Annotated in this window: 47 protein-coding genes and 1 pseudogene (1 of these 48 only partly in view); 27 read left to right on the top strand and 21 right to left on the bottom strand. The window is 72.9% G+C overall.

Annotated features, from left to right (window positions below):
• Positions 1-145 precede the first annotated feature (145 nt).
• Positions 146-499, bottom strand: a complete 354-nt coding sequence (locus ACFC1T_RS26950) for an iron-sulfur cluster assembly accessory protein (RefSeq protein WP_375892557.1) — start codon at positions 497-499, stop codon at positions 146-148.
• A 244-nt stretch (positions 500-743) separates the two neighbouring features.
• Here ACFC1T_RS26950 and ACFC1T_RS26955 point away from each other — a divergent pair, with 244 nt between their 5' ends.
• Positions 744-1,607, top strand: coding sequence for a GNAT family N-acetyltransferase (locus tag ACFC1T_RS26955; protein ID WP_375892558.1), 864 nt, complete (start codon positions 744-746; stop codon positions 1,605-1,607).
• A gap of 75 nt (positions 1,608-1,682) precedes the next feature.
• On the opposite strand, the gene ACFC1T_RS26960 is transcribed toward ACFC1T_RS26955, so the two are convergent.
• Positions 1,683-3,050, bottom strand: coding sequence for a pyridoxal phosphate-dependent decarboxylase family protein (locus tag ACFC1T_RS26960; RefSeq protein ID WP_375892560.1), 1,368 nt, complete (start codon positions 3,048-3,050; stop codon positions 1,683-1,685).
• 194 nt (positions 3,051-3,244) lie between these two features.
• A complete protein-coding gene (locus ACFC1T_RS26965; protein WP_270147404.1) occupies positions 3,245-3,709 on the bottom strand; it encodes an Lrp/AsnC family transcriptional regulator in 465 nt (154 codons plus the stop codon).
• 441 nt (positions 3,710-4,150) lie between these two features.
• On the opposite strand from ACFC1T_RS26965, the gene nadA reads away from it, so the two are divergent.
• Positions 4,151-5,335 carry a quinolinate synthase NadA gene (gene nadA / locus ACFC1T_RS26970; RefSeq protein WP_375892563.1) on the top strand — a complete coding sequence of 395 codons (1,185 nt, stop codon included), beginning with the start codon at positions 4,151-4,153 and terminating at the stop codon, positions 5,333-5,335.
• 343 nt (positions 5,336-5,678) lie between these two features.
• Here the strand turns inward: nadA and ACFC1T_RS26975 are convergent, their stop codons facing one another.
• Complete coding sequence (locus ACFC1T_RS26975) at positions 5,679-5,978, bottom strand: hypothetical protein (RefSeq protein ID WP_375892565.1); 300 nt, start codon at positions 5,976-5,978, stop codon at positions 5,679-5,681.
• A gap of 34 nt (positions 5,979-6,012) precedes the next feature.
• On the bottom strand, positions 6,013-6,828 hold the full coding sequence (locus ACFC1T_RS26980; RefSeq protein ID WP_375892566.1) for a PspA/IM30 family protein: 816 nt from the start codon (positions 6,826-6,828) through the stop codon (positions 6,013-6,015).
• 301 nt (positions 6,829-7,129) lie between these two features.
• On the opposite strand from ACFC1T_RS26980, the gene ACFC1T_RS26985 reads away from it, so the two are divergent.
• Both ACFC1T_RS26985 and ACFC1T_RS26990 read left to right on the top strand, forming a co-directional pair.
• Complete coding sequence (locus ACFC1T_RS26985) at positions 7,130-7,723, top strand: DUF3043 domain-containing protein (RefSeq protein WP_375892567.1); 594 nt, start codon at positions 7,130-7,132, stop codon at positions 7,721-7,723.
• A gap of 158 nt (positions 7,724-7,881) precedes the next feature.
• Positions 7,882-8,622: a class I SAM-dependent methyltransferase gene (locus ACFC1T_RS26990; RefSeq protein ID WP_375892686.1), complete on the top strand. Its 741-nt coding sequence runs from the start codon at positions 7,882-7,884 to the stop codon at positions 8,620-8,622.
• A gap of 10 nt (positions 8,623-8,632) precedes the next feature.
• Here ACFC1T_RS26990 and ACFC1T_RS26995 read toward each other — a convergent pair whose 3' ends face one another.
• Positions 8,633-8,833, bottom strand: a complete 201-nt coding sequence (locus tag ACFC1T_RS26995) for a hypothetical protein (protein WP_360227960.1) — start codon at positions 8,831-8,833, stop codon at positions 8,633-8,635.
• A gap of 36 nt (positions 8,834-8,869) precedes the next feature.
• Between ACFC1T_RS26995 and cobU the strand changes: the two are divergent.
• The 7 genes and pseudogenes from cobU to ACFC1T_RS27030 form a co-directional block, all read left to right on the top strand.
• Positions 8,870-9,511: pseudogene (gene cobU / locus ACFC1T_RS27000) on the top strand (bifunctional adenosylcobinamide kinase/adenosylcobinamide-phosphate guanylyltransferase); the annotation flags it as partial.
• Positions 9,512-9,522: 11 nt separating this feature from the next.
• On the top strand, positions 9,523-10,638 hold the full coding sequence (locus ACFC1T_RS27005; RefSeq protein WP_375892570.1) for a nicotinate-nucleotide--dimethylbenzimidazole phosphoribosyltransferase: 1,116 nt from the start codon (positions 9,523-9,525) through the stop codon (positions 10,636-10,638).
• A 210-nt stretch (positions 10,639-10,848) separates the two neighbouring features.
• On the top strand, positions 10,849-11,640 hold the full coding sequence (locus ACFC1T_RS27010; protein WP_375892688.1) for an adenosylcobinamide-GDP ribazoletransferase: 792 nt from the start codon (positions 10,849-10,851) through the stop codon (positions 11,638-11,640).
• A gap of 257 nt (positions 11,641-11,897) precedes the next feature.
• Positions 11,898-13,403, top strand: a complete 1,506-nt coding sequence (locus ACFC1T_RS27015) for a leucyl aminopeptidase (RefSeq protein WP_375892571.1) — start codon at positions 11,898-11,900, stop codon at positions 13,401-13,403.
• Between the two features lie 406 nt (positions 13,404-13,809).
• Positions 13,810-15,198, top strand: coding sequence for a dihydrolipoyl dehydrogenase (gene lpdA / locus ACFC1T_RS27020; RefSeq protein ID WP_375892573.1), 1,389 nt, complete (start codon positions 13,810-13,812; stop codon positions 15,196-15,198).
• 75 nt (positions 15,199-15,273) lie between these two features.
• On the top strand, positions 15,274-17,025 hold the full coding sequence (sucB, locus tag ACFC1T_RS27025; RefSeq protein WP_375892574.1) for a 2-oxoglutarate dehydrogenase, E2 component, dihydrolipoamide succinyltransferase: 1,752 nt from the start codon (positions 15,274-15,276) through the stop codon (positions 17,023-17,025).
• A gap of 137 nt (positions 17,026-17,162) precedes the next feature.
• Positions 17,163-17,678 carry a DUF4240 domain-containing protein gene (locus ACFC1T_RS27030; protein WP_375892576.1) on the top strand — a complete coding sequence of 172 codons (516 nt, stop codon included), beginning with the start codon at positions 17,163-17,165 and terminating at the stop codon, positions 17,676-17,678.
• A 37-nt stretch (positions 17,679-17,715) separates the two neighbouring features.
• Here ACFC1T_RS27030 and ACFC1T_RS27035 read toward each other — a convergent pair whose 3' ends face one another.
• Positions 17,716-18,804 (bottom strand): DUF2510 domain-containing protein, encoded by a 1,089-nt coding sequence (locus tag ACFC1T_RS27035; protein WP_375892578.1) that lies wholly within the window; start codon positions 18,802-18,804, stop codon positions 17,716-17,718.
• A gap of 109 nt (positions 18,805-18,913) precedes the next feature.
• Entirely contained in the window at positions 18,914-19,414 is a 501-nt protein-coding gene (locus ACFC1T_RS27040; RefSeq protein ID WP_375892580.1) for a GNAT family N-acetyltransferase, read from the bottom strand.
• Between the two features lie 65 nt (positions 19,415-19,479).
• On the opposite strand from ACFC1T_RS27040, the gene ACFC1T_RS27045 reads away from it, so the two are divergent.
• From ACFC1T_RS27045 to ACFC1T_RS27055, 3 genes are all read left to right on the top strand, one after another.
• Positions 19,480-20,385 (top strand): TIGR01777 family oxidoreductase, encoded by a 906-nt coding sequence (locus ACFC1T_RS27045; RefSeq protein ID WP_375892582.1) that lies wholly within the window; start codon positions 19,480-19,482, stop codon positions 20,383-20,385.
• Between the two features lie 345 nt (positions 20,386-20,730).
• Positions 20,731-22,062: an NAD(P)/FAD-dependent oxidoreductase gene (locus ACFC1T_RS27050; protein WP_375892584.1), complete on the top strand. Its 1,332-nt coding sequence runs from the start codon at positions 20,731-20,733 to the stop codon at positions 22,060-22,062.
• Between the two features lie 138 nt (positions 22,063-22,200).
• Positions 22,201-23,421, top strand: a complete 1,221-nt coding sequence (locus tag ACFC1T_RS27055; protein WP_375892586.1) for a cation:proton antiporter — start codon at positions 22,201-22,203, stop codon at positions 23,419-23,421.
• Between the two features lie 28 nt (positions 23,422-23,449).
• On the opposite strand, the gene ACFC1T_RS27060 is transcribed toward ACFC1T_RS27055, so the two are convergent.
• A complete protein-coding gene (locus tag ACFC1T_RS27060; protein WP_375892588.1) occupies positions 23,450-25,351 on the bottom strand; it encodes a regulator in 1,902 nt (633 codons plus the stop codon).
• A 310-nt stretch (positions 25,352-25,661) separates the two neighbouring features.
• On the opposite strand from ACFC1T_RS27060, the gene ACFC1T_RS27065 reads away from it, so the two are divergent.
• The 7 genes from ACFC1T_RS27065 (at position 25,662) to ACFC1T_RS27095 (ending at position 33,323) form a co-directional block, all read left to right on the top strand.
• Complete coding sequence (locus ACFC1T_RS27065) at positions 25,662-26,423, top strand: 3-hydroxybutyrate dehydrogenase (RefSeq protein ID WP_375892590.1); 762 nt, start codon at positions 25,662-25,664, stop codon at positions 26,421-26,423.
• Positions 26,424-26,570: 147 nt separating this feature from the next.
• Positions 26,571-27,926, top strand: a complete 1,356-nt coding sequence (locus ACFC1T_RS27070) for an MFS transporter (RefSeq protein WP_375892592.1) — start codon at positions 26,571-26,573, stop codon at positions 27,924-27,926.
• Positions 27,927-28,128: 202 nt separating this feature from the next.
• Positions 28,129-30,048: a helix-turn-helix domain-containing protein gene (locus ACFC1T_RS27075; protein ID WP_375892594.1), complete on the top strand. Its 1,920-nt coding sequence runs from the start codon at positions 28,129-28,131 to the stop codon at positions 30,046-30,048.
• 148 nt (positions 30,049-30,196) lie between these two features.
• Complete coding sequence (gene lipB, locus ACFC1T_RS27080; RefSeq protein WP_375892690.1) at positions 30,197-30,979, top strand: lipoyl(octanoyl) transferase LipB; 783 nt, start codon at positions 30,197-30,199, stop codon at positions 30,977-30,979.
• 154 nt (positions 30,980-31,133) lie between these two features.
• Entirely contained in the window at positions 31,134-32,087 is a 954-nt protein-coding gene (lipA, locus tag ACFC1T_RS27085) for a lipoyl synthase (RefSeq protein WP_375892596.1), read from the top strand.
• Positions 32,088-32,318: 231 nt separating this feature from the next.
• Positions 32,319-32,525 carry a hypothetical protein gene (locus ACFC1T_RS27090; protein ID WP_375892598.1) on the top strand — a complete coding sequence of 69 codons (207 nt, stop codon included), beginning with the start codon at positions 32,319-32,321 and terminating at the stop codon, positions 32,523-32,525.
• A gap of 108 nt (positions 32,526-32,633) precedes the next feature.
• Positions 32,634-33,323: a DUF4191 domain-containing protein gene (locus ACFC1T_RS27095; protein WP_375892599.1), complete on the top strand. Its 690-nt coding sequence runs from the start codon at positions 32,634-32,636 to the stop codon at positions 33,321-33,323.
• 155 nt (positions 33,324-33,478) lie between these two features.
• Here the strand turns inward: ACFC1T_RS27095 and ACFC1T_RS27100 are convergent, their stop codons facing one another.
• Positions 33,479-33,946, bottom strand: a complete 468-nt coding sequence (locus ACFC1T_RS27100) for an RDD family protein (RefSeq protein ID WP_375892601.1) — start codon at positions 33,944-33,946, stop codon at positions 33,479-33,481.
• A 329-nt stretch (positions 33,947-34,275) separates the two neighbouring features.
• Between ACFC1T_RS27100 and glnA the strand changes: the two genes are divergently transcribed.
• Positions 34,276-35,688 carry a type I glutamate--ammonia ligase gene (gene glnA / locus ACFC1T_RS27105; protein ID WP_375892603.1) on the top strand — a complete coding sequence of 471 codons (1,413 nt, stop codon included), beginning with the start codon at positions 34,276-34,278 and terminating at the stop codon, positions 35,686-35,688.
• Between the two features lie 102 nt (positions 35,689-35,790).
• Here glnA and ACFC1T_RS27110 read toward each other — a convergent pair whose 3' ends face one another.
• Positions 35,791-36,879, bottom strand: coding sequence for a PP2C family protein-serine/threonine phosphatase (locus tag ACFC1T_RS27110; RefSeq protein WP_375892604.1), 1,089 nt, complete (start codon positions 36,877-36,879; stop codon positions 35,791-35,793).
• A gap of 170 nt (positions 36,880-37,049) precedes the next feature.
• Positions 37,050-38,267: a cytochrome P450 gene (locus ACFC1T_RS27115; protein ID WP_375892606.1), complete on the bottom strand. Its 1,218-nt coding sequence runs from the start codon at positions 38,265-38,267 to the stop codon at positions 37,050-37,052.
• Between the two features lie 190 nt (positions 38,268-38,457).
• Between ACFC1T_RS27115 and ACFC1T_RS27120 the strand changes: the two genes are divergently transcribed.
• Positions 38,458-38,814, top strand: coding sequence for an arsenate reductase family protein (locus ACFC1T_RS27120; protein WP_375892608.1), 357 nt, complete (start codon positions 38,458-38,460; stop codon positions 38,812-38,814).
• 37 nt (positions 38,815-38,851) lie between these two features.
• Here the strand turns inward: ACFC1T_RS27120 and ACFC1T_RS27125 are convergent, their stop codons facing one another.
• The gene (locus tag ACFC1T_RS27125) at positions 38,852-39,322 is read right to left on the bottom strand and encodes a pyridoxamine 5'-phosphate oxidase family protein (RefSeq protein ID WP_375892610.1); all 471 of its coding nucleotides are present in this window, start codon (positions 39,320-39,322) and stop codon (positions 38,852-38,854) included.
• A 109-nt stretch (positions 39,323-39,431) separates the two neighbouring features.
• On the opposite strand from ACFC1T_RS27125, the gene ACFC1T_RS27130 reads away from it, so the two are divergent.
• Together ACFC1T_RS27130 and ACFC1T_RS27135 are read left to right on the top strand one after the other, a co-directional pair.
• Entirely contained in the window at positions 39,432-39,989 is a 558-nt protein-coding gene (locus ACFC1T_RS27130) for a DUF1697 domain-containing protein (protein ID WP_375892612.1), read from the top strand.
• A 146-nt stretch (positions 39,990-40,135) separates the two neighbouring features.
• Complete coding sequence (locus tag ACFC1T_RS27135; RefSeq protein WP_375892613.1) at positions 40,136-40,681, top strand: FHA domain-containing protein; 546 nt, start codon at positions 40,136-40,138, stop codon at positions 40,679-40,681.
• Positions 40,682-40,754: 73 nt separating this feature from the next.
• Here the strand turns inward: ACFC1T_RS27135 and ACFC1T_RS27140 are convergent, their stop codons facing one another.
• The gene (locus ACFC1T_RS27140) at positions 40,755-41,717 is read right to left on the bottom strand and encodes a DUF1152 domain-containing protein (RefSeq protein ID WP_375892614.1); all 963 of its coding nucleotides are present in this window, start codon (positions 41,715-41,717) and stop codon (positions 40,755-40,757) included.
• Positions 41,718-41,786: 69 nt separating this feature from the next.
• Between ACFC1T_RS27140 and ACFC1T_RS27145 the strand changes: the two genes are divergently transcribed.
• Positions 41,787-42,428 (top strand): DUF6891 domain-containing protein, encoded by a 642-nt coding sequence (locus ACFC1T_RS27145; RefSeq protein ID WP_375892616.1) that lies wholly within the window; start codon positions 41,787-41,789, stop codon positions 42,426-42,428.
• Positions 42,429-42,471: 43 nt separating this feature from the next.
• On the opposite strand, the gene ACFC1T_RS27150 is transcribed toward ACFC1T_RS27145, so the two are convergent.
• The 3 genes from ACFC1T_RS27150 to ACFC1T_RS27160 all read right to left on the bottom strand — a co-directional run bounded on the left by ACFC1T_RS27150 (position 42,472) and on the right by ACFC1T_RS27160 (position 45,226).
• Positions 42,472-42,897, bottom strand: coding sequence for a hypothetical protein (locus tag ACFC1T_RS27150; protein ID WP_375892618.1), 426 nt, complete (start codon positions 42,895-42,897; stop codon positions 42,472-42,474).
• Between the two features lie 306 nt (positions 42,898-43,203).
• On the bottom strand, positions 43,204-43,995 hold the full coding sequence (locus ACFC1T_RS27155) for a hemerythrin domain-containing protein (RefSeq protein ID WP_375892619.1): 792 nt from the start codon (positions 43,993-43,995) through the stop codon (positions 43,204-43,206).
• 169 nt (positions 43,996-44,164) lie between these two features.
• Entirely contained in the window at positions 44,165-45,226 is a 1,062-nt protein-coding gene (locus ACFC1T_RS27160) for an alpha/beta hydrolase (protein WP_375892620.1), read from the bottom strand.
• A gap of 437 nt (positions 45,227-45,663) precedes the next feature.
• On the opposite strand from ACFC1T_RS27160, the gene ACFC1T_RS27165 reads away from it, so the two are divergent.
• The gene (locus ACFC1T_RS27165; RefSeq protein WP_375892622.1) at positions 45,664-46,416 is read left to right on the top strand and encodes an SDR family oxidoreductase; all 753 of its coding nucleotides are present in this window, start codon (positions 45,664-45,666) and stop codon (positions 46,414-46,416) included.
• A gap of 82 nt (positions 46,417-46,498) precedes the next feature.
• Here ACFC1T_RS27165 and ACFC1T_RS27170 read toward each other — a convergent pair whose 3' ends face one another.
• The 4 genes from ACFC1T_RS27170 to pulA all read right to left on the bottom strand — a co-directional run.
• Complete coding sequence (locus tag ACFC1T_RS27170) at positions 46,499-46,720, bottom strand: hypothetical protein (protein ID WP_375892623.1); 222 nt, start codon at positions 46,718-46,720, stop codon at positions 46,499-46,501.
• Positions 46,721-46,834: 114 nt separating this feature from the next.
• Entirely contained in the window at positions 46,835-48,586 is a 1,752-nt protein-coding gene (locus tag ACFC1T_RS27175; RefSeq protein WP_375892625.1) for a carbohydrate-binding module family 20 domain-containing protein, read from the bottom strand.
• Between the two features lie 271 nt (positions 48,587-48,857).
• Positions 48,858-51,188 carry a M4 family metallopeptidase gene (locus ACFC1T_RS27180; protein ID WP_375892626.1) on the bottom strand — a complete coding sequence of 777 codons (2,331 nt, stop codon included), beginning with the start codon at positions 51,186-51,188 and terminating at the stop codon, positions 48,858-48,860.
• Positions 51,189-51,803: 615 nt separating this feature from the next.
• Positions 51,804-56,850: the 3' portion of a pullulanase-type alpha-1,6-glucosidase gene (gene pulA / locus ACFC1T_RS27185; RefSeq protein ID WP_375892628.1), read on the bottom strand. It continues 509 nt past the right edge of the window; 5,047 of the gene's 5,556 nt are visible here — the last part of the coding sequence; its start codon lies beyond the right edge, outside the window; its stop codon occupies positions 51,804-51,806.

Below are 56,850 nucleotides of genomic sequence, written 5' to 3' on the forward strand. Positions count from 1 at the left end.
TGGGCCGCCGCCCCGGGGGCCCGGTTCCGGGCCCCCCCGCCGGCCCCCCCGCCCTCGCGCGGGGCCCCGCCCGGGTGGAACCGGGACTGGGGCCCCGGGTTTGACCCCGGGCCCGCCCTACCGCGTTCGAGACCCGCTGTCAGGCTTAGCTGAACGAGTCGCCGCAGGCGCAGGAGCCGGTGGCGTTCGGGTTGTCGATCGTGAAGCCCTGCTTCTCGATGGTGTCGACGAAGTCGACGGTGGCGCCACCCAGGTACGGGGCGCTCATGCGGTCGGTGACGACCTTGACCCCACCGAAGTCCTTGAGCACGTCGCCGTCGAGCGAGCGCTCGTCGAAGAACAGCTGGTAACGCAGGCCGGAGCAGCCACCGGGCTGGACGGCGACGCGCAGCGCGAGGTCCTCGCGGCCTTCCTGCTCCAGCAGGGCCTTGACCTTGGCCGCGGCGGCATCGGTGAGGAGGATGCCACTCTCGACGGTGGTCTCGTCCTGGACGGTCATCTGCTTTCTCCCGGTCTTGACGACGGTCTGCCGCCAGTGCCAACCACCGACCGCCCGGATTCATTTCCCGGACGGAGGGGGATTTCTACGGCCTGTTCGACGGCTGGTTCTCCGTGGGCCGGGCGCGTCACCCGGGCCTCTACGCTCCCCATGCTCGCACAACCGGGGCGGAGCGGGCACCGCCCGCGTCACGGATCCGGGCGAACGGGCCCCACGGCCGCCCGCCGGACGCCAGGATGGCGGCATGATCCTTCGCCAGGTCAGGGACACCGCAGCGGACGCGGAGGTCGTCCAGGAGGTGTCCCTCGCCGCGTTCGCCGGACCGTCCGACGACCCCGCCCGGCCACCGCGACCGACGCCGCTGCAGCTCGCCCGGACCAGACACCTGGCGCGCACCGACCCCGGCGGCTGCTGGCTGGCGGAGAGCGGCGGGCAGGCGGTCGGGGTGGTGCTGTCGATGCGCCGCGAGGGCCTGTGGATGCCCTCGCTGTTCGCCGTCCGGCCGTCCGCCCGGGACCGGGGGGTCGGGCGGCTGCTGTTCGAACGGGCCCTGGCGCACGCCCGGGGCTGCCTGCGCGGGATGGTCTGCGCCTCCGACTCCCCCGCGGCGGCCCGCCGCTACCGGCTGGCCGGCTTCACCCTGCACCCGGCGATGCGGCTGACCGGGCGGGTGGACCGGGACGGGCTGATCGACCCCGGCGACATCCCGGTGCACCGCGGCAACACCACCCACCTGCACCTGCTGGACTCGGTGGACCGGCGGCTGCGCGGGTCCGCGCACGGCCCGGACCACGAGCTGATGCTCGGCCACTTCGAGGAGCTGCTGGTCGCCGACGCGCTGGCCGGCAGCGGCTACTGCTACCGGGACGGCGGCACGGTGCGGCTGCTGGCGGCCACCAGCAAGCGGATCGCGGCCCGGCTGCTGCGCGAGGCGCTGGCCCGGGTGCCGGACGGGACCGAGGCCCGGGTGGAGTACCTGACCGCCGAGCAGGAGTGGGCGCTGGACGTCGGGCTGGAGGTCGGGCTGACGCCGGAGACCGGCGGCTTCGTCGGGGTGCGCGGGATGCGGCCGCCGACGCCGTACCTGCCCAGCGGGGCCTTCCTGTAGCCCGGCGGGGACGCGTACGGCCCCACCGGGCGGGCCGGTGGGGCCGTACGGACGAACGGGAGGACGGGGCCCGGATCAGGCCATGGTGTCCAGGATCTCCCGGACCATCTCCATGGTGGTGCCCGGGTGCAGGAAGGCGAAGCGGGCGACCGTCTCGCCGTCCCAGCCGGTCGGGGTGACGAAGCCGATCTGGTCCGCCAGCAGCTGCTGCGACCAGCGGTAGTAGTCGTCGTTGGTCCAGCCCTTGCGCTTGAAGCAGACCGCGGAGAGCTGCGGGTCGAACAGCAGCTCCAGGTGCTCGGCGTCGCGGATCAGCTGGGCGGTGTCCCGGGCCAGCTGGAGGCCGGTCTCGATGGCGTCGGTGTACGCCTGGACGCCGTGGACGGCCAGCGAGAACCAGAGCGGCAGGCCGCGGGCGCGCCGGGTCAGGTGGTAGGCGTAGTCGGTGGGGTTCCACTCGTCGCCGTCGGTGTGCAGGACGTCCAGGTAGGAGGCGTCCTGGGTGTGCACGGCGCGGGCGAGCTGCGGGTTGCGGTAGATCAGCGCGGCGCAGTCGAAGGGGGCGAACAGCCACTTGTGCGGGTCGACCACGAAGGAGTCGGCGTGCTCGATGCCGTTGTAGCGCTCGCGCACCGACGGGGCGAACAGGCCGGCGCCGCCGTAGGCGCCGTCCACGTGGAACCACAGGTCGCGCTCGCGGGCGACCTCGGCCAGGCCGGCCAGGTCGTCGACGATGCCCTCGTTGGTGGTGCCGGCGGTGCCGACGACGGCGATCACCGTCTCCGGGTTCGGGTCGGCGGCCAGGGCGGCGCGCAGCGCCTCGCCGGTGAAGCGCCGGTTCACGGTCGGGACCTTGAAGGCCTCGACGCCGATGATGTTGAAGGTGTTCTTGACCGAGGAGTGCACCTGGTCGGCGACGGCTATCCGCAGCCGGGCCTCCGGACCGACGCCGAGCCTGCGGCGGGCGGTGTCACGGGCGACCACCAGGGCGGACAGGTTGCCCGCGGAGCCGCCGGAGACGAAGCAGCCGCCGGCCGAGGCGGGCATCCCGGCCCGGTCGGCGATCAGGCGCAGCACCTGGTTCTCGGCGGCGATGGCGCCCGCCGCCTCCAGCCAGGAGATGCCCTGCAGCGAGGCGCAGGAGACGACCATGTCGAACAGCAGCGCGGCCTTGGTCGGGGCGCACGGGATGAAGGACAGGTAGCGGGGGCTGTCGGCGGAGATGACCGCGCGGGACAGCTCGTGGTCGTACAGCTTGAGCACGTCGGCCGGATTGTTGCCGTCCTGGTTGAGCAGGCCGGCCAGCTGGGTGCGCAGGTGCTCGCCGTCACCGGGGTGGTCGAGCGGGACGGGGTCGTACTGCAGCCGCTCCCGCATGTAGTCGAAAACCAGGTCGACCAGTTCGTTGTCGGGCCGGTGCATGCGGTCGGGTGCTGCGGACACGGCTGTCCCTCTCGGCTGTGGGTGTCGGGGGGATCCGGTCGGCGGGACGCCTCACCGCGCTGACCGGACGTGATCAGCGTAGGCAGCGGGAGCGCTTCCCCGCGCGTCGGAACGCGGCTGGTCAGGCAGCTTTCGGGCGTCTTCGGGCAGGTCCGCGCAGATTTCCTGCGTACCCCAGGCGCCGGGCCGGGAGATCAGCCGATCAGCTGGGAGAGGACCACCGAGGAGCGGCTGCGCTGCACGCCGGGCTCGCGCCGGATGCGCTCGATGACGGCCTCCAGATGGCGCATGTCGGCGGCCCGCAGGTGCACCAGGGCGTCCGGGTCGCCGGTGACCGTCCAGGCGGCGACCACCTCGGGGAACTGGCGCAGGCTGGCGAGGATCTCCTCGGGGGCGGTCCGCTCGCGGCAGTAGACCTCGACGAAGGCCTCGGTCTGCCAGCCGAGCACGGCCGGGTCGAGCACCACGGTGAAGCCCCGCACCACGCCGCGCGCCCGGAGCCGGTCGATCCGGCGGCGTACGGCGGTGGCGGAGAGGTTCACCTGGAGACCGATCTCGGCGTAGGACGCCCGGCCGTCGCTGCCGAGGCGGGCGAGGAGCTGCCGGTCGGTCTCGTCCAGGTCCGCCCCGATCACCTCGTGCGCTCGGCTGCTGGTCATCGGTGCGGGGCTCCACGGGTCGTGCGGTGGGGGTGGGGGGAGCGTCCCGGGCGGCGGGCGGTGCGGTCGCACCCGCCGGCGCCACTGCCGAAACGGTTCGCCACCCATTCTGGCGGATGACCTGAACGAGTTCATCGCGCGCGGATGACCGGGAGAAGGCCATCGGTCCACCCGGCGGGCGTCGATCGCCGTGCCCGCCGTCGACCGGAGGCCCTTCATCGCGGGCCGCCCGCGGGAGGTCTTCGTGTTCATGGCCCAGCCGTGCCCGGGGCTTCGAAATATCGATTCGGCCACGGCAGGAAGCATCCGATCCGGCGAGCGGTTCTCGTCACATCGACAGGATGGCCATCGTCACTCTGACGCTAACCGGTTAGAATAGATAGTGTCAGATAGACGAAAAGGCCCCACCGCTCGTTCGGCCGCACAGAAGGGCACCCGCCCGTGACCACCACCATCACCGAGACCCACGGCGTCGACCCCACTCCGACGCCGCTCGCTCTGCTGCTGCTCGGCCGAGAGGCCGACCCGAACAGCGAGCGCGGCGTCGAGTGCCCCGGCGACCTCCCGCCGGCCTCGGACCCGAACCTCGTCGAGCGCGCCCGGGCGGCCAAGGCCGCACTGGGAGACCGCGTCTTCATCCTCGGCCACCACTACCAGCGCGACGAGGTGATCGAGTTCGCCGACGTCACCGGCGACTCCTTCAAGCTCGCCCGCGACGCCGCGGCCCGCCCGGAGGCCGAGTACATCGTCTTCTGCGGCGTGCACTTCATGGCCGAGTCCGCCGACATCCTCACCGGCGACCGCCAGCAGGTCGTGCTGCCGGACCTCGCGGCCGGCTGCTCGATGGCCGACATGGCCACCGCCGAGCAGGTCGCCGAGTGCTGGGACGTCCTGACCGACGCCGGCATAGCCGACGCGACCGTCCCGGTCTCGTACATGAACTCCTCCGCCGACATCAAGGCCTTCACCGGCAAGCACGGCGGCACCATCTGCACCTCCTCCAACGCCCAGCGGGCGCTGGAGTGGGCCTTCGAACAGGGCCAGAAGGTGCTCTTCCTGCCCGACCAGCACCTCGGCCGCAACACCGCGGTGCGGGACCTGGGCATGTCGCTGGACGACTGCGTCCTGTACAACCCGCACAAGCCCAACGGCGGCCTGACCACCGAGCAGCTGCGCAACGCCAAGATGATCCTCTGGCGCGGCCACTGCTCGGTGCACGGCCGGTTCAGCCTGGACTCGGTGAACGACGTCCGTGAGCGGATCCCCGGCGTGACCGTCCTGGTGCACCCCGAGTGCAAGCACGAGGTGGTCGACGCCGCCGACATGGTGGGCTCGACCGAGTACATCATCAAGGCCCTGGACGCGGCCGAGCCCGGCTCCAAATGGGCCATCGGCACCGAGCTGAACCTGGTCCGGCGCCTGGCCAAGGCGCACCCGGACAAGGAGGTCGTCTTCCTGGACCGCGCGGTCTGCTTCTGCTCGACCATGAACCGGATCGACCTGCCGCACCTGGTCTGGGCGCTGGAGTCGCTGGTCGAGGGCCGGGTGCCGAACGTGATCACGGTGGACCCGGAGACCGAGAAGTACGCCAAGGCCGCGCTGGACCGGATGCTGGCCCTGCCGTAGCGGCGAGCGGGCGAGCACCCGCCCCGAGCCGAAGGGGCGCGCCGGTGTCGAAAGGGAGGAGCGAGGAGGCCCCGAGGAACGAGGGGCATCGGAGCGACGACCGTCGGCACCGGATCCGAGCGCCCCGGAGGCGAGCGGGCGAGCACCCGCCCCGAGCCGAAGGGGCGCGCCGGTGCCGAGAGGGAGGAGCGAGGAGGCCCCGAGGAACGAGGGGCCTCGGAGCGACGACCGTCGGCACCGGGTCGGAGCGCCCCGGAGGCGAGCGGGCGAGTAGCTGCAGCGAAAGGGCGGGCCCCCTCCACCTGGAGGGGACCCGCCCTTTCGTCTGGCAGCGGCCGCGCGGCTACTCGTACTCGGGGAAGCCCGGGATGACGCCCTCGCCCTCGGAGAGCAGGAGGGACCGGACCTCGTCGAGGGTCGCCTCGGCACTCGGCAGGATCAGCTCGGACGGCTTCAGCGAGTCGTCCGGAAGCCGGGTGCCGTACTGCTTCACGGCGTCCAGCAGCTTGCCGTAGGCCTGGCGAAAGGTGTTCTCGTCGCCGGACTCCACCGCGGTGAGCAGCTCGTCGTCGAGCTGGTTGAGCAGGTTCAGGTGGTCCTCGCCCACCTCGAACTGCCCCTCACCCATGACCCTCATGATCATGCTGCGCTTCTCCTGGTTCGTGGGTGGTTCCAGCTCACTTGTTGTAGTTGATCCGCGGGGTGTCCTGCGGGTGCGCGTCCTGCGGCTGCGGCTGCTGGGCCGGCTTGCCCTGCTCGATCGCGGCCGGACCGGCGGCGGGGCCGCCGGACAGCTCGGCCTTCATCCGGGCGAGCTCCAGCTCGACGTCGGAACCGCCGGCCACCCGCTCCAGCTCGGCCTCGATGTCGTCCTTGCGGCCGAGACCGCTGGCGTCGTCGAGCGCGCCGGAGGCCAGCAGTTCGTCGATCGCACCGGCCCGGGCCTGCATCTGCGCCGTCTTGTCCTCGGCACGCTGGATGGCCAGGCCGACGTCGCCCATCTCCTCCGAGATCCCGGAGAAGGACTCGGCGATGCGGGTCTGCGCCTGCGCCGCGGTGTAGGTGGCCTTGATGGTCTCCTTCTTGGTGCGGAAGGCGTCCACCTTGGCCTGGAGCCGCTGGGAGGCGAGCGTGAGCTTCTCCTCCTCGGCCTGCAGGGCCTGGTACTGCGTCTCCAGATCGGTGATCTGGGACTGCATGTTGGCCTTGCGGGTCAGCGCCTCGCGAGCGAGGTCCTCGCGGCCGAGGGAGAGCGCCTTGCGGCCCTGGTCCTCGTACTTCGCCGACTGCTGCTGGAGCTGGGTCAGCTGGAGTTCCAGGCGCTTGCGCGAGGTCGCGACGTCCGCGACGCCACGCCGTACCTTCTGCAGCAGTTCGAGCTGCTTCTGGTAGGAGTAGTCGAGCGTCTCACGGGGATCCTCCGCCCGGTCCAAGGCTTTGTTCGCCTTGGAGCGGAAGATCAGCCCCATACGCTTCATGATTCCGTCGCTCATGGGCCTCGGGTGCCCCCTTCTCCGGCCTGCGGTCTTAAATCTCGTTACCAGACACGACGAGTGTATGTGCAGCGAGCCCTTCGCCGCAGTGCACCTGCCTGCAACAAGACTGCTACAGCGACCAGGGGCAGATCCTCATCCCCCGGGTGGATCCGCCTCTCATCCTCCCCATACTCCATCCGATTGATCCCCTACGGGAAGAGCGGGGGAGACCCCGGTCCGAACGCGGCCGAACGGATCGATACGCGTTTGGGTCCGAGGGGACCCGTGGTCGCGGCGCCGCACCCCGTACGCTGGGGGTGTGTTCCGACGCCGTTCAGATGATGCCGCCGCCTCCGCCACCGTGCTGGAGGACGAGACGCCCCAGGCCCGCCACCCGCAGGCCAAGAAGGGCCGCCCCACCCCCAAGCGCAGCGAGGCCGAGGCCAACCGGCGCACCCGGGTCGTGGTGCCCAAGGACCGCAAGGAGGCCTCCCGCCAGGCGCGCGAGCGGATGCGCAGCGAGCGCGAGAAGCAGCGCCAGGCGCTGATCGACGGCGACGAGCGCCACCTGCCGGCCCGCGACAAGGGGCCGGTGCGCAAGTTCGCCCGCGACTACGTGGACTCCCGCTGGTCGCTCGCCGAGTTCTTCCTGCCGGCCGCCGTGGTCATCCTGGTGCTGAGCATCGTCAAGGTGCCCGCGCTGCAGCTGCTGTCCACGCTGCTGTTCCTGCTGTTCTTCGTCCTGGTGATCCTGGACTTCGTCCGCCTGGGCCTCGGCCTGCGCAAGCAGCTGGGCGAGCGCTTCGCCGGGCAGAACACCCGCGGCGTGGTCGCCTACGGCATCATGCGCACCCTGCAGATGCGCCGGCTGCGCCTGCCCAAGCCGCAGGTGCGGCGCGGAGAGAAGCCCTGACCGCCGAACCGGTGGACTCCGGCTGGGCCCCGCCTTCCTGGGAGGGGCCCGGCCTCTACGCACTGCCCGGACAGGGGGACGGCGGCCACGACCGGCTCGGCCAGGAGCGTCGGCTGCCCTCCCGCAGCGGCTCCTTCGCCGGCGGCACCGCCGCCTGGCTGGACCGGCTCGGCGGACTGCGCAACTTCGTCCGGCAGGAGCTCGTCTCCCGGCAGCTCGCCGAGCAGCTCACCGGCCGCACCGCCCAGCGGGTCCTGGACATCGGCTGCGGACAGGGCACCCAGGCGCTGCGGCTGGCCCGGGCCGGCCACTACGTCACCGGGATCGACTCCGACCCGGTCGCGCTCGGCGTCGCCCAGGGGGCGCTCGCCGAGGAACCGCCCGAGGTGCGCGGCCGGCTGCAGCTGCTCAGCGGCGACGGCCACCAGTGCGGGCGCTGGTTCGGCCCGCGCAGCTTCGACGTGGTGCTCTGCCACGGCGTCCTGATGTACCTGCCGGACCCGGACCCGATGATCGCCTCGCTGGCCCGGCTGCTGGCGCCGGGCGGGCTGCTGTCGCTGCTGGTGCGCAACGGCGACGCGCTCGCGCTGCGGCCCGCCGCCGCCGGGGACTGGCGGGCCGCCCTGCACGCCTTCGAGAGCGACCGGTACTACAACCGGCTTGGACTGGCCGCCCGGGCCGACCGGCTCGCCGACCTGACCGTCACCCTCTCCGAGGTCTCGGTGCCGGTCCGGCACTGGTACGGCGTCCGGGTCTTCACCGACAACGCGCCCGACGACGCCGCCCCGCCGGTGGACGGGCGGCAGCTGGCCCAGCTGCTGGAGGCCGAGGACCGGGCCGGCCGCACCGACCCGTACCGGCAGGTCGCGGCGCTGCTGCACGTGATCGGCGCGAAGTGAGCGCCCGGGCTCAGCCCTCGTGCAGGCTCATCGAGTAGATCACCCGGTCGTCGTCCAGCAGGACGGCGTTGTCCACGCCCTCCTCGGCGAGCTGCTTCCAGCTCTCCCCGATCCAGGTCTCCGCGTCGCCCTGGCCGGCGAACTCCTCCTGCCCGAGGGTCGACGCCACCGCGCTGCCGTCCGCCTTCTCGTACCGCCACGTCCAGACCATGCCCGGCTCCTCCCACTGACGCTGCCTTGTGTGCTGCGCAGGTTAGCCTGCCCGGCCCGATCTTCCGTATGCCTGTCGGGCAGGATGGGCGGCATGGCGACCCACCCCCCGCTCCCCCGCACGCTGCTGCTCGGCGGCGCGCGCTCCGGCAAGTCCACCCGCGCCGAGCAGCTGCTCGCCGAGCACCCGGACGTCCTGTACGTGGCCACCGGCGGCACCCGGGACGGCGACGCCGAGTGGGCCCAGCGGGTCGCCCTGCACCGGGACCGCCGGCCGGCGAGCTGGCGCACCGCCGAGACCTGCGACCTGGAGGCCGTGCTCGCCGACCCCGACGACCCGGCGCCGGTGCTGGTCGACTGCCTGGCGCTGTGGCTGACCGCCGTGATGGACGCGTGCGACGCCTGGGACGACGACGCCTGGGCGGCCGGCGGCGAGGCCGCGGTGCAACGCCGCTGCGAGGCACTGGCCGCGGCCTGGGCCGGAACCCGGCGGACGGCCGTCGCGGTGAGCAACGAGGTCGGCATGGGCGTCGTCCCGGCGACCGCCGCCGGCCGCCGGTTCCGGGACACTCTCGGACGGCTCAACATGGCCGTGGCGGACGCCTCCGAGCGGGTCCTGCTGGTGGTCGCGGGACAGGTTCTGACGGTCAAGCCGAGCCCGCACACCTCCGCCGTGTAGCCTTCCGACCGATGGACACGACCGTGGATCTCGATACGTTCTCCTCGCTCGTCGAGCGCCCCGACGACAGCGCCCGACGGGCCGCCGAGGAACGCTGGCAGGAAGCCGGCCGACCGCGCGGCGGCCTGGGCAAGTTGGAGGAGCTGGGCAGCTGGCTGTCGTCCGTACAGGGGCGCTCCCCGGTGCGGCCGGTCTCGGCGCCCAAGGTGCTGCTGTTCGCCGCCGACCACGGCGTGGCCGCGCTCGGCGTCTCCCGGCTGCCCGCCGACGGCGGCACCGCGGCCCGGGTACGGGCGGTGCTCGACGGCAGCGCCCCGGTGGCCCGGCTGGCCGCGCGCTACGGCGCCGACGTGCGGGTCGTCGACGTCGCGGTGGACACCGACCCGGCGGACTTCCCGGACGAGGTGGTCGCCCACCGGATCCGGCGCGGCTCCGGCCGGATCGACGTCGAGGACGCGCTCACCCCGGAGGAGACCGTCCGGGCCTTCCGGGCCGGCATGGCCGTGGCCGACGAGGAGGCCGACACCGGCACCGACCTGGTGCTGCTCGGCGACCTCGGGGTCGGCTCCACCACGGTGGCCGCCGTCCTGGTCGGCGCGCTGTGCGGGACGGACGCGGCCGCGGTGTGCGGACGCGGCTCGGGCATCGACGACCGGGTGTGGATGGTCAAGTGCGCCACCGTCCGGGACGCGCTGCGACGGGCCCGCCCGGTGCTCGGCGACCAGCTGGCGCTGCTCGGCGCCACCGGCGGGGCGGACTTCGCCGCGATCACCGGCTTCCTGCTCCAGGCCGCCGTCCGCCGGCTGCCGGTGGTGCTGGACGGCGTGGTCTCCTCGGCCTGTGCGCTGGTCGCGCAGCGGATCGCCTTCCGGTCGCCGGAGTGGTGGCGGGCCGGGCAGTCCAGCGGCGAGCCCGCCCAGGCGAAGGCGTACGACCGGCTCACCCTGACGCCGTTGCAGGACCAGGGGATCACCCTGGGCGAGGGCGTCGGCGCGGTGCTCGCGCTGCCGCTGCTCCAGGCCGCGGGCGACGCGCTCGCGGAGGAGGCGCCCCGGCCGTTCGTCCCCTCGGCGCCGAAGGAGCAGCCGAAGCTGCCGTCGGCCGCCGACCTGCTCAGGAGGCTGTAGCGGCTGTCACGGCGGCGGGCGTCGTCCGAGACCGGCTCCCGCCCCCTGGCCCCCCGCTTCGCGCGGCTCCCCGCGTCCCTTCCTCGGGGCGCGGGGATTCTGCTGTGTCGGCGGCGGGGCCCGGACGCGGGTCCGGTTCGGTCCGGTTCGGGTCCGGTTCGAGTGCGGTTCCGGTGCGGTTCCGGTCCGGTGGAGGAGTGGGTGGGAGCGATGGCCGACGGCGGCGAGCGGGCGACGTGGGGCGAAGGGCTGCGGTTCGCGTTCGGGACGCTGTCGGTGCTGCGGGTGCGGGTCGAGCGGTGGGACCGGGCCGCGGCGGCCCGGGCGATGACGGCGGCTCCGGTGGTCGGCCTGGTCCTGGGCGCGATCGCGGCCGGGGCCGGCGCCCTGGTGGCCTGGCGGGCGGGCGGACTGCTCGCCGCGGTGACGGCGATGGGGGTGCTCGCCGCGCTGACCAGGGGGCTGCACCTGGACGGCCTGGCGGACGTCGCCGACGGCCTGGGCAGCGGCAAGCCGGCCGAGGACGCGCTGCGGATCATGAAGCAGTCCGACATCGGCCCGTTCGGCGTGCTGACCCTGCTGCTGGTGCTGCTCGCCCAGGTCGCCGCCCTGGCCGGGCAGTTCGGGCAGTCGACGCCGCGCGGCGCCCTCGCGGTGCTCGCCTCGGCGGTGGCCGCGCGCTGCGCACTGGCCTGGGGCTGCCTGCGGTCGGTGCCGGCCGCGCGCCCGGGCGGGCTGGGGGCGATGGTGGCGAGCACGGTAACGCCTGCGGCGGCCGCCACCGGGACGCTGGCCGCCGCGCTCCTCGTGGCCGCGCCCGGACTGTTCGACGGATGGTCAGCCCTGCGCCTCCCGCTGGCCGTTGTGCTCGGCGTCGGCTGCGCCCGGCTGCTGCTCACGCGGTGCGTGCGCCGGTTCGGCGGGATCACCGGGGACGTGCTCGGCGCGACGGCCGAGACCGCCGCCACCGGGACGCTGTTCGCCCTGGCGTTGCTCGGCTGACACCGGGCGGCGCGTGATCCCACCATGCGGACTACCATGCGTGGAGCACCGCAGCCCTGCACCGTGGCAGGTCCTGCCCGCCCGGCGCGCACCGAGGAGCCGGGGCCTCTGGTGTGCGCGGCCGCTCCGGCGGGCGCGCGCGCCAGGGGGCCCGGACCCGCAGGGCCCGCCGGCGGACGGCCTGCGACGGCGGGCTGCGCCGGTGCGGCAGTCACGCCGCGACCGGCCGTGGACCGCGAAAGAACAGGACGCATTACGTGACTGCATTGTCTGTGAGCACCTCCTCCGCCGCCTCGCTGCGCGCGGACGCCCTGGTGGTCGGTGTCGCGAAGGGCCCCAAGGGGATCGTGCTGGCCCCCGGTGCCGAGGCCGTGAACGAGGCGTTCGAGGGCAAGCTGGCCGAGATCCTCGGCACCCTGGGCGCGACCGGTGCCGAGGGCGAGACCGTCAAGGTCGCCTCCCCCGCCGGCCTCAAGGCCGCGCTCGTGCTCGCGGTCGGCCTCGGCGAGGCGGCCGAGGACGGCTACGGCCTGGAGGCGCTGCGCCGCGCCGCCGGTGTCGCCGCCCGCGCCCTGGCCGGCGTCAAGAAGGCCGCGCTGGCCCTGCCGGCCGAGTCCGCGGAGGAGGTCGAGGCGGTCGCGCTCGGCAGCCTGCTCGGCTCGTACGCCTTCGGCACCTACAAGGGCAACGGCAACGGCAAGGAGCCGGTCGGCGAGCTGGTCCTGCTGACCGTCCGCAAGGGCAGCAAGGACGCCAAGGCCGCCGTGGAGCGGGCCACCGCGATCGGCGAGGAGATGAACCGCGCCCGCGACCTGGTCAACACCGCGCCGAACGACCTGAACCCGAAGAGCTTCGCCGCGATCGCCCAGGCGGCCGGCAAGGAGCACGGCCTCAAGGTCGAGGTCCTGGACGAGAAGGCGCTGACCAAGGGCGGCTTCGGCGGCCTGCTGGGCGTCGGCAACGGCTCGACCAACCCGCCGCGGCTGGTGAAGGTGGCCTACACCCACCCGAAGGCCAAGGCGACCCTGGCCTTCATCGGCAAGGGCATCACCTACGACTCGGGCGGCATCTCGCTCAAGCCGGCCGGCCACAACGAGACCATGAAGTGCGACATGGCCGGCGCCGCCGCCGTGTTCGCCGCCGTGGTGGCCGCCAAGCGCCTGGGCCTGACCGTCAACGTCACCGCCTGGCTCGCGCTGGCCGAGAACATGCCGTCCGGCTCCGCCACCCGCCCGGGTGACGTGCTGCGCATGTACGGCGGCAAGACCGTCGAGGTGCTGAACACGGACGCCGAGGGCCGCCTGGTGCTGGCCGACGCGATCGTCAAGGCCGGCGAGGAGAACCCGGACGTCATCGTCGACGTGGCGACCCTGACCGGCGCCATGGTGCTGGCCCTGGGCACCCGCACCTTCGGTGTGATGGCCAACAACGACGAGCTGCGCGACAACCTGCACACCCTCGCGGGCGAGGTGGGCGAGCAGTCCTGGCCGATGCCGCTGCCGGCCGAGCTCAAGAAGGGCATGACCGACTCGACCATCGCCGACCTGGCCAACATGGGCGAGCGGATGGGCGGCGGCCTGGTGGCCGGCCTGTTCCTCCAGGAGTTCGTGGCCGAGGGCATCGACTGGGCGCACCTGGACATCGCCGGCCCGGCGTTCCACGAGAGCGCCCCGTTCGGCTACACCCCGAAGGGCGGCACCGCGAGCGCGGTGCGCACCCTGGTCCGGTTCGCGGAGCAGACCGCGGCCAACGGCAAGGCCTGATCCGAGCGGATCCCCACCCCGACGGGGGCCCGGCGCGCGTGCGCCGGGCCCCCGTCGGCGTTCCCGCACGGGTTACCTGCGAGTAGGCCCGGACGCCCCACCGCACCTCTGTTCGCCACGGGCGAAACTTTGTTCCGCACTGCGGAAGAGGCGGCACCGAAGCGGGCGGAAGACGCCCGTCCGGCGGCTGTCAACAAGGCCTTGAGCTGCGATGATGCCCTTCCGTCGGGGGTGTTCCCGCCCCGGTGACCACTCCGTGGGACACCCCTGGGGTGGACCCGGACATCAGCCACCGCGAACAAGTGCGAAGATGTATTTCCGGCACGACTGGGCGCCTCACAAAGGCTTCCGACCCACCGGACCGCGACCGGCCCGGCGACCCACCCCATTGCATGGAGGACGTGACGTGGCGAACGACGCCAGCACCGTTTTCGACGTAGTCATTCTCGGAGGCGGAAGCGGCGGTTACGCCGCGGCGCTCCGCGCCGCTCAGCTGGGTCTGAGCGTCGCCCTGGTCGAGAAGGGCGAGCTGGGCGGCACCTGCCTGCACCGCGGCTGCATCCCGACCAAGGCCCTGCTGCACGCGGCCGAGATCGCGGACGAGACGAAGGAGGCCGCCGAGTTCGGCGTGCTGGCCACCTTCCAGGGCATCGACATCAACGGCGTCCACAAGTACAAGGACGACGTCATCGCCGGCCTGTACAAGGGCCTCCAGGGCCTGGTGGCCTCGCGCAAGGTCACCTTCATCCAGGGCGCGGGCAAGCTCTCCTCGCAGACCTCGGTCGACGTGAACGGCCAGCGCATCGAGGGCCGCCACATCGTCCTCGCCACCGGTTCGGTGCCGCGCTCGATCCCGGGCCTGGAGATCGACGGCAACCGCGTGATCTCCTCGGACCACGCCCTCAAGCTCGACCGGATCCCGAAGTCGGTCGTCATCCTCGGCGGCGGCGTCATCGGCGTCGAGTTCGCCTCGGTCTGGAAGTCCTTCGGCGTCGAGGTCACCATCGTCGAGGCGCTGCCGCACCTCGTCCCGCTGGAGGACGAGAACTCCTCCAAGCTGCTGGAGCGCGCCTTCCGCAAGCGCGGCATCAAGTTCGAGCTCAAGGCCCGCTTCTCGGGCGTCGAGTACACCGAGTCCGGTGTCCGCGTCTCCACCGAGAACGGCAAGCAGATCGACGCCGACCTGCTGCTCGTCGCCATCGGCCGCGGCCCGGTCTCGGCCGGCCTCGGCTACGAGGAGAACGGCGTCGCGATGGACCGCGGCTACGTCCTGGTCGACGAGTACATGCGCACCAACGTGCCCACCATCTCCGCCGTCGGCGACCTCGCCCCGACCCTGCAGCTGGCCCACGTCGGCTTCGCCGAGGGCATCCTGGTCGCCGAGCGCCTGGCCGGCCTCAAGCCGGTGCCGATCGACTACGACGGCGTCCCGCGCGTGACCTACTCCAACCCGGAGGTCGCCTCCGTCGGCATCTCCGAGGCCAAGGCCGTCGAGATGTACGGCAAGGAGAAGGTCGTCACCCTCAAGTACAACCTGGCCGGCAACGGCAAGAGCAAGATCCTGAAGACCGCCGGCGAGATCAAGCTCGTCCAGGTCAAGGACGGCGCCGTGGTCGGCGTCCACATGGTCGGCGCCCGCATGGGCGAGCAGGTCGGCGAAGCCCAGCTCATCTACAACTGGGAGGCCCTGCCGGCCGAGGTCGCGCAGCTGATCCACGCGCACCCGACCCAGTCCGAGGCCCTGGGCGAGGCGCACCTGGCGCTGGCCGGCAAGCCGCTGCACGCGCACGACTGATCGCGCCCACCACCCCCCGTTTCCGGTACTTCCCGTACTTCCCGTACGCAAGACTTGATAGGAGTCGCTGAAACCATGGCGGTCTCAGTAACACTGCCCGCGCTGGGCGAGAGCGTTTCCGAGGGCACTGTCACCCGCTGGCTCAAGGCCGAGGGTGAGCGTGTCGAGGTCGACGAGCCGCTGCTCGAGGTCTCGACCGACAAGGTCGACACCGAGATCCCGGCCCCGGCTTCCGGCATCCTCTCCTCGATCAAGGTCGGCGAGGACGAGACCGTCGAGGTCGGCGCCGAGCTGGCGATCATCGACGACGGCACCGGTGCCCCGGCCGCCGCCCCGGCCCCCGTGGTCGAGGCCGCGCCGGCTCCCGTGGCCGCTCCGGCCCCGGTCGCCGAGGCCCCGGCTGCTCCGGCTGCCGCTCCGGCTGCTCCGGCCGCTCCGGCCGGCGACGCCACCCCGGTGCTGCTGCCCGCGCTGGGCGAGTCGGTCACCGAGGGCACCGTCACCCGTTGGCTCAAGGCCGAGGGTGAGACGGTCGAGGTCGACGAGCCGCTGCTCGAGGTCTCCACCGACAAGGTCGACACCGAGATCCCGTCGCCGGTCGCCGGCGTCGTCGTCAAGATCCTGGTCGCCGAGGACGAGACCGCCGAGGTCGGCGCCCAGCTCGCGCTGATCGGTGCCCCGGGTGCCGCCGCTGCCGCTCCGGCTCCCGTTGCCGCTCCGGCTCCGGTCGCTGCCCCGGCCCCGGTCGCCGCTCCGGCTCCGGTCGCCCCGGTCGCCGCCCCGGCCCCGGTTGCCGCCCCGGCTCCGGTCGCCCCGGTCGCCGCCCCGGCTCCCGTTGCCGCTCCGGCTCCGGTCGCTGCCCCGGCCCCCGTCGCCGCTCCGGCCGCCCCGGTGGCCGACGCCGGTGACGCCTACGTCACCCCGCTGGTGCGCAAGCTCGCCGCCGAGCACGGCGTCGCGCTGTCCTCCGTCGCCGGCACCGGCGTCGGCGGCCGCATCCGCAAGCAGGACGTCATCGCCGCCGCGGAGGCCGCCAAGGCCGCCCCGGCCCCGGTCGCCGCCGCTCCGGCCGCCGCTGCGCCGAAGGCCGTCTCCGCTCCGTCCGCCCTGCGCGGCCAGACGGTCAAGATGACCCGCATGCGCAAGGTCATCGGCGACAACATGATGAAGGCCCTGCACGAGCAGGCCCAGCTGACCAGCGTGGTCGAGGTGGACGTCACCAAGATCATGTCGCTGCGCGCCAAGGCAAAGGAGGGCTTCCTGGCCCGCGAGGGCGTCAAGCTCTCCCCGATGCCGTTCTTCGTGAAGGCCGCCGCCCAGGCGCTCAAGGTCCACGCGGTCGTCAACGCGCGGATCAACGACGCCGAGGGCACCATCACCTACTTCGACACCGAGAACATCGGCATCGCGGTGGACTCCGAGAAGGGTCTGATGACCCCGGTCATCAAGGGTGCGGGCGACCTCAACATCGCCGGCATCTCGAAGAAGACCGCCGAGCTGGCCACCAAGGTCCGCGACAGCAAGATCACCCCGGACGAGCTGTCCGGCGCCACCTTCACGATCAGCAACACCGGTTCGCGCGGTGCCCTGTTCGACACCGTGATCGTGCCGCCGAACCAGGCCGCCATCCTGGGCATCGGTGCCACCGTCAAGCGCCCGGTGGTCATCGAGGCCGACGGCGGCACCGCCATCGGCATCCGTGACATGACCTACCTGTCGCTCTCCTACGACCACCGCCTGGTGGACGGCGCCGACGCCGCCCGCTACCTGGTCGCGGTCAAGGAGATCCTGGAGGCCGGCGAGTTCGAGGTCGAGCTCGGCCTGTAAGGCAGCGCGACCGCAGCACGGTCGTACGGAGCCCCGTGTCGTCCCCGGACGGCGCGGGGCTCCGCCGCTCCCGGGATGCGGTTCCCGCCGGGTCATGGCATGCGTGGAGACGACGGAAAAGGGATGCTTGAGCGGTGATGGACGAGACGGACTTCTGGCAGATCATCGACGACACCTGGGAGGCCGCCGACGGCGATCCCGACGAACAGGCCGAGCGGCTGGTGGAGCGCCTCGTCCAGCTGACCCCCGACGACGTGATCGACTTCGGTCGGCTGTTCGAGGCCCGGTTCCAGCGCGCCTACCGCTACGACCTGTGGGGGGCGGCCCACCTGCTGCTGGACGGCGCCTCGGAGGACACCTTCGACTACTTCCGCTGCTGGCTGATCGGCCAGGGCCGGGAGGTCTTCGAGGGCGGGCTGGTCGAACCGGACGACCTGGCGGACCTGCTGCCCGAGTTCGACGAGGAGGAGGACGGCGAGGCCGAGGACCTCGGCTTCGCCGCCGACGAGGCGTACGAGCAGCTGACCGGCCTGCCGCTGCCCGAGGTGGGCGGGCGGCAGGCGGGACGGCCGTCCGGGGCGTTCCTGGACTTCGACGACCCGGACGTGATGGCGAAGCGCTTCCCCAAGCTCTGGGAGCGGTACGGGGATTAGGGCGTGTCCGACACCCCCTGCGGGGTGTCGCGGCGGATCAGGTGCTGCTGCCGGCGGAGCCGTCCTGCTTGATGCCCTTGAGGATCTGGTCCAGCACCGCGGGGTCCGGCGCGGCCGGGTCGTCGTCCACGCCGCCCTCGAAGATCACGTAGCCGCCGCCCTTGGCCGGGACGGCGGCCAGCAGGACGTAGCCCTGGGTGCCGTCCGAGGTGCCGACGTGCCAGCGGGTGGCGTAGCCGAGCACACCGGCGACGGAGACGTAGCCGGAACCGGAGTCGGTGTGCGAGGTGATCCCGGAGAAGATCGTCCCGGCGTAGGTCGGCATCGCCGCGTCGGCGGCCCCCTTGGGGGTGTCGCCCTGGACGGTGTCCTTCTCGATCGAGAACTGGCCGCGGATGCAGGAGTTGCCGTCGGCGCAGGAGTAGCGGCCGCTGCCGAGGTAGACGGTGGAGTGCGCGGAGTTGGTCGCCGCGTCCCAGCCGTCGAGGACCGGGACGGTGATCGCGTGCTGCGGGTCCGGGACGGTGCTCTTGACCGACGGGACGGGCTTGGGTGCGGGTGTGCTCCGGGTCGGGGTGGGGCTCGGCGTGGGGCCGTCGCTCTGGGTGACGGTGACCGTGGGGTTGGGGGTCGGGTCGGCCTTGGTGTTCCCGCCGCCGCTGAGCGTGAGCCCGGCGATGATCCCGCCGACGACCAGCACCGCGACCGAGATGCCGACGATCACGCCGGTCCGGTTCTTCGCGGGGGCGGGCGGCGGGTAGCCGTAGCCGGCGCCCGGGTAGGCCTCCTGGCCGGGGTGGGCCGGCTGGCCCGGGTACTGCTGCGGGCCGCCGTACGGGCCCTGGCCGGGGTAGCCGTAGCCGGGCGACTGGACCGCGTCCTGCGCCGGGTAGCCGTAGCCGGGGGCGGGTGAGCCGCTCTGCGCGGGGTAGCCGTAGCCGGCCTGCGGCGGCTGCGCGGCGGGGGGCTGCCAGCCCTGGGTCGGGGCGTCGGCGAGCTGTCCGCCGGGGGCCTGGAGCGGCCGGACCTCGGCGGTCCAGGCGTTGCCGTCCCACCAGCGCTCGTGACCGGGGGTGCCGTCCGCACCCGGGACCGGGTACCACCCGGGAGGCGTCGAGTTGCTCACGGGCGTACGGTACCCGGCGCCGCGCCGCTCCAGACAGGCAGGTACGTCACGACTGCGCCGCAACTGTTCTGACGGATCGTCAGGCGGCCGGGGTGACGGTACGGGCGGCTCAGCCGGTCAGTCGGCGGGCCATCCACACGTCGTCCACGTACTGCCCGTCGATCAGGAACTCCTCGGCCAGCGTGCCCTCGACCGTGAAGCCGCAGCTCTCGTACAGCCGGCGGGCCGGGGCGTTCCAGCCGAGCACCCGGAGGGTCAGCTTGCGGGCGCCGAGGGCCCGGGCGTGCTCGCAGGCCGCCTCGACCAGCCGTCGGCCGATGCCCCGGCCGCGCACCGTGCCGTCGACGGCCAGGCCCTGGATCTGCCGGACGTGCCGGTTGACGGCCAGCGGGGTCGCCTGGACCTGGCGGACGTAGCCGACGATCCGGCCGTCCAGGACGGCGAGCAGGAACTGGTCGGGGGTGTGGCCCTCGTCGAAGACCCGCTTCCCGACGGGCGGCTCGGGGGCGACGTCGGAGAGGGTGGACCAGGCGGCGCGGTCGAGCTCGGCGAGCCCGCGCTCGTCCTCGGGGCGGGCTGGGCGGATGATCAGATCGTCTTCGCGGGTCATGCCGCGTGATGCTACTGGGGCGCGTGCGAAGGGTGACAGGCGATAAGGCCTGCGAGGATGGGTCCATGCGCATCGCTGTCACGGGCTCCACGGGATTGATCGGCTCGGCCCTCGTCCGCTCCCTGCTGGCGGACGGCCACGAGGTGGTCCGGCTGGTCCGGCACCGCTCCAGGACGGGGCCGCAGCCCGACGGGAGCACCGCGATCGGCTGGAACCCGCTGCTCGGCGAGGTCGACCGGGACGGGCTCGCCGGGGTCGACGCCGCGGTGCACCTGGCCGGCGCCGGGGTCGGCGACCGCCGCTGGACGGACTCCTACAAGCGGGAGATCCGGGAGAGCCGGGTGTACGGCACCGAGACGCTGGCGGTCGCGCTCGCGGAGCTGGCGCAGCCGCCGCGGGTGCTGGTCAGCGCCTCCGCGGTCGGCTGGTACGGGCAGACCGGCGACCGGGTGATCGACGAGGACTCCCCCGCCGGGGACGACTTCCTGGCCGAGGTGTGCGTGGAGTGGGAGGCGGCCGCACGGCCCGCCGGGCGGGCCGGGATCCGGGTCGTCCACCCGCGCACCGGCATGGTGCTGTCCGCCGCGGGCGGCGCGGGCGGGCGGCTGTTCCCCCTGTTCAAGCTGGGCCTGGGCGGGCGGCTCGGCAGCGGCGGGCAGTACTGGAGCTACCTCTCGCTGGCCGACGAGGTGGCCGCGCTGCGGTTCCTGATCGACCGGGAGGACCTCTCCGGCGCCTTCAACCTCACCGCGCCGGAGCCGGCCACCAACGCCGAGCTGACCGCGGCGCTCGGGCGGGCGCTCGGGCGGCCGACGCCGTTCCCGGTGCCGGAGGCGGTGTTGAAGGCCGTGCTCGGGGAGCTGGCGGTCGAGGTGGTCGGGAGCCACCGGGTGGTGCCGCGGCGGCTCTTGGACGCGGGCTTCCGGTTCGCGCACCCGGATCCGGACTCGGCGGTGCGGGCGGCGCTGTGACCCCTCGTTCTGCGTAGGCCCGCTACGGCATTCGCCCTGGCCAGGGGCATATGCCGGGCGGGGTCGGACGGGGCTCCGGGAGGGGGCGCACGGGAGCACACGACGGGCGCGTTGCACGCCCCCGGTGACCGTGCGCGCCCGCCGACCCGGTAACCCGGCCGCCACGGCGCACTGTCCGTGACCGCGCCCCCGCCCGGCGCCGCACGACCCCTCCCGACCCCCGCATCCGGTCCACCGCACCGGTCTGATGCTCACACTGACTGGGCATCACCTTCCACGGACCGTGTCCCGGCACCCCGCTGCCTGCGTCGGCCGGAGCCCCGGGACCAGGGAGGGAGCACTCCAGTGCCCACGTACGACTTCACCCGCCGCGCCCGCCGCCCGTCCGACCCGGACGTCGTCGTGGTCGGCGCCGGACTCGCGGGCCTGGCCGCCGCCCGCGCGCTCACCGGCCAAGGCCTCACCGTCCAGGTCCTGGAGACCACCGACCGGATCGGCGGCCGGATGGCCACCCGCGAGCTCGACGGCTTCCGCCTCGACGACGGCAGCCACCTGCTCAACACCGCCTACCCGGAGCTGCGCCGGGCGCTCGACCTCGACCGCCTGGACCTGCGCCCGCTCGCGCCCGGCGTACTCGTGCACAGCGCCGGCCGCCGCTACCGCGCCGGGGACCCCCAGCTCACCGCCGCCCGGCAGGCCGCCCTCCGGGCCCCGCTCGGCAGCCCGCTGGACAAGGCCCGCCTCGGCAGCTGGCTGGGCCGGATCGCCACCACCCCCGCCGCCCGGCTGCAGGCCCGCCCGGAGACCACCGCCGCCCGCGCACTGGCCGGCCACGGCCTCGCCCCGCGCACCGTCGACGGCTTCCTGCGCCCGCTGCTCAGCGCCCTGCTCGGCGACCCGGCCCTCGGCACCAGCAGCCGGATCGCCGACCTGGTGCTGCGCTCGTACGCCCGCGGCCGGCTCTGTCTGCCCGCCGACGGGATCGCGGCCGTGCCCGCCCAGCTGGCCGCCGCGCTGCCCGCCGGCACCGTGCGGACCGGGGTGCAGGTCACCTCGATCGGCGCCGACGGCGTGGAGACCCTCGCGCACGGGCGCATCGGCGCCCAGGCCGTGGTGGTCGCCACCGACGCCCGCTCCGCGGCCGAGCTGCTGCCGGGGCTCCGGCTGCCCGACTTCCACCCCGTCACCACCTTCTTCCACGCGGCCGACCGCGCCCCGCTCGCCGAGGCCGTGCTGCTGCTGGACGCCGACCGGCCGAACGGACACCCGCCGCTGGTCTCGCACTCGCTGGTGCTCAGCGAGCTGCACCCGTCCTACGCCCCGGCCGGGCAGGCGCTGGTCGCCACCACCGTGCTCGGCCGGCGCTCCTTCGACGCGGGCGGTCCGGCCGGGCTGGAACCGGCCGTCCGCTCCCGGCTCGCCGAGCTGTACGGCACCTCGACGGCGGACTGGCAGTTCCTCAGCGTGCGGCACGTCCCGGACGCGCTGCCCGCGATGCCGCCGCCGCACAACCCCCGCCGCCCGGTGCGGCTGCTGGCCGGGCTGTACGTCGCCGGGGACCACCGGGACACCAGCACCGTGCAGGGCGCGCTGGTGTCCGGGCGTCGGGCGGCGCGGGCGGTGCTCGGCGACCTCGGGCTGCCGGCCGGGGCGCGGGAGGCCGAGGCGGCGGCCTGAGGCCGGTACCGCGGGGGCGCGGACACGCCAGCGGTCTGCCGGGGTGACAGACCGACGGCGTGCCAGGATGCCTCGCATGACCGTTCTGATCACTCATCGGATGGTTCCAACGGTTTCGGCCGCCCGGCCGGCCGCCCGGTGAGCGCCTCCGCCCAGCCGGTGGCGCTGATCCTGATCCCCGCCGCAGCCGTCGCCGCACCGCTGCTCGCCGACCGGCTGCTGCGGTGGATCGCCGTACCGACCGTGGTGTTCGAGATCGTGCTCGGCGTGCTGATCGGCCCGTCCGTCCTGGACTGGGCGCACGTCGACGACCTGGTGAACGCGCTGTCCCAGTTCGGCCTGGCCATACTGATGTTCCTCGCCGGGTACGAGATCGACTTCGCCAAGCTGCGCGGTGGCCCGCTGAAACGGGCGGGCACCGCGTGGCTGGTCTCGCTCGTCCTGGCCCTCGGCGTCGGCGCCCTGGTCAACCGGGACCCGTGGGACGGCGCCTTCGCCGGGCTGGTGCTCACCACCACCGCGCTTGGCACGATCCTGCCGATCCTCCGCGACTCCGGCGAACTGCCCACCCCCTTCGGCTCGTTGGTGATGGCCACCGGTGCGGTCGGGGAGTTCGGGCCGATCATCGCGATCGCCGTGCTGCTCAGCGGCAACTCGCCCACCCGGACCGCGGTCATCCTCGGCGCCTTCGCGGTGATCACCGCCGTCGCCGTGCTCGGCGCCCGCCGGCCGCGCCCGGCCTGGGCCACCCAGCTGATCGAGCGGACCCTGCGCACCTCCGGGCAGTTCGCGATCCGGGCGGTGATCCTGGTGCTGGCCGTCATGGTCGCGGCCGCGCTCTGGCTCGACCTGGACATGCTGCTCGGCGCCTTCACCGCCGGGATCGTCTCCCGGCTGCTGCTCTCCGACATCCGCCGGGCCGAGGAGGAGGTGATCGAGGCCAAGCTGGAGAGCATCGGCTTCGGCTTCCTGGTGCCGATCTTCTTCGTGGTCAGCGGGATGAACTTCGACCTGGACGCGCTGCTGGACGACCCCGGCACCCTGCTGCTCGTCCCGGTGTTCCTGCTGCTGTTCCTCGCCGTACGCGGCCTGCCGGCCGGGCTGCTCGCCCCGGCCGGGCTCGGCGGGCGCGACCGTGCCGCGCTCGGGCTCTACGCGTCGACGGCGCTGCCGCTGGTCGTGGTGATCACCACGATCGAGGTGGAGGCCGGACACCTGCCCTCCTCGACGGCGGCGGCGCTGGTCGGCGCCGGGATGCTGTCGGTCCTGGTGTTCCCGCTGGTGGCCCAGCGGGTGCGGGGCGGGCGGCGGGCGGCCGCCGACCCCGAGCGGCCGAGGGTCCGGGCCGAGAGCTGGTGAGCTCCCGGCCCTCGCACGGCCGGTTCCGTCAGATCACGCCCGCCTGGCGGGCCGTCTCCTCGAAGGCCCGGGCCACCTGGCTGCCCCGGTACGGGGTGAGGCGGCGGTGGAAGTCCCGGACGTACTCCAGCGAGCGGGCCGAGCGCATCTCCCCCGCCGCCCGCAGCGCGTCGGTGGCCATGGTGCAGGCCTCGTCGAGGTCCCCCATGCCGAGCCGGGCGGTGGCGAGCACCAGCCGGCAGAAGATCCGGCTGCGCGCGTAGGCGGGCGAGCGCAGCCGCAGCGACTTCTCGGCGTGCTGCGCGCAGGTGCGCCACTGCTGGAGGTCGCGGTAGCAGTGGGCGAACTCGTCGGAGAGCTGGGCCTCGTCGAAGTACCGCGCCCAGGAGGGCAGTTCGTCGCCGGTACGGGAGGCCGCGAGCGACCGCTCGGCCCGGACCAGCGCGGTGGTGCAGGAGCGGACGTCGCCCAGCAGGCCGTGGCCCCGGGCCTCGGCGGCGTGCATCAGCGACTGGACCACCGGCGGGACGGCGGTACCGACGCCCTGCTGGGCGACCCGGGCGAGCTGGACGGCCTCCCGGCCGTGGCCCAGGTGGACGGCCTGCTGGCTCATCGTCACCAGCACGTAGCCGCCGAGCGCGCGGTCCCCGGCGGCCTGGGAGAGGCGCAGCGCCTGGACGAAGTAGCGCTGGGCGAGGCCGTGCGCGGCGATGTCGAAGGACGTCCAGCCGGCCAGCCTGGTGAGGTCGGCGACGGCTCCGAACAGGGCGCGGCCGATCTGCTCGCCGTAGCGGCCGCGCAGCATCGGCTCGGCCTCGCTCTCCAGGTAGCGGACCAGCGCCTGGCGGGCGTGGCCGCCGCCGTAGGCGTGGTCGAGCGCGCGGAAGAGGTCCCCGACGGCGCGGATGGCGGCGATGTCGCCGCGGCCGACCCGCAGGGCGGGGCGGGCCTCCCGGGTCGGGTCGGTGTACGGCGGTTCGACGGCGGCGGGCGGGCGGCGGCTCTGGGTGGGCACCCGGCCGATGGTGGCGGCGGTGCCGGTGGTTCCGGCGGTGCTGCGGGCGCCCGGGGCGCCGGCGGGCTGGGTGCGCGCCGGGCCCGCGACGGGTGCGCCGGGCACGTTCGACGCCGGTGCGCCGGGGGCGGTGCCGGGCGGACCGGTGGCGGTGTCCGGGCGGGTCAGCGTGGAGCCGTCCCGGGCGACCCGTTCGTCGGTGCGGCCGATCAGCCAGTCCCGGCTGGGGACGACCAGGCCGGCCGGGGTGAAGGCGATCCGGCGCAGTTCGGACTGCGGGCCGTTGTCCTTGCGCCACATGCTCGCCACGATGTCCACCGCCTCCTGCGGGGTCTCGGCGAACTCCAGGCCCGCGTAGACCGGGGCGCAGGCGTCCAGGCCGAGGTCCTGGGCGGTGAGGCGGCGGCCGAGGCGGCGGGTGAAGACCTCGGCGATCAGCGCCGGGGTGGCGCCGCGGGGTTGCTGGCCGCGCAGCCAGCGGGTGACCGAGGTCTTGTCGTAGCGCAGGTCGAGGCCGTGCTCCAGGCCGAGCTGGTCGACCCGGCGGGCCAGGCCCGCGTGCGAGAAGCCGGCCTCCTCGATCAGGGCGGCGAGTTGGCCGTTCTGCGGCGTCGGGCCGGAGTGGCCGGTGTGGCTGCCGTGGCCGCTGGTGGTCGCTGGGGCGGCGGGCGCGGCGGTGGCTTCGTGCCGGGCGGGTGTGGCCTGCACGGGCAGTCGCAGTTCCTCGGCGGTCGGGGCGTCGGCGGTCATCGGGTCAGCGGTCAGCGTGTCGGCGGTCAGCGGTTCAGCGGTCAGCGTGTCGGCGGTCAGGGCGTCGGGCGCGTCCGGAAGGGCCCGGCCGACCGGGCCTCGGCGCTGGCCGAGCGGGTCGAGCGGTCCGTACGCCGGGCTGTCGGTTGCAGGCCGTTGGGACATGTCAGTCAACACCTCTCGGACGTCGCACCGGGCTCCACCAGCAGTTCGGCTCGCCCGGGGCGGCGCCCCCTGTCGGGAATCGGCGTGAATGTAGCGAGCATTCGGGCGCTATGGGTGGATCTGACCGACCAATCCTCCGAACGGGTGAAGCAAGCGCGCCCATTGTGGGGAAGCGGGGCCAGGGTGGGTTTGGCCGTACGGGGGCGAACCGTCAACCGGCGTCGGTGGTGGTCGACGCCATGACACGCCGCGGTGCTGTGTCGGCCCGCCACATGGGAGCGGCGACGCCGGATTCCTACCGTTCTCGGCCATGGACACCTCTACTGCCCGCCCGCTCGACGGCCGCACGGCCCTGGTCACCGGAGCCGCCTCGGGCATCGGCCGGGCCTGCGCCGAAGCCCTCGCCGGAGCCGGCGCCCGGGTCTACGTCGTCGACCTCGCGGCCGGCCCGGCCCGGGAGCTCGCGGACCGGATCGGCGGGCGCGCGATCGTCGCCGACCTCGCCGATCCCGAGGCCGTGGACGCCCTGCCCGCCGACGCCGACGTCGTGGTCAACAACGCCGGCCTGCAACACGTCGCACCCGTCCACGAGTTCCCGGTCGAACGCTTCACCCTCATCCAACGCGTCATGGTCGAGGCCCCGTTCCGGATCCTGCGCCGCACCCTCCCGCACATGTACGAGCGGGGGTGGGGCCGGATCGTCAACGTCTCCTCCGTCCACGGCCTGCGCGCCAGCGCCTTCAAGTCCGCGTACGTCACGGCCAAGCACGGCCTGGAGGGCCTCAGCAAGACCGTCGCCCTGGAGGGCGCCCCGTACGGGGTCACCAGCAACTGCCTCAACCCCGGGTACGTCCGAACTCCCCTGGTGGAGAAGCAGATCGCCGCCCAGGCGCTGGCCCACGGCATCCCCGAGGAGGAGGTGGTCGAGCGGATCATGCTCGACCGGACCGCCGTCAAGCGGCTCATCGAACCCGAGGAGGTCGCCCAACTCGCCCTCTGGCTCTGCTCCCCCGCCGCCGCCTACGTCACCGGCGCCAGCCTGCCGATCGACGGCGGCTGGACGGCGCACTGAGCCGGTGCCGGCACCGACAACGGTCATGGGGCGGAGGGCCACAGCGGGCCGACGGGCTGTGTGGGTCGACCACATGGGCCGCCGGGCGCGGGCTCCCTACCTTGTGGCGACATCGTCCCCGTCCCCCTGGACCTGGAAGTGGTGACCATGAACGCCCCCGCACGTGGCACGGCGGCTACCAGTTCACTCCCGCGAGTGGTGGCCGCGAGTCTGATCGGCACGACGATCGAGTGGTACGACTACTTCTTGTACGGAACGGCCGCGGCGCTGGTCTTCGGGAAGCTGTTCTTCCCGAACACCGACCCGCTGACCGGGACCCTGCTGTCGTTCCTGACGTACGCGATCGGGTTCGCGGCACGGCCGGTCGGAGCGCTGGTGTTCGGTCACTTCGGCGACCGGATCGGCCGGAAGAGACTCCTGGTGGTGAGCCTGCTGCTGATGGGCGGATCGACCACCGCGATCGGGTTGCTGCCGACCTACGACTCGATCGGGGCGGCGGCGCCGGTGCTGCTGACCGCGCTGCGGCTGGTGCAGGGCTTCGCGCTCGGCGGCGAGTGGGGCGGGGCGGTGCTGCTGGTGTCGGAGCACGGGGACCGGCGGCGGCGGGGGTTCTGGGCGTCGTGGCCGCAGGGCGGGGCGCCCGCCGGGAACCTGCTGGCGGCGGGCGTGCTGTCGCTGATGACGGCGGTGCAGTCGGAGAGCGCGTTCCTGGCGTGGGGGTGGCGGGTGCCGTTCCTGCTGTCGGCGGTGCTGGTCGGCGTCGGGATGTGGATCCGGCTGGCGGTGGAGGAGTCGCCGCTGTTCCGGGAGGCGGTCGCGAACCGCCCGGCGACCGAACAGGCGCCGCTGGTGGGGGTGTTGCGCAACCACTGGCGGGAGGTGCTGGTGGCCATGGGCGCGCGGATGGCGGAGAACATCTCGTACTACGTGATGACCACCTTTGTGCTGACGTACGCCGTCACCCACGCCCACTTCGACAAGCAGAGCGCGCTGAACGCCGTACTGATCGGCTCCGCGATCCAGTTCGCGCTGATCCCGCTGTTCGGGGCGCTGTCCGACCGGGTCGGGCGCAAACCGGTGTACCTGGTGGGCGCGGTCGGTGTCGGGGCCTGGGCGTTCGTGTTCTTCGGGCTGGTGGACACCCACTCGTTCGGGCAGCTGGTCCTCGCGGTGACGGTCGGCCTGGTCTTCCACAGCGCCATGTACGCCCCGCAGGCGGCCTTCTTCTCCGAGCTGTTCGCGACCCGGCTGCGCTACTCGGGGGCCTCCATCGGCGCCCAGTTCGCCTCGGTGGCGGCCGGCGCGCCGGCGCCGCTGATCGCGACCGCGCTGCTCAAGGACTACGGCAGCGCCACCCCCGTCTCGGTGTACGTGGCGATCGCGGCGGCGGTCACCGTCCTGGCGGTGCTGTGCGCGCGGGAGACCAGGGGGCAGGACCTGGCGGAGGTCGCGGAGGAGGCGTCGCCGGACGGTGCGGCGGTCGGGAAGCCCGCCGTGGCCTGAACGCGGCGGCCTGGGGACGCGGTGGCCCGGACGCGGTGGCTTAGCGCGGTGGCATGGACGCGGTGGCCTGGACGCAGTGGCCTGGACGCGGTGGCACGGACGGAATGGCCTGGACGGCGAGCCGATAGCATCGCGATTCCTCGGCACCGACGGAACCGACGCCGATTGGCGGCCCGCACCATGAACCACCCCGGATGACCGGATGAACCGCCCCGACGAGAGCGCCGCGCCCGCGCTGCGACGGCTGCTCGACCTGCTCGCCTCCGGCTCCGCCACCGAGGACTTCGCCGAGGTGCTGGCCGACGCCCGCCGCCGCGGGGCGCCGGCCGGCGTCCTCGCCGAGATCGACGACGCCACCTGGCAGGCCCTGCGGGTGCACCGCACCCTGCGTCAGCACCGGCGCCGGGAAGCCGAGTTGACGGCACTGTTCGACACCGCCGGAGACCTCGCCGCGTCCCGGGACCTGGACACCGTGCTGCAGGCCATCGTCCGCCGCGCCCGGATGCTGCTCGGCACCGACACCGCCTACCTGACCCTGCCGGACGAGGCCGCCGGCGACACCTACATGCGGGTCACCGACGGCTCGGTCTCCGTCCTGTTCCAGACCCTGCGCCTCAGCCTCGGCGACGGCCTCGGCGGGCTGGTCGCCCAGACCGCCCGCCCCTACGCCACCCCCGACTACCGCGCCGACGAGCGCTTCCACCACACCGGCACGATCGACGCGGGCGTGCTGGACGAGGGCCTGGTGGCGATCATCGGCGTACCGCTGCTGCTCGGCGGCGACGTCATCGGCGTCCTGTTCGCCGCCGACCGCTCGCCGCGCGCCTTCTCCCCCGACGAGGTCGCGCTGCTCTGCACCCTGGCCGCGCACGCCGCGATCGCCCTGGACACCGCCGCGGCGCTGGCCGACACCCGGGCCGCGCTGGCCGAACTCAACGCCGCCAACGAGCTGGTCCGGGCCCACTCCGCCGCCGTCCAGCGCGCCGAGCAGGCCCACGACCGGCTGACCGACCTGGTGCTGCGCGGCGCCGAGGTGTCGGACGTGGCCGCCGCCGTCGCCCACCTGCTGGACGGGGAGACGACCGTCCTGGACGCCGAGGGCGAACCGCTCGCCGGACCGCCCGCCGCCGCGGCCGAACTCGCCGACGCGGTGGCCGCCTCCCGGGCCGAGGGCCGGTCCGTACGGCACGACGGGCTCTGGGTGTGCGCGGTGCTGGCCGGGCACGACCTGCTCGGCACCCTGGTGCTGCGCGGCCGGCCCGACCTGGACGACCCCGACCGGCGGCTGTTCGAACGGGCCGGCGTGGTGACCGCGCTGGTCCTGCTGCTGCGCCGCTCGGTCGCGGAGACCGAGAACCGGGTCCGCGGCGAACTGCTCACCGACCTGCTCACCGCCCCCGACCGCGACCCGGCCGGGCTCACCGCCCGCGGCCGCCGGCTCGGGGTCGACCTCGCCCGGCCGCACCTGGCGCTGGCCGCCGAACCCGCCGACCGCGACGGCGACGACCGGGGGCGACTGGCCGGCGCGGCCCGGCGGTACCTGTTCGGCTCCCGCGGCGTCAGCGCCGAGCACGGCGAGGCGGTCGCACTGCTGGTGCCCGTCGCCCCGGGCTGCGCCGAGGACCCGGAGCAGACCGCCCGGCGGGCCGCCGAACGGCTGGCCCGGCTGGCGGGCTTCGCCGTCACCGTCGGCGCCGGCCGCCCCGCCGCCGGCCCGGCCGCCCTGGCCGCCTCGTACGACGAGGGCCTGCGCTGCGTACGGGCCCTGCGGGTGCTCGGCCGCGCCGGGGAGGGCGCCTCGGCCGGCGCGCTCGGCTTCCTCGGGGTACTGCTCGGCGACGGCCACGACGTGGACGGCTTCGTCGGCGGCGCGCTCGGCCCGCTGCTCGCCTACGACGCCAAGCGCGGCACCGAGCTGGTCCGTACCCTGCGCGCCTACTTCGACTGCGGCGGCAGCCTGACCAGGGCCAAGGACGAGCTGCACGTCCACGTGAACACGGTGGTCCAGCGGCTGGACCGGGTCGAGGCGCTGCTCGGCGGGGGCTGGAACCAGCCGGAGCGGTCGCTGGAGCTGCAGCTGGCGCTGCGCCTGCAACTGCTGGCCGGGGGTGGTGGCGGCTGACGGGGGTGCCGGGGCGGGTGGGGGCAGGTGGGGACGGGTGGGGGCGCGGCCGAACGGGTGACGCGGGCGTGGGCGTACAGTGGCGAGGTTGGTCTCGAACGCCTGGCAAGGAGCGGCAGCGGTGAGCGAGAACGTACGTTTCGTTCGAATGGGCATAGGCGAGCACGTCGTCCCGTACGAGGAGGCGTGGGAGGAACAGCAGCGGCTGCACGCGCTGCGGGTCGCGGACGAGATCCCCGACACCGTGCTGCTGCTGGAGCACCCGCCCGTCTACACCATGGGCAAGCGCACCAACCCCGCCGACCTGCCGCTGGACGGCACCCCGGTGGTCGAGGTCAACCGGGGCGGCGAGATCACCTGGCACGGCCCCGGCCAGCTGGTCGGCTACCCGATCGTCAAGCTGCCCGACCCGATCGACGTGATCGCCTACGTCCGCCGGCTGGAGGAGGCGCTGATCCGCGCCGCCGCCGACTTCGGCATCGGAACCACCCGGGTCGAGGGCCGCAGCGGGGTCTGGGTGCTCGGCGAGAACATTCCGGACGCCGTGGTGGACCCGGCCGAGGTGGTCGACATCGGCAAGCTGACCCTGCGGATGGGCCTGCCGCTGGGCATCGACCCGCGACTGGCCGGGCCCGAGTACGCACCGTCCAACGCCGGGCAGCGCGGCGGCGACCGCAAGCTCGCCGCGATCGGCGTGCGGGTCGCCCGCGGGGTGACCATGCACGGCTTCGCGCTCAACTGCGATCCGGAGATGACGTACTTCGACAAGATCGTGCCGTGCGGCATCCGGGACGCGGGCGTCGCCTCGCTGGCCGGCGAGCTGGGCCGGGACTTCCCGGTGAGCGAGGCGCTGCCGTCGGTCGAACGGCACCTCCAGGCCGTCTTCGCCGAGCTGCCGGAGCCGGCGCTCAGTCGCTCGCTCAGCGGCTGAAGTCTTCCGGGAGCACACCGGGCTCCCCCCAGTCACTGGGAATCTACTGGCCGGTAGCCGTGTTGCCCTGCGATTGCAGGGCGGCAGGCCCGGCGAAGGCCGTACAACCACAGGCGTACCCTGGGGGTACCCCGTCTAGTTCTAGGAGTCGCACGTGTCCGCTGTCGCGCCCGACGGCAGGAAGCTGCTCCGCCTGGAGGTCCGCAACAGCGAGACCCCCATCGAGCGGAAGCCCGAGTGGATCAAGACCCGCGCGAAGATGGGGCCGGAGTACAACGCCCTCCAGTCGCTGGTGAAGAAGGAGGGACTGCACACGGTCTGCCAGGAGGCCGGCTGTCCCAACATCTTCGAGTGCTGGGAGGACCGCGAGGCGACCTTCCTCATCGGCGGTGACCAGTGCACCCGCCGCTGCGACTTCTGCCAGATCGACACCGGCAAGCCCGCCGAGTTCGACCGCGACGAGCCGCGCCGGGTCGCCGAGTCCATCGTCACCATGGACCTCAACTACGCCACCATCACCGGCGTCGCCCGCGACGACCTGGAGGACGGCGGCGCCTGGCTGTACGCCGAGACCGTCCGCCAGGTGCACGCGATGACCGCCGAGCGCGCGACCGGCCGCACCGGCGTCGAGCTGCTCATCCCCGACTTCAACGCGGTGCCCGAGCAGCTGGCCGAGGTCTTCTCCTCCCGCCCCGAGGTGCTCGCCCACAACGTCGAGACCGTGCCGCGCATCTTCAAGCGGATCCGCCCGGCCTTCCGCTACGAGCGCTCCCTGGACGTCATCACCCAGGCCCGCGCCGCCGGACTGGTCACCAAGTCCAACCTGATCCTGGGCATGGGCGAGACCCGCGAGGAGGTCAGCCAGGCGCTGGCCGACCTGGTCGGGGCCGGCTGCGAGCTGATCACCATCACCCAGTACCTGCGGCCCTCGCTGCGCCACCACCCGGTGGAGCGCTGGGTCAAGCCCCAGGAGTTCGTCGAGCTCCAGGAGGAGGCCGAGGAGCTGGGCTTCGCCGGTGTCATGTCGGGCCCGCTGGTGCGCTCCTCGTACCGGGCCGGGCGGCTGTACCGGCAGGCGCTGGAGAAGCGCGAGCAGGCCGCGGTCTGACCTCGCGGTCCGACCTCGCCGTCGGCCCCGGGCCGTGCGAGCTGCTTGAGTTGCCTGAGCCGTTCGAGCTGTTCGATCTGTTCGAGCCATGGGAAGGGCGGAGCCTCGGCTCCGCCCTTCCGGGTTTCACCGCGCTTTGACTGCCTGGTCACGGGCTGGTAACACGGGGTGGGGACGATGGACGCCTGGTGGGCGTTCGATTCTTCTCAGCCACGAGAGGAGCTGTTCGGCATGCGGATGCGGATCCGGTCGGTGGGGGTGGCGCTGCGGTTCGCCGAGAGCGTCCTGCTGGCCCCCGGCCAGCGGCACGCGCGGCGCAACGCCTGGGCGGCGGTGTGCGAGGACCGTCGGCACGCGGCGGACCGTCGGCACGACGGCCCGCCGGGCGGGGCGGCCGGGGTGGGCGGCGCGACGGGAGCGCGCTCCGCGGGACGGTGAGTCCGGCCGTCGCTGTGCGCGACGGCGTGTGGGCGGACGGGTCACGGTTCGGGCGAACGGGTACCCGGGCTTGGATATCCCGTACCCGTGCCACGTACCATGAGCGTTATGGCGAGGGAAACATCCGAGAACCCCGGACGGCTGAAGCAGATCCGTCTGGCGTACACCATGACCAAGAAGGTCGACACCAAGATCGGCCTGATCATCGCCGGCGTCGGCCTGCTGACCTTCGGCGTGTTCCTCGCCATCGGCTTCGCGATCGACCACCCCGTCTATCTGGGCATCCTGGGCTTCATCGTGGCCGTCCTGGCCATGGCGATCGTCTTCGGGCGCCGGGCCGAACGCGCCGCGTTCGGGCAGATGGAGGGGCAGCCGGGCGCCGTAGCTGCGGTGCTGAACAACATCCGGCGCGGCTGGAGCTCCAACTCCACCCCGGTCGCGGTCACCCGCAGCCAGGACGCGGTCTACCGCGCCGTCGGCCGGGCCGGCATCGCGCTGATCGGCGAGGGCAACCCCAACCGGGTGCGCCAGCTGCTGGCCTCCGAGAAGAAGAAGATGGCCCGCGTGGTCGGTGACATCCCGGTGCACGACATCGTGGTGGGCACCGGCGAGGGCGAGATCCCGCTCAAGAAGCTGCAGATCCACCTGATGCGGCTGCCCCGCGCGATCACCGCCGCCCAGGTCACCGAGACCAACGACCGTCTGCGCGCGCTGGGCGACCTGCTCTCCAAGGCGCCGATCCCCAAGGGCCCGATGCCCAAGGGTGCCCGGATGCCCAAGGGCGGCCAGGCCCGCTGACCTCCCCTCCGCTGACAACGCGGAACGGCCCCGCCCCGGAACCTCCGGGGCGGGGCCGTTCGACGTTTCCGGCTTCTCGCCGACTTCCTGGGGCTCCGGGGTTCTCGGGCTCCGGGGTTCTCGGGCTCCGGGGCTCCGCCGGCGCCGAACCTCCGCTAGATCCGGACCTCGACGGTGCCGACGGCCTTGTCGTGCAGTCCCCGGGTGTCGCGGTCCCAGACCAGCGGCGGCACCACCAGGCACAGCAGCACGGTGCGCAGCAGGACCTGCGGGATGGTGGCGCGGCGCCCGTCCAGGCGGATCACCCGGAGGCCGAACAGCCGCTTGCCGAGGGTGGTGCCGGTGGTGGAGAGCAGCAGGACCGCGACCAGGAAGAAGAGCGGGAGGGTCCACAGGTTGGCCTCGGCCGTGTCGCCCTTGGCGAGCAGGCCGAAGGAGACCAGCGAGACCAGCCAGCCGTCCACGAACACGGCGCCGATCCGTCGGCCGGGGCCGGCGATCGAGCCGGGGCCCTCCTTGGGCAGTCCGAGGCGCTCGCCGCGGTAGCCGAAGTCGGCGCCCATCTTCTCGGCGGCCGCCTTGGGGCCGTCGATCCACGATCCCAACGCTTCTCTGGTGTCCACGAATCCACACTAACCGGGCTCACGCCGCGGACCGGCACCGGCTCCCCTCCCGGCGGGGCGCGGTCCCGGCCCCGAACCGAACCCGTGGCCGACCTCGGACCGGGTTCGAACCGGGCAGCTCCACGACCGGGTGAATCCCACTCACGGGGCTTACCTGTGGTCCAGACCATTTCTCGGAGGACCCCCAGGTCGGCGGGGCGATTTGCCCCGTCCCGTAGGCCTTTGCCGCCCATTCGGCGGTCGCGGTTAACATCTAGGAAACGAGCGGGTCACCGACTGGAAACGACCCATTCCTAGGGTGAGCCCAATTCGCGAGCCGAGGAGGATGGATGTTCAACAACGCCGCCGAAGTGAAGCAGTTCATCCAGGACAACGACGTGAAGTTCGTCGATGTCCGCTTCTGTGATCTGCCGGGCGTCATGCAGCACTTCTCCGTACCCGCGGCGACCTTCGATCCGTCCGAGACCCTGATGTTCGACGGTTCGTCGATCCGCGGCTTCCAGGCCATCCACGAGTCCGACATGGCCCTGGTCCCGGACCTCGCCACCGCACGCCTCGACCCCTTCCGGGTCGAGAAGCACCTCAACATCAACTTCTTCATCCAGGACCCGGTCACCGGCGAGGCCTACAGCCGCGACCCGCGCAACGTCGCCAAGAAGGCCGAGGCCTACCTCGCCTCCTCCGGCATCGCCGACACCGCGTTCTTCGGGCCCGAGGCCGAGTTCTACGTCTTCGACTCGGTGCGCTTCGACACCAGCGCCAACGCGTCCTTCTACCACATCGACTCGGAGGCCGGCGCCTGGAACAGCGGCGCCGCCGAGGGCGACGTGCGCGGCTACAAGGTCAAGTACAAGGGCGGCTACTTCCCCACCCCGCCGGTCGACCACTTCGCCGACCTGCGTGCCGAGATGTCCCTGGAGCTGGCCAAGTCCGGCCTGGAGGTCGAGCGCCAGCACCACGAGGTCGGCACCGCCGGCCAGGCGGAGATCAACTACAAGTTCAACACCCTGCTGCACGCGGCCGACGACCTGATGCTGTTCAAGTACATCATCAAGAACGTCGCCTGGCGGAACGGCAAGACGGCCACCTTCATGCCGAAGCCGATCTTCGGCGACAACGGCTCGGGCATGCACGTCCACCAGTCGCTGTGGACCGAGGGCTCCCCGCTCTTCTACGACGAGCAGGGCTACGCCGGACTCTCCGACACCGCCCGCTACTACATCGGCGGCCTGCTCCGGCACGCCCCCTCGCTGCTGGCCTTCACCAACCCGTCGGTGAACTCCTACCACCGCCTGGTCCCCGGCTTCGAGGCGCCCGTCAACCTGGTCTACTCCCAGCGCAACCGCTCGGCCGCGATCCGCATCCCGATCACCGGCTCCAACGCCAAGGCCAAGCGCATCGAGTTCCGCGCCCCGGACCCGTCCTCCAACCCGTACCTGGCCTTCTCCGCCATGCTGATGGCCGGCCTCGACGGCATCCGCAACAAGATCGAGCCGCTGGAGCCCGTCGACAAGGACCTCTACGAGCTCGCCCCCGAGGAGCACGCCAACGTCCCCCAGGTGCCCTCCTCCCTCCCCGCCGTCCTGGAGGCCCTCGAGGCCGACCACGAGTACCTCCTGGCGGGCAACGTCTTCACCCCGGACCTGATCGAGACCTGGATCGACTTCAAGCGCACCAACGAGATCGCCCCGATCGCCCTCCGGCCCCACCCGCACGAGTTCGAGCTCTACTACGACCTGTAAGAGTCCCGGCCCCGGCGTGAGCGGGTCCCTGTAGGTCAGCTGATCGCTGACCTACAGGGACCCGTTTCGTGCAGCACGGCCGTCGCGCCGGGCGGTGCGGGGTTATTCGGGGGTGAGGGCGAGGACGGCGAGGTCGTCGGCGAGGAGGCCGGCGTACTGGTGGACGTCCTGGGCCAGGAAGGAGACCACTCGGTCCGGTGCCGTGCTGGCCAGGGCGGCCAGGCGCGGGGCGAGGGGGTAGAAGGCGCCGGTGGAGTCGCGGGCCTCGCTGACGCCGTCGGTGTAGAGCAGGACGGTGTGCCCAGGGGGGAGGGCGACGGTCGTCGGCTTGGCGGGTTCGTCCTCGGGGCGGAGGTGGCCCAGGCCGAGCGGGAGTTCGTCGGTGCAGGCCACCGGGGCGATGGTGCCCCGGCCCAGCAGCAGTGGGGTGGTGTGGCCGCGGTTGACGAACTCCACGCAGTCGGTGCCCGGGCGGTACTGGAGCAGGACGGCGGTGACGAACAGCTCGTCGTCGCCGCGGTCGGCCGCGTCGCGCAGCACCGCGCGGTCCAGCTGGTCGGCGAGCTCGACCAGGCCCGGGGTGTCGTGGGCGGCCGCCCGGAAGGCGCCGAGCACGTCGGCGACGGTGCGGACCGCGCCGAGGCCCTTGCCGCGGACGTCCCCGAGCAGCACCCGGACGCCGAAGCGGGTGTCGCACACCTCGTAGAGGTCCCCGCCGACCAGCACCTCGGCCTGCGCCGGGCGGTACAGTCCGGCGACCCGCAGGCCGCCGGCCCGCTCCGGCACCGGCCGCAGCACCGTGCGCTGCAGGGTCTCGGCGACGGTGCGGGCCTGCAAGAGGGTGCGGTTCTGCCGGGTGCGCTGCCAGGACAGGGCGGTGCCCATCACCCCGGACAGCGCGGTGGCGATGTACACCCAGACGTGGTGCTGCTCGTTGACGTGGCCCGCGCGCAGGGCCAGCAGCAGCTGGAGGGCCAGCGCACCGCCCGTGGTGGTGGCGGTCAGCACCGGGCCGTAGCTGAACGCGGCCACCACGGGCAGGGCGGTGAGCAGGAAGCCGGCCGCCACCGCGTCCGGGACGACGGCCTCGGTGGCCAGGTCCAGGAGCAGCAGGACCACCGGCAGCCAGGGCACCCAGCGCGGCACCCGGGACTGCGCGACCGCGAGCTGCGGCGGGCGGGGGGCGGACACGGCGGGGGCCTCCTGGCTGACCGGACCTGGGCGATTCGCCAGGAATGACAGGATTGGTCCCTCCATGCTCCCCCACGGACGCCCCCGTCACGAATGGCCGAACGTCCCGGGTTCCGGCGGGTGGACCGCGCCGGGCCGGGAGGGGACCGGGAGTGGAGGGCAAGGCCCGGTCAGCGGAGGGTCACCGGCAGCGTCTCGTAACCGCGCAGCACCAGGCGGTCACGCCGGGTCGGGGCGCCGCCCTGGGCGAGCCCGGGGAAACGGTCCAGCAGGGCGGGCACCGCGAGCTCGCCCTCCAGCCGGGCCAGCTGGGAGCCCAGGCAGAAGTGGGTGCCGCCACCGAAGCTGAGCGGCTGGCTGTCCGTGCGCGACGGGTCGAACACCGCCGGCCGCTCGTACCGGGCCGGGTCGTGGTTGGCCGCGCCGATCAGCAGGGTCAGCCCGCTGCCGGCCGGGACGGGCAGGCCCTCGACCGACAGGCCCTCCTCCAGGGCGACCCGTGCGGTGGCCTGGACCGGGGAGTCGAAGCGCAGCACCTCGTCGGTGAACCCGGCCGGGGTGACCACGCCGCTGCGCAGTCCGGCGGCCACCTCGGGATGGCGGAACAGCAGGGCGAGGCCGTTGCCGAGGAGGTTGGTGGTGGTCTCGAAGCCGGCCACCAGCAGCAGCACCAGGTTGGCCAGCAGTTCGGTGCCGGACAGCCGCCCGCCGTCCTCGACGGCGACCCGGGCCAGGTCGCTGACCAGGTCGTCCTGCGGGCGGGCCAGCCGTTCGGCGATCAGCGCGGTGAAGTAGTCGGACAGCTCGTCGGCGGCCCGGTCGGCGGCGCCCAGCTCGTCGAAGTCCTGGGTGACCTCCAGGGCGACGGTCAGGTCGGAGGCGAGGTCGCGGAAGCGGTAGCGGTCCTGCTCGGGCACGCCGAGCAGCTCGCAGATCACCCCGACCGGCAGCCGGAAGGCGAAGGCGTCCATGAAGTCCACCGGGGAGCCGTCCGCCCCCTGCTCGGCCATCCCGTCCAGCAGCCGGCCGATCGCCACCTCCACCGCGGGGCGCAGGGCGGCGACCCGGCGGGCGGTGAACACCGAGGCGATCAGCGAGCGGACCCGGGGCTGGTCGGGGGCGTTGCGCTGGAGGATCGAGCGGCCGAACAGGGCGAGCGAGGAGTGCGCGGCGAACTCCGGGGCGAGGCCGGCCGTCATCTCGGCGGTCGCGACGCCGAAGGCGGGCGTGCGGAGCACCTTGTTGACCGCCGCGTAGCCGCTCACCACGAACATGCCGTCCCCGGCCGGGGCCACCGGGCCGAGCTCGTGCGCCCTGGCGTAGAGCGGGTACGGATCGGTCCTGACCTCCGTGGTCATCAGCTGCTCGATGATCGCGGCGCCGTCCATCTGGTGCTCCCCTCCGACGTGCTGGTTCCTGGTTCGTGAACAGCGGGCGGGCACGGCGGAGTTCCCACCGCCGACGGACCCGGCGGCGCCGGACTCGGAGACGACCCGGAGACGGACCGGAGACGGACCGGGCCCCGGACCGGCGGCGACGGGTCCGGGGCCGGGCGGCAGCGCGGATAGGCTGGTCGGCATGGAGATCTGGATCAATCCGCGGTGTGGCAAGTGCCGGTCGGCGCTCAACGAGCTGAACGCCGCCGGGGCGAAGTACACCGTGCGGCGCTACCTGGAGGACCCGCCGACCGCGGCCGAGCTGGAGCAGGTGCTGGAGCGCCTGGGCCTGGAGCCGTGGGACATCACCCGCACCGACGAGCCGGTCGCCAAGGAGCTGGGGATGAAGGGGTGGCCCCGGGAGGCGGGCGAGCGGGCGCGCTGGATCGCGGCGATGGCCGAGCACCCCGTGCTGATCCAGCGCCCGATCATCACCGCGGACGACGGGCACGCCGTCGTGGCCCGGACTCCCGAGGCGCTCAAGTCCGTTCTGCCGTAGGCGTTCCGACCTGCCGTGGGCGTTCCGGGCCGATCGGTCAGTGGAGCTGGGTCCGCTCCACCGGCCGGCCCGGGTGCCAGTTGAGGACCCACAGGGCGTCGCCGTCCAGGCTGGTGTGCACCACCTGCTGGAGATCCAGCCGGAAGAGGTGGAACGGGGTGGGCGGCGGCTCCGGCAGGTCGGCCGCGAAGGCGGCGAGCTCGTTCTCGTCGGTGACCTCCACCGCGCGGCCGGAGAGCTTGGAGTCCCCGCCGGCCATGGTCTCGTCGCCCGGGTGGGCGTGCAGCGCGAACCGCGCGTCCCGCTGGAGGTCGCGTGCCTTGACCGCGCCGTACATCGACCCGAGCCAGGCGTCGGCCCCGACGAAGTCGACCTCCGACCCGCTCACCCGGGGTGAGCCGTCCTTGCGCAGCGTCGCCAGGACGTGGTGCTTGTTGGCGTCGAACCGGGCCCGTACCAGGGCCGCGAGTTCGGGTGCCTCGTGCTCGAAATCCTGCCAGGTAGCCATGGCGCCAGTCTGGCACCCGGCACCGACAACCGCCGGGTACGAACGGTGCCGCGCGCGCGAGGGGGTGCGGTGGGCGGGCGTTGTCGGTGGGCGGTGCCAGACTGGCAGGGTGACCACCTCGAACGCCTCCACCCGGTACATCGCGTTCCTGCGCGCCATCAACGTCGGCGGCCGCACGGTGAAGATGGAGCGGCTGCGGGCGCTCTTCACCGAGCTGGGGCTGGCGGACGTCCGCTCGTACATCCAGACCGGCAACGTCTTCTTCCGGACCGACGAGCCCGACCGGGCCGCGCTGACCGCGCGGATCGAGGCGCACCTGGAGCAGGCGCTCGGCTACCCGGTGCCGGTGCTGCTGCGGACGGTCGACGAGGTGGCCGCGCTGCTCGCCGCCGAGCCCTTCCGGGGCGTCGAGGTCACCCCGGACGTCCGGCTGGTGATCGCCTTCCTCTCCGAGCCGCTGCCGGCCGAGCTCTCCGGGCCGCACCGCTCGCCGAAGGGCGACTTCGAGGTGCTGGGCACCGATCCGGGCGCGGCGTACGTGGTGGTCCACCTCCAGGACGGCAAGTGGGTCACCAAGGAGATGTTCGGTAAGTCGTACCGGGGCGCGGTGACCTCCCGGTTCCTGCACACCACGGAGAAGATCCTGGCCGCTGCCCGGAAGGGCTGACGGCCCGACCGGGCGGGCCGGAGGCACCCGACCCGGCGGGAACCGTGCAGGTGGAGCGGGCGTCTGTCGCTCAGTGAGGTACGAACCATGCGCCGGAACCGCGCGCGATCTGGACAGTCGAAGCCGGTCGAACCGACAATCGGGCCATGACGCAGCCTGAGCTCCCCACCGGCGCCGTCCGGCCCTCCGACGCCGAACGGGACCAGGCGCTCGGGCTGCTCAGGGACGGCGCGGGCAGCGGCCGGCTGTCGCACGACACCTTCCTCGGCCGGATGGACATCGTCCTCCAGGCCACCAGCCGCGACGAGTTGGACGCCGCGGTGGCCGGGCTGCCCACCGGCGGGCCGGTCGAGCGCTTCGTCCTGCGGACGGTCGGCCGGGCCTCCGCCTTCGGCGCCCGGCTGAACCGGGCCTGGCGCACCGAGCGGCTGCCCGGGCTGAGCCTGCCGCAGGCCGGGGCGGGACTGCTGACGATCGGCCGGATCCCCGGCTCGGGGCTGCGGCTGCACGACGCCTCGGTCTCCCGGAACCACGCCGAGCTGCGGCACGAGAACGGCGGTTGGGTGCTGTACGACCTCGGGTCGACCAACGGCACCCATGTGAACGGGCGGCGGATCGCGGGCGGGATCCCGGTACGGCCGGGCGACCAGGTGCGTTTCGGGAACCTGGAGTTCCGGCTCGCACCGCACTGAGTCGCCGGAAGCCGCGCCCCCGCACCGGCTCCCCACCACCCGCTCCCCCGCACCCGCTCCCCGACCGTCGGGGTCAGTGCGGGAACTGCCGGGGCGGCCGTTGGCTGGGCAGCTCGTCCCGGAACTCCTCGATGAGGGTGGAGATCTGGCGGGTCAGCACGGTGTGCTCCAGCCGGTCCAGGTAGCGGTTCTCGGCGGCCAGCACCTCGACCGTGACGCCGAAGTAGAGCGTCATCAGCGGATTGACGAAGAGCTGCCCGCCCTTGGTCCGCTCGGTGAACTGCACGTCGCCGAACTCGCCGCGCAGCGCGGCCGCCACCGAGCCGTTGACGATGCTGGGGTGCTCCGGGAAGGCGGCCCGGGCGTGCTCGACGGCGTCCAGGTAGAGCGCGCCCTCCCGGCTGCCGCGCGGGATGGAGAAGGCGCCGAGGTAGCCGCCGGCCCGGTCGATCGCGGCAAGGTTCTCCAGCACCAGGGCGTGGTTGACGCCGTGGTGGGCGTCGATGCCGAAGCCCAGGCAGGCGACCAGCCGCTCCGGCACCTCCGTCAGGCCCGCCACGGCGGCCAGGCTCGCCATGTCCTCCTCGGGCGTGCCGAGTCCCGTCTCGTCGCCGCGCATCAGGATGTCGGTGCCGCCGTCCACCAGCAGGATCGCGTCCACGTCCAGGTGGGCGACCAGGGTGCGGTAGGCCTCGCGGAGCAGTCTGACGCCCACGGTCGGGAAGGCCCACACGGTGTCGGGCATCCCGTGCAGCCGCAGCCAGCGGGCCAGCGTGCGTTCCGGGAAGTAGCCCTCGGGGGCGGGGGTGTCGGGCCCGATCCTGGCCACGTCGGGCTGGTGCCAGACTTCGCCGGGCAGCCCGTAGAGGTGGGTGAAGGAGAGGTTGGCCAGGTGCACGTCCTTGCCGGCCGCCCGCAGGGCCAGGGCGATCGGGAGTCCGGCGTAGACGTCGAAACCCCCGCCGGCGCCGGCGATCAGAATCCGCTCGGCGGCCAGCAGCCGGGTGATCAGCGGGGGTTGCAGCAGAGAGGTCACCGCCGGACGGTAGCGCACGGGTGCCGGCCTCGGCCCGGAATTGTCAGTGCCGGGTGCCAGGATGCGGACATGACCCAGGATGCGGGCATGACCCGGGACACCGCGCTCACCTCCGACGTGCTGCTCGAAGCCCAGGAACGGGCAGGCGAGTTGATCCGGTGCGGCTTCCAGGAGCCGGACGAGATAGCCGAGTCCCTGGTCGAGGTCCTCGACGACCAGGGGCTGACGCAGGAGGAGGCGGAGCGGATCGTCGCTCCGCTGTGGGAGGAACGGCTCGCCGAGCAGGCCCACTGGCCGGAGTTCACGGACGTGGACCGGCTGGAGCGGGCCTTCGACCTCCTGGAGGACCAGGGCATCGTCGCGGCGATGGACTTCACCTGCTGCGCCGCCTGCGGCTACGCGGAGATCGGCGGCGAGGCGGACGAGGACTCGCGGGGCTTCGTCTTCTTCCACCAGCAGGACACCGAGGCGGCCGCGGCCGGGCGCGGGCTGATGCTGCGCTACGGCGGCTTCCGCACCGGGGAGGAGTCGGACGGAGCGGAGTCGGGCGGGGAGGAGTCGGGCAGGGCGGCGGAGCAGCGGACGGTGGAGATCGGCCGGGCCGTGGTGGCCGCGGTGGAGACGGTCGGCCTTCCGGTGGAGTGGGACGGCTCGCCGCACACGGCGATCCGGGTCGCTCCGCTGGAGTGGCTCAACCGCCTGCCGGAGTAGGGGCAGGAGCGGCCGCGCGCCGGGGAGCGCTGCGGCGGAACGGTCAGCGATTGACGTGGAGTTCGGCGTAGTGGTCGCCCTTGTCCGCCTTGCGCAGGGTCACCTTGACCCCGCCCACGGTCGACTCGCTGTCCTTGTCGACGGTCTTCTTGTCGCCGCCGATCGTCACTTCGGCGTTCTTGTCGGTGATGCGGCCGACGGTCATGTCCAACGGGTGGTCACCGCCGAAGACCTTGACGGTCTTGGAGGCGTCGGCGCCGTCGGTCCGGACGGACAGGGTGCAGCTGTTGTCGTCGAGGCAGAGGGCGACGCCGCCCTCGCAGGCGGTCAGTCCGGCGCCCAGGGTCAGGACGGCGGCCGCGGCGAGCAGGGCCGGGCGACGGACGGCGGGCAGCAGGCGGCCACGGGTACGAGTACTGACACGGCCGCGGGTACGGGGTGCGGTGGGTGTGCTGCGGGCTGAGGTCATGGCTCCGACGGTAGGGGGTGCCGGGCCGGGCGCCATCGACCGCCGGCGGTACGCCTCCCCCGGTCGCAACCCCGGGGCGGGGACCGCCTCGACCCCGAGACGGATGGGTCGAATCCCCTAGGGGGACAAGGGAGTTGAGGACGTCGGCCGAGCATCGGGCAGTAGCTCGGCAGCGGCTCGGCAGCGGCTCGGCAGCGGCTCGGCAAGGGCTCGACAACGGCTCCGACGCGAGTCGGCCGCGCGCCGGTCATATGTCTCCGGCACGTGCCACGCGCGTAGATCAACGGCCCGCGAAAGGGCCGGCGCTCAGTCGACCAGGCTCCCCAGGCCGCCGCCGGCCACGCCCTCGCCCGCCGCCCCCCACAGCGGCGCGGTGCAGCGCTGGTAGGTCGCCTGCCAGTGCGGCCAGTTGCGGGCCACGTCGTCGTCGCACTCGGCCAGCAGCCGCTCGACCAGCACCGGGTCGACCCCGTCCAGCAGCCAGGCCAGCGCGTCCGCCGTGCCCGGGCCGTCGGCCCCGCGCAGCAGGTCGAGCAGTTCGGCCAGGCCGCCGAGCCGGGAGCTGTCGGCCACCACCCGCTCCATCCGGGGCAGCAGCTGCCGCTCCTCGATCCGCAGGTGGGTCTCCAGCCGGGCGGCCAGGTCCTCCATCGCGTAGGCGACCGGCCAGGCGCTGCCGGTGTCCCGGCTGGCGATCCGGACCAGCGTGGTGACCCGGGTGAAGGAGTGGTCCAGGTTGTGGTGGTCGGCCTCCAGCCAGTTCAGCAGCAGGCGCAGCTCGGGCGCGAAGCGCCGCACGATCGGCCAGATCCGGGTGTCCTGCTGCTCGTGGTGGCAGGTCAGCATGGCGGTCATGAAGGTCCAGTGCCGCAGCACGGCCTCGCCCTTGTCCTCCTCCTCGGGCTGGAGCAGCCGCAGCGCGTTGGGCAGCCGCGCGAGGTCGCGGCGCAGGGCCGCGTGCACCAGCCGCAGGCCGGCGAACCGGACGGTGACCGGCTCCTCGTCCGTGGCCGGCCCGTACGCGTCCCGGGGGTCGACTCCGGGCACCGCCTGGGCGGGGACGGAGACGGCGGGCGGGGGCAGCAGGTGGATCGGCATGGCACTCTCTTCACGGCTGGTGAGGACGGAGGAGGCGGCCGGTGAGGACCGCCCCATCCAAGGTGCTCGCAGTCGATCAGAAGCGAATCAATGTCCGATTGACGCGCAGGTCACGGGCCTGCGCGGGGGCGGGGGCGGCTGCTGCGGCCGCCCCCTCCCGGGGCCCGGATCACTCCGAGGCCGGGCCCTCCAGGTTGGCGCTGAGCCACTGCAGGGTGTCCGGGATCATCTTCTTGAAGTCCGAGGTCAGGTGCTTGCCGCCGGGCTGCTCGTAGTACTGGATGGTCACCGGGGCGACGGCCTTGGCCACCCAGCTCTTGACCAGGTCCTTCTCGTAGCCGTTGGCCCCGCCGGCGGTGACGTACATCTTCACGTCGGCCTTGCCCTGGGTGATGAGGAGGTTGGGGTTGTTGGCCGCCTTCTCGGCGTCGTGGCCCTTCCACAGCCCGGAGTCCGGGACGAAGTAGCCGTCGATCGGCACGGCGGCCTTGTAGACGTCCGGGTACTGGAGGGCCATCTTGGCGCTGCAGAAGCCGCCGGTGGAGGCGCCCATCACGCCCCAGCTGTCGCGCCCCTTCAAGGTGCGGAAGTTGGCGCGGACCCAGGCCGGGATGTCCTCGGCCATCCAGGTGCCCATCTTCGGCTGGCCCGGGATGTCGGAGCAGTCCAGCGCGTTCTTCTCGTCGCTGTTGAAGTTCTGCACCGGCATGATCATGATGAACGGGTGGGCCTTGCCCTGCTTGGCCAGCTGCTCGTCCGCCTCCTGGATCGGCAGCTGGTTGTCGGTCCAGGTGTTGTAGCCGTTGCTCTGGCCGCCCGCGTAGAGGGTCAGCACCGGGAAGCCGGTCTTGGCGAACTTGGGGTCGTTGTACTCGGGCGGCAGCCAGACCCAGACCTGGCCGGTGACGCCGGACTTCGCGCCGGTCACCTTGGTCATCATGATCGGGCCGGCGCCGGTGTCCCGGACCTTGTTGAGGCTGGCGGCCGGGCCGGTCGGCATCAGCACCTTCCCGTTGCCCGGGGTGGGCTGGTCGGCGGTGGGCGTCCCGGGGACGGCGCTGCCCGTGGCGCTCGCACCGCCCGTGCCGGTGGTCGCCGCCGGGGTGCCGTCGGCCGAGGAACCGTTCCCCTTCCCGCCGTCGGACCCTCCGCAGGCCGCGAGCGAGGCGGCCAAGGTGAGCACGGCGGCGCCGGTCAGGACGGCACGGGAACGGGACGACTGCCTAAGCACGGTGAGGACTCTCCGACCGATGTCGCGCCCGGTCCGTCTGACCGGGCGGCGGCCCCCCGGTGGGGCCGGACAGGCCCGGGGGCGCGGGCGCTGTGCGGTCCCCGGAGCGGTGGTGCGCCGTCCGTCGCGGAAGGGCACCTCCCTGCGATCTTATGACGTGGCCCGGGGCGGGCCGGTTGCGAGGTGGCCACCGGAAATCCAATGTTTGTTCGCGATCAGGTAAAGGTCTTCACCGCGCCCGCCGGACGGCGGGGGCCGCCCGGCGGGGAGCACGGGCACCGGCCCGTCCGGCCGTCCGGGTTTTGGACGCTTTGCCCAGTGACGGTGGCCCGCACATCCGGAACGATCGCTCCGGCACCCTCTTCGACCGGATCCGGGAAGAGTGTGACCGTACCGGTACCGAGCCACCGAGCCGTCGAGCCACCGAGGAGAGCGCCATGCTGGAGCAGATCGCCGTCGTCACCGGAGCCGGGAGCGGGGTCGGCCGGGCCGTCGCGGTGGAGCTGGCCGCGGCCGGCTGGCGGCTGGTGCTGGCCGGGCGCCGGGCCGAGCAACTGCACGCGACGGCCGCGGCCTTCCCCCGGGGCGTGCTGCCCGCCGACGTGGTGCCGACCGACGTCACCGACCCGGCCGCGGTGGACGCGCTGTTCGCGACGGCCGTCGGACACCACGGCCGGGTGGACCTGCTGTTCAACAACGCGGGGACCTTCGGCCCGGCCGTCCCGGTGGACGAGCTGGCGGTCGAGGACTGGCGGGCGGTGGTCGACCTCAACCTGACCGGCGCCTTCCTCTGCGCCCGGGCCGCCTTCCGGCAGATGCGGGCGCAGTCCCCGCAGGGCGGCCGGATCATCAACAACGGCTCGATCTCCGCGCACGTCCCGCGCCCGCAGTCGATCGCCTACACCGCGACCAAGCACGCGGTCACCGGCCTGACCAAGTCGCTCTCGCTGGACGGCCGCCCGTACCGGATCGCCTGCGGCCAGATCGACATCGGCAACGCGGCGACCGACATGACGGCCGCGATGAGCGCCGGGGTGCGGCAGGCGGACGGCCGGATCGCGCCCGAGCCGACCATGGACGTGGCGGACGTGGCCCGCACCGTGCGGCACATGGCGGCGCTGCCGCTGGAGGCCAACGTGCAGTTCGCCACCGTGATGGCGTCGGCGATGCCGTACATCGGGCGGGGCTGAGGCCCGCCCGCCGGAGCGCCCGTCCTCCAGTTCGCCCGTCCTCCAGCTCGCCCGCCCGCCGGAACACCCGGCGGCGGAGCGCTCACTCGTCGTGCGAGTGGCGGTACCGCAGCCCGCAGCCCCGCCGCTCCAGCCGGTAGACGCTGGTGGTCGGCCAGTACTCGCCGTCCTCCACGACGGGCAGTTCGGCGCGCAGCACCATCCGCAGGGCGGGCGGCGGGGCGGTGGCGTGGACCCGCTTGCGGTGGCCGTCCCAACGGCCGCCGCACAGTTCGAGGTCCAGGACGAGGGGGGTGGCTCTCATCCCGTGATGGTGCCAGCGCCGCCCCCGCCCGGGAGGTCCGGGACGGCGCCGCCACTCACACGGGGGACCCCCGTCAGCCGTGGGCTGACGGGGGTCCCAGGTACGGGCAGAGGGCTACGGCCGCCAGGTGTCGTTCAGGGTGACGTTCCCCGAACCCGGCACGGTCGCCGCCCGGTTGGCCCCGGACTCCCAGGTCACCGCCCCGCTCGCGTCCTTGCGCAGGTACTTGTACTGGAAGGAGGTGCCGGCCGGCAGCGAGAGCGCCAGCGACCAGACCGGGTACCCGGCCGAGGACAGCGGCAGCGCCTTGGCCGGGTCCCAGCCGCCGAGCGCCGCGGCGTCACCGACCACGTACAGGTTCTGCCCGTACGAGGTGGTCGCGTTGACGTTGAAGGAGGCGCCGGACACCGCCGTGCCGGGCTGGACGTACAGCGCCACCGCGTCGCCCGCGCCGACCGTCGCGGTGAACTGCCCGTTGGCGCCCACCTGGTAGGTCGGGCCGGTGCAGCCCCCGCCGGGCTGCGGGTCGCCGTGCTGGACGTCGCAGTACGTCCCGGCCGGCAGCCCGGTCTGGAAGGTCTGGGTGATCGCGCCGCTCTCGTGGTTGATCGCGACGTAGCCCCGGTTGCCGCGGCCGAAGGCGATCGCGTTGTTGCCGTTGGACCACCAGCTGGTCACCCCGGTGCCGGCGACGGCGTTGCGGAAGCCGACCATGTTGGCGATCTGCCGCCAGGCGTGGGTGCAGTTCCAGCCGTCCTGGTAGCAGGCGTTGACGGTGCCGCCGTTGGGCGGGCCGTCGTCGTTGCCGCTGAAGCCGTAGCCCGAGTAGACGTTGGGCGAGCCGTAGGTCGAGGCCAGCAGGAAGACGTTGGCCAGGGTGTAGGTGCTGCCGTAGGTGTAGTTGAGGGTGGAGCCGTTGCGCTCGGTGTCCCAGTTGTCGACGAAGCTGCGCGCCTGGTCGCTCGGCAGGTAGCCCCAGGAGGCGCCCCAGGTGCTGAGGCTTGCGAGCTTGTCGGCGGTGAACACGCGCTTGAGGTCGGTGCCGACCCGGAACTCGTCGACGTCGCCGTTGCCGGTGTACTCGGTGGGCTGGACGGGCTCGCCGGCGCCGTAGATGACCTCCTGCACCCAGTAGGCCTTGGGGTTGGCCGTCTTGGCCTTGATGGCGGCGAGGTCGGTGGCGGCGATGTGCTTGGCGGCGTCGATCCGGTAGCCGTCGACGCCGAGCGAGCCGAGGTCGTCCAGGTAGTGGGCGATGGTGCTCCGGACGTAGTCGCTGCCGGTGTCCAGGTCTGCGAGGTTGACCAGCTCGCAGTTCTGGACGTTGCCGCGGTCCTGGTAGTTGGTGATCGGCTGGCGGCAGGTGTGGAAGTCCTGGTCCTGGTACGTGCCGGGGTAGTTGTACTTGGTGTACGCGGTGCCGCCGGTGCCGGTGCCGGAGCCGGCCGTCATGTGGTTGACGACGGCGTCGGCGATCACCTTCACCCCGGCCGCGTGGCAGGTGTCCACCATGTTCTTGAAGGACGTGCGGTCGCCGAGCCGTCCGGCGATCTTGTAGCTGACCGGCTGGTACGAGGTCCACCACTGCGGGCCCTGGATGTGCTCCTGGGGCGGCGACACCTCGACGAAGCCGTAGCCCTTCGGGCCGAGGGTGGTGGTGCAGGCCTGGGCGACCGAGTCGAAGCGCCACTCGAAGAGGGTGGCGGTGACGTCCTTGCCGTTGTTCGCGGGCGGGGCGGCCTGCGCGGCGGGGGCGCCGAGGGCGGTGCCGAGCGAGAGGGCGAGCGCCGCCGAGGCCGCGAGCGCGCCGGCCGTGCGGGCGGGCCGGCGGGTGCGGGCGGGCCCGCGGGTGGGGGTGGTGACCACGTTGTCTCCTGGGGGTGGCTGGGGTGGGGGGCAGCCGGGGTGAAGTCTGCAAGAAGCTTCTGTAACTTGCCGGAAACTTGCAGCGCTGAACCTAGGGCGACCGGAACAGGCCGTCAAGGTCCCAGGAGATTCGTTTCTGCATCGACACGGAGCGGAGCACGGCCGAGGCACGGCCGGAGCGTTCCCCGGAACACGACAAGGGCCCGGCGGCCGTAGCCGCCGGGCCCCTCGCCTGCCCTGGTTCACCGGTCCCTCAGGAGCCGGTGCGACCTCAGCCGGTCTGGACGGAGGTGTCGTCGATCACGAAGCTGGTCTGCAGCGAGGAGTCCTCGGTGCCGGTGAACTTCACGGTGACCGTCTGGCCCGCGTAGGCCGAGAGGTCGAAGGTGCGCTGCTGGTAGCCGGCCGCGGCGTCCACGTTCGAGTAGGTCTTGAGCGTGGTGCCGTTGACCGAGACGGCCAGCTTGTCGTACGCGGTGCTGCCGGTCTCGGCGGTGTCGATGTGCAGCCAGAAGCTCAGCGTCGCCTTGCAGCCCGCCGGGATGCTCACCGTCTGGGACAGCGTGTCGGTGTGGGTGCTGCCGTAGCCGTCCAGGTACGCCTTCCAGCTACCACCGTGCGACGGCTCGGACGAACCGTTGTCGATCACACCGCTCGAAGCCGTCCACGGCGACGCCGTCCCGGTCTCGAAGCCCGGGTTGCCGAGCAGCTGCGCCGGGGTGCAGGAACCGCCGCCACCACCGGTGACCGTCCAGGTGAAGCTGGCCGTACCGGACTTGCCGGCCGAGTCCTTCACCGTGACCGTCACGTTGGAGCTGCCCGCGGCGGTCGGGGAGCCGGTGATCGCACCGGTGTTGGCGTTGATGGCCAGGCCGGCCGGCAGCCCGGTGGCCGAGTAGGACAGCGGCGCCGTCCCGCCCGAGGCCTTGATCTGCAGGTTGACCGAGCCGCCCACCGCGGTGGACTGGTTGCCCGGGCTGGTGACGGTGACGCCGCCCGGGTTGGGCAGCGAGCCGACGTTGACGGCGGCCCAGGCGGTGGCGACCGCGTTGTACTCGGCGCTGTTGGCGCCGTACAGGTCGGTGGCCGCGTTCAGGGTCGCGGTGCGGGCGGCGGCGTAGTCGGTGGTGGAGGTCATGTAGGCGGTCAGCGCCTTGTACCAGACCTGCAGCGCCTTGTCGCGGCCGATGCCGGAGACGGTGATGTTGTTGACCGTCGGGCTGTTGTAGTTGAAGCCGTTGATGGTCTTCGCGCCGCTGCCCTCGGACAGCAGGTAGAAGAAGTGGTTGGCCACGCCGGACGAGTAGTGCACGTCCAGGTTGCCGACGCCCGAGTACCAGGAGTCGGCCGAGGTGCCGTCCTTGGAGGGCTTGTCCATGTAGCGCAGCGGCGTGCCGTTGCCGTTGATGTCGATCAGCTCGCCGATCAGGTAGTTCGGCGGGTTGGCGGGCAGGTTGGCGTAGAACTCGACGCCGGTGCCCATGATGTCGGAGGTCGCCTCGTTGAGGCCGCCGGACTCTCCCGAGTAGTTCAGGTTGGCGGTGGCCGAGGTGACGCCGTGGCTCATCTCGTGGCCGGAGACGTCGAGTTCGGTGAGCGGGTGGGTGTCGCCGCTGCCGTCGCCGTAGGTCATGCAGAAGCAGCCGTCGTCCCAGAACGCGTTGACGTAGCCGGTGTCGTAGTGCACCCGGCTCATCGCGCCGACGCCGTCGTTCTTGATGCCGTTGCGGCCGAAGTTGTTCTTGTAGAAGTCCCAGGTGACGGCGGCACCGTACTGGGCGTCGACGGCCGCCGACTCGCGGTTGCTGGCCTGGCCGTTGCCCCAGGTGTCGGAGGACTTGGAGAACAGCGTGCCGTTGCCGGAGGTGCCGTTCTTCATGTCGGTGGTGTACTGGCCGCCGCGGGTGGCGTCCTTGAGCGAGTAGGTGGAGCCGCTCTGGGTGGTGGTCAGCGGGACGGTGCCGACGAAGACGCCGGTGCCGGAGCCGCGCTTGATGCCGTCGGCCTTGCTGAGCACGGCACCGGTCTTGGCGTCGGTGACGACGTGCAGCTTGCTCGGGGTGCCGTCCGACTCGCGGCCGTTGACCACGGTCTCGTAGGCGAGCTTCGGGGTGCCGTCCGCGGCCCAGACGACCAGCCGGGGCGCGCCCTCGACGGTGCCCTGCTCGGCGGCGAGCGCGGCCTCCTGGGCCTTCGGCGCGGCCAGCGCGGGGGTGGTGCCGACGCCGGCGAGGTTGGCCTCGCTGGCCTTGGTCACGCTCTTGGTGGCGCCGGTGGCGTCCTGGTGGACGATCAGGTCGCCGCCGAGGACGGGGAGCCCGGCGTAGGTGCGCTCGTAGCGCAGGTGGCGAGCGCCGTTGGCGTCCTGGACGACGTCCTTGGTGACCAGCTGCTCCTTGCCGTCCAGGCCGAGCGCCTGGGCCAGGGAGGCGGTCTGCTGGTTCGCCGAGGCGATCAGCGTGGCCCGGCTGGCCTGCTGGTTGGCGACGGCGGTCGGCGCGTCCGGGGCCGCCTGCGCGATCACCGGTATGCCGGTGACCAGCAGCGCGGTGGTGGCGGCCATGACAACCGCTGCCTTCCGGACGTGGGCGTGACGTGACATGCGGACTCCTTTTCCGACCGGCGGACCGGGTGGATCGACCCGGCGTGCACGGTGGAGAGAACCTGGGCCGCGGTTGCGGCGCAGTGGGGGCCCCCGCCGGGTGCAACGGGGGTGCGGTTGCCGTGCTGTGCATGGCGTTGCGTGTGCGTCGGCGTTGCAGTGCGGTGCGGTGCTCGCAAGTCGTGCAGGTTCGTTGCAAGGTCGGGAGGCGCTGCACCTGAACTCGGACAGCTGCACCGGGGGGTGGGGCCCCCTCGTCTGCAGCCGGAGGAATCGTGGCAGCAAACGCGCCGTTAATGACAGATGCATGCCACCGATTGGCCGATTAATTACCGAAACCGTATGCACGACGCTTAGTCAGTTGTGTTACGGCATGACGAAGTCTTGAACACGGTTTTCATGCCCTTGGCAAAGTTCGATCACCACCGGAGGTGACTGACCAGCGGTCAGGGCCGGCGCCCGCCCCGACCGGGGCCCGGCAGCGCCGCACCGGGGCGGCACGTCACACTTCCGGCCGTGCCACCGCCGGTTTCCGGCCATTCCCCGGCCGGAACGGAACCGGGCCCCGCTCCGCCCGGACGGCGGTGCGGGGCCCGGGAGCCGGGGCCGGCGGGATCAGCCCTGCACGAACACCGCCACGGTGCGACCCGGCACGGTGAACGTGCCGGTGGCCGCGTCGAAGCCGGACTGCTGCACCACCCGGTCCACCCCGCCCGCCTGGACGGGGTGCAGCGCCTGGCTCGTCCCCTTCGCGGCGGCCACGGTCTGCGCCTGCGTGGCGGGCGTGGCGTTGACGACGACGGTGATGCCCTTCGCCGCCCCCGCCAGCCCGGTGCCGTCCAGGTGCAGGGTGATCACCCCGGGCGTCTCACCGGGCGTGCCGGAGAGCGGGTACGACAGCCGCTGCTGGACGTCGGCCAGGGTCGGCAGCGAGAACAGCGGTGAGGACTGCTTGATCCGCAGGAACTCCTGGAACTGCGCGGTGGTCGCCCGGATGTCGGCCGCCCCCACGGTCAGCCGCGGGTTCGCCAGCAGGGACTTCGCGGTCGGCCAGAGCTCCTGGTTGTCCTTGGCCGGCGGCAGGCCGCGGCCCCAGCCGTTGCCCTGCGAGGCCCCCGTCAATGGATCGGGCCAGTGGATCGCGTTGAACCAGTCCCCGGAGTCGTAGGAGTTGGAGTCCAGCGACTTGGAGCGCAGCAGGTCGCTGCCCGCCTGGGCGAAGCCCGCGCCCTGGGTGAGCGCGGTCAGCGACAGCCCGAGCGCCTGCATCCGGGCCCGGTCGGCGGGCGCGGTGGTGGTCGGCAGTTTGTACGCGAGCGCGTCGAACAGGTCGGTGTTGTCGTGGGCGTCCACGTACTCCACCGCCTCGCCCGGCTTCGCCGCGTACCCGGTCGGGGCGCCGTTGTAGTCGACCTGGGCCCCGGTGACGGTCTTCCCCGAGCTGTCGGTGAAGGAGTAGCCGGCCAGGTTGCCGGTGAGGCCGACCTTCAACTGGTCCATCTGGTGCAGCAGTCGGGCCTTCTGCTCCTGCGGGCTGCCGTTCGCGGGCGAGCCGTTGGGGTCGGTGTACAGGCCCGAGGCGAAGCCCTGCTGCGGCGCGGAGCCGAGCATGAAGTTGCCGCCGCGGGCGGCGTCGCGGAGCCGGTCGTCGAAGGTGGCGATGCCGGTGCCGGCCATGTTGGCCTGGGTGGCCTGCGGGAACCGGGCGTCGTTCGCGACGGTGCCGAAGTTCCAGCCCTCGCCGTAGAGGAAGACGTTCCTGCCGTCCACGCCGTCCGACTCGGGCGTCATCCTGCCCAGCGCCGCCTGGACGTCCAGCATGGTGGACTTCGGGTCCAGGCCCATCAGGTCGAAGCGGAAACCGTCGACCTGGTACTCCCGGGCCCACAGCGTCACCGAGTCGACCACCAGCCGGTTCATCATGGCGTGTTCGGGCGCGGTGTCGGCGCAGCAGCTGTCCGTCGTCACCTTGCCGTCGGCGTCCAGCCGCTGGTAGTAGCCGGGCACCACCTTGTCGAGCACCGAGTGGTCGGCCTGGCCGGCGGCGGCGGTGTGGTTGTAGACCACGTCCAGCACCACCCGCAGTCCCGCCGCGTGCAGCGCCTGGACCATCTGCCGGAACTGCACGGTCCGGGCCGTCCCGTTCGGGTCCGTCGCATAGGACCCCTCCGGCACGTTGTAGTGCAGCGGGTCGTAGCCCCAGTTGTAGGCGTCGTCGGCGGCCACGGCCGCCACGCACTCCTGCTGCTTCGGGCCGTCCGGGGGGAGGGACTTGAGGTCGCAGGCGGGGAGCTTCTGGTCCGCCCGGTTCTCCCGGATGGTGGCGATGTCGAAGGTCGGCAGCAGGTGCACCGTCGTCACCCCGGCCTTGGCGAGGTCCCGCAGGTGCTGCATCCCGGCCGAGTTCGACTCGGTGAAGGCCAGGTAGGTGCCGCGCTCGGCGGCCGGGACGGTGGTGTCCTCCACCGAGAAGTCCCGGACGTGGAGTTCCTGGATCTGCTGCTGCGCGGGCGGGACGGCCTTCGGGCGGGCCTGGTCGTCCCAGCCGGCCGGCTTGAGCTCCTTGGCGTCCAGGTCGGCGACCAGGCTGCGCCGGGAGTCGGTGGAGAGTGCCACCGAGTACGGGTCGGTGACGGTGTTGACCACCACCTGCTGCACCGAGGGCGCCCAGACCTTCACCTGGTACAGGTAGTACTTGCCGTCCAACTCCTTGCGGTCCCGGACGACTTCCCACACCCCGGTCTCGTCGTCCAGCGTCATCGGCAGCGTCCTCGGGGTGCCCCCGGTGGCGCTGTCGAAGACCTGGACGGACACCTGCTGGGCGGTCGGCGCCCAGAGCGAGAGGGCGACCTTGCCGTCGTAGTGGGCCGGGCCGAAGTCCACCTTGCCGGTGCGGCGGGCGTACAGGTCGTCCAGTACGCCGGGGGTCTGCACCCCGGTGCCGGCCAGCACGGCGCCGCTGGGCAGGTGTTCGGTGAACAGCAGCTGGCTGCGCAGCGCCGCCGGGACGCGGGCGGTGTCCCGCTTGTCCACGGTGAAGGCCCGGTAGCCCGCCAGGTGCGGGTACGCGGCCTTCTGGGCGTCGGTCAGCCCGCCCGCGACGGGGGTGAGGCGGATCCACTTCCCGGGCTTGGTCAGCACGCCCTTGTCGGCGCGGATGCCGCCCTCGGGGTCGTAGACCAGCTGGGCGCTGGTGCCGCCGGCCAGGGCCTGGTCGGTGGCGCCGTAGTTCGCCGGGACGACGACGGTCCGCGCGTCGATCCACTGGGCCTTGGCGCTGCCGAGGTCCACCTGCGAGGCGGCGGCCGGGTTCTGCGGCAGCAGGTAGCCCTCGCGGCCGCCGAGGATCCACACCTCCTTGCCGTTGACGGCGAAGTCCAGCGACTGGTCGGCGGGCAGGTCCTTGTCGTTGCCGTTGTGCAGGATGTAGCTGAGGCTGGTCGCCCCGGGGGCGAGCGGCACCTCGAAGACGGCGCCGAAGGCGTCGCGGCGCACCGGCAGCAGCGGCTTGCCCCAGTCGGTGGGGGCGGCGGCGCCGGTCCAGTCGTGCAGGCCCCAGCCGTCGTAGGTGCCGTCGGCCCGGTTGTAGTGGATGACGGCGGTGTTCGCGGGCTGGGTGTTCGCCGGGCCGGGGTTCGTGGTGCGGACGGTCGGGTCGCCCTGCTCCAACCACACCTCGCCGCCGCTGCCCAGGTCGAGGTGGCGGTCGGCGTCGACGTCCTTGACGCCGTTCTTCTCCACGACGAAGCCGAGGTCCGAGGCGCCGGGCTTGAGCCGCACGTAGGCGAAGGCGCCGTACGCGTCCCGCCCGGTGAAGGGGTGCCCGGCCGGCCAGGTGGTGCCCTCGCCGTCGGCGAGGTCGCCCCAGGCGTACAGGTTCCAGCCGTCGTAGTCGCCGTCCGGCCGGTTGTAGTGGACGACGGCGTACGGGCGGGCGCCGGCGGTGGGCACCGGCTGGGGAGCGGGGGTGCCGGTGGTGAAGCTCGCGGTGGTGGAGCGCAGGTGGCCGCTGGAGTCCTGGAGGACGGCCTTGTAGCGCACCACCGTGCCGGGGGCGGCGGCGCTCAGGTCCTGGGTCACCGCGAAGAGTCGTCGGCCGTCGGAGCCGGACGTCCCGGTGTCGGCGGTACCGAGCGTCCGCCACGGCCCGTTGCCGGTCTGCGCGGCGAACGTCACGCGGTTGAAGCCGCCGCCGTCCGCCTTGGCCCCGATCGTCACGAGCCCGGTCGAACCGTCCGCCGGCGGTTGCACCGACGGCTGCGGCGCGGCGGCGACCGGCGCGAGCCGGGCGCCGGCCTTGAGGACGACGGAGGACAGCGCCGGAACGGTGACGGTCACCTTGCGGTCGGCGCCGCTGGTGAGCCGCGGTCCGGCCGCGGGGTAGAGCGGGTCGAAGCCCATCCCCGCGGAGAAGGTGTCCAGCGTGACGGTCTTCGCCTCGGTGGCGTTGTTGACCGCCACCAGGTACTCGACCTGCTGCCCGGCGTCGATCCGGGAGAAGGCGTACACGCCCGGGCCGTCGGCGGCGTAGCGCTGGATCTGCGCCCCGTCGGCGAGCGCCGGGTTGTCGCGGCGCAGCTTCGCCAGGCCGGCGATGCCCTGGTAGAGCTCGCCGCCCTGCCCGTACCGGTCGGCCGCCCCCGAGGGGCCGCCGAGCACCCGGTCGGCGTTGTAGGAGGGCGTCTTCGAGGCGAACACGTCCTGCCGGGCGTCCTTGTCGCCGCCCGCGCCGGTGAAGCCCTGCTCGTCGCCGTAGTAGACGACGGGCTGGCCGCGGGTGAGGAACTGCAGCTCGTTGCCGAGCCGGTCCTTCTTGAGCAGGGTGGCGTCGTCGGCGCCCGGGTTGTCGGCGAGCAGGAAGGAGCCGAAGCGGCCCATGTCGTGGTTGCCGAGGAAGGTCGGCAGCTCGTAGGCGTCGGTGTCGGCGCCGGTGTAGCGGTAGTCCTGGCCGTAGACGTCGGCGAGGTTGCGCGCCGAGCCGCCCTGGGAGACGTACGAGCGGGCCGCGCCCTGGAACGGGAAGTCCAGGGTGGCCTGGAGCTTGCCCTTGGTGACGTAGGGCGAGGTGACGGCCGGGTCGCCGGAGTAGACCTCGCCGAACATGAAGAACTTCCGGTTGCCCTGCTTGGTGGCGAAGTCCTTGAGCGCGGGCGCCCATTGCTGCCAGAAGGCCATGTCGACGTGCTTGACGGTGTCGATCCGGAAGCCGTCCACCCCGGCGTCCTTGACCCACTGCTGGTAGACCTGCTCGAAGCCCTTGACCACCCGGGGGTTCTGGGTGTCCAGGTCGTCCAGGCCGTTGAAGTCGCCCTCGGTGGCGGACTCTCCGACGAAGGTCGAGTCGCCCCGGTTGTGGTAGAGCGCCGGGTCGTTGAGCCAGGACGGGGTCTTGGCGGTGGCGTCCGCGGGCTTGCGGAAGACCGGGGTGTAGGGGAAGGAGTCCTTGGTGATCTTCGGCCAGGGGGCGCCCGCGGCGGCGATCGCGGTCTCGTCGACCGGGTTGCCGTCCGCGTCGAGGGTCGGGTAGGCGCCGGTGGAACGGTAGGAGTGCTGCTGCTCCGCGTCGTCGATGACGTCGGCGGTGTGGTTGGTGATGACGTCGAAGAAGACCTTGATGCCGCGCGCGTGCGCCTTGGCTATCAGTTCCTTGAGCTGGTCGTTG

It is taken from the genome of Kitasatospora sp. NPDC056076, from assembly GCF_042266305.1.
Lineage (GTDB): Bacteria > Actinomycetota > Actinomycetes > Streptomycetales > Streptomycetaceae > Kitasatospora.

What these genes read in the sequence shown, in the direction of transcription:
- ACFC1T_RS26950 (WP_375892557.1), bottom strand. Translation starts at nt 499, where the DNA reads ATGACCGTCCAGGACGAGACCACCGTCGAGAGTGGCATCCTCCTCACC.
- ACFC1T_RS26955 (WP_375892558.1), top strand. Translation starts at nt 744, where the DNA reads ATGATCCTTCGCCAGGTCAGGGACACCGCAGCGGACGCGGAGGTCGTC.
- ACFC1T_RS26965 (WP_270147404.1), bottom strand. Translation starts at nt 3,709, where the DNA reads ATGACCAGCAGCCGAGCGCACGAGGTGATCGGGGCGGACCTGGACGAG.
- ACFC1T_RS26975 (WP_375892565.1), bottom strand. Translation starts at nt 5,978, where the DNA reads ATGATCATGAGGGTCATGGGTGAGGGGCAGTTCGAGGTGGGCGAGGAC.
- ACFC1T_RS26980 (WP_375892566.1), bottom strand. Translation starts at nt 6,828, where the DNA reads ATGAGCGACGGAATCATGAAGCGTATGGGGCTGATCTTCCGCTCCAAG.
- ACFC1T_RS26995 (WP_360227960.1), bottom strand. Translation starts at nt 8,833, where the DNA reads ATGGTCTGGACGTGGCGGTACGAGAAGGCGGACGGCAGCGCGGTGGCG.
- ACFC1T_RS27005 (WP_375892570.1), top strand. Translation starts at nt 9,523, where the DNA reads ATGGACACGACCGTGGATCTCGATACGTTCTCCTCGCTCGTCGAGCGC.
- ACFC1T_RS27010 (WP_375892688.1), top strand. Translation starts at nt 10,849, where the DNA reads ATGGCCGACGGCGGCGAGCGGGCGACGTGGGGCGAAGGGCTGCGGTTC.
- sucB (WP_375892574.1), top strand. Translation starts at nt 15,274, where the DNA reads ATGGCGGTCTCAGTAACACTGCCCGCGCTGGGCGAGAGCGTTTCCGAG.
- ACFC1T_RS27030 (WP_375892576.1), top strand. Translation starts at nt 17,163, where the DNA reads ATGGACGAGACGGACTTCTGGCAGATCATCGACGACACCTGGGAGGCC.
- ACFC1T_RS27040 (WP_375892580.1), bottom strand. Translation starts at nt 19,414, where the DNA reads ATGACCCGCGAAGACGATCTGATCATCCGCCCAGCCCGCCCCGAGGAC.
- ACFC1T_RS27045 (WP_375892582.1), top strand. Translation starts at nt 19,480, where the DNA reads ATGCGCATCGCTGTCACGGGCTCCACGGGATTGATCGGCTCGGCCCTC.
- ACFC1T_RS27060 (WP_375892588.1), bottom strand. Translation starts at nt 25,351, where the DNA reads ATGTCCCAACGGCCTGCAACCGACAGCCCGGCGTACGGACCGCTCGAC.
- ACFC1T_RS27065 (WP_375892590.1), top strand. Translation starts at nt 25,662, where the DNA reads ATGGACACCTCTACTGCCCGCCCGCTCGACGGCCGCACGGCCCTGGTC.
- ACFC1T_RS27070 (WP_375892592.1), top strand. Translation starts at nt 26,571, where the DNA reads ATGAACGCCCCCGCACGTGGCACGGCGGCTACCAGTTCACTCCCGCGA.
- ACFC1T_RS27075 (WP_375892594.1), top strand. Translation starts at nt 28,129, where the DNA reads ATGAACCGCCCCGACGAGAGCGCCGCGCCCGCGCTGCGACGGCTGCTC.
- lipB (WP_375892690.1), top strand. Translation starts at nt 30,197, where the DNA reads ATGGGCATAGGCGAGCACGTCGTCCCGTACGAGGAGGCGTGGGAGGAA.
- ACFC1T_RS27090 (WP_375892598.1), top strand. Translation starts at nt 32,319, where the DNA reads ATGCGGATGCGGATCCGGTCGGTGGGGGTGGCGCTGCGGTTCGCCGAG.
- ACFC1T_RS27095 (WP_375892599.1), top strand. Translation starts at nt 32,634, where the DNA reads ATGGCGAGGGAAACATCCGAGAACCCCGGACGGCTGAAGCAGATCCGT.
- glnA (WP_375892603.1), top strand. Translation starts at nt 34,276, where the DNA reads ATGTTCAACAACGCCGCCGAAGTGAAGCAGTTCATCCAGGACAACGAC.
- ACFC1T_RS27115 (WP_375892606.1), bottom strand. Translation starts at nt 38,267, where the DNA reads ATGGACGGCGCCGCGATCATCGAGCAGCTGATGACCACGGAGGTCAGG.
- ACFC1T_RS27120 (WP_375892608.1), top strand. Translation starts at nt 38,458, where the DNA reads ATGGAGATCTGGATCAATCCGCGGTGTGGCAAGTGCCGGTCGGCGCTC.
- ACFC1T_RS27125 (WP_375892610.1), bottom strand. Translation starts at nt 39,322, where the DNA reads ATGGCTACCTGGCAGGATTTCGAGCACGAGGCACCCGAACTCGCGGCC.
- ACFC1T_RS27135 (WP_375892613.1), top strand. Translation starts at nt 40,136, where the DNA reads ATGACGCAGCCTGAGCTCCCCACCGGCGCCGTCCGGCCCTCCGACGCC.
- ACFC1T_RS27145 (WP_375892616.1), top strand. Translation starts at nt 41,787, where the DNA reads ATGACCCAGGATGCGGGCATGACCCGGGACACCGCGCTCACCTCCGAC.
- ACFC1T_RS27150 (WP_375892618.1), bottom strand. Translation starts at nt 42,897, where the DNA reads ATGACCTCAGCCCGCAGCACACCCACCGCACCCCGTACCCGCGGCCGT.
- ACFC1T_RS27155 (WP_375892619.1), bottom strand. Translation starts at nt 43,995, where the DNA reads ATGCCGATCCACCTGCTGCCCCCGCCCGCCGTCTCCGTCCCCGCCCAG.
- ACFC1T_RS27165 (WP_375892622.1), top strand. Translation starts at nt 45,664, where the DNA reads ATGCTGGAGCAGATCGCCGTCGTCACCGGAGCCGGGAGCGGGGTCGGC.
- ACFC1T_RS27170 (WP_375892623.1), bottom strand. Translation starts at nt 46,720, where the DNA reads ATGAGAGCCACCCCCCTCGTCCTGGACCTCGAACTGTGCGGCGGCCGT.
- ACFC1T_RS27180 (WP_375892626.1), bottom strand. Translation starts at nt 51,188, where the DNA reads ATGTCACGTCACGCCCACGTCCGGAAGGCAGCGGTTGTCATGGCCGCC.